Genomic DNA, 57,671 nt, shown 5'->3' with positions numbered 1-57,671 from the left:
ATTCCTCCAGAAAGCCTTTGGTTACAGTATCAGCGGAGACACTCGGTATGAATGCCTGTTTGTTCTCTATGGTGCTACAACTCGAAACGGTAAAGGTACGCTATGTGAGAGCATTCTTAAGGTATTAGGCAGTTATGGCTGTACCGCAAGGCCGGAGACTATCAGTCTGAAAAAGAACAATAACAGTTCAAGTCCAAGTGAAGATATTGCCCGGCTTGCAGGAGTACGCTTTGTGAATATCTCCGAACCTAGCAGAGGACTTGTCCTAAATGCTGCACAGGTAAAAAGCATGACGGGTGGTGACACCATCAACGCAAGGTTTCTACATGAGAATTCTTTTGACTTTTCGCCAAAGTTTAAGCTGTATATCAACACCAATTATCTGCCCGTTATTACGGATATGACACTGTTTTCCAGTGGCAGAGTGGTAATCATCCCTTTTGAACGACACTTTGATGAAAGCGAGCAGGATAAAAACTTAAAACGTGAATTCGCCAAACCAAAGAATCAAAGTGCTATCCTCAACTGGCTAATTGAAGGCTATCAGCTGTTAAAGAAAGAAGGCTTGACTTTACCTGATTCCGTTAAGACAGCAACAGAGGCTTATAAGCGTGACAGCGATAAAATAGCATTATTTTTCGAGGATGCCTTGGAGGAAAGTCCTAATAGTGAGGTGCGGACATCCGAAGTGTATGCCCGGTATCAGCGTTGGTGTAGTGCCAATGGATGTTATTCGGAGAATGCAAGAAACTTCAAACAAGCATTAACAGCTATCGCCCGTGTAGAACGGAAACGACCACGTTCTGGTGGTGGAATGACCACAATGCTTATCGGATATAAGCTGACAGAAGAAGAATTTTTTCTTATTTAAACACAGTGTAGCAGCTTGTAGCAAGAAAAACAGGTTATATAAAAAATCGCTCTCGTATAGAGAGTTTAGTTTTTACCTGCTACATCTTGCTACAAAGCTTAATACCACTAAAACCACTGGATACAACTTAATGTGTTGATACCTACCCCCTAGGGGAGGTCAAATCTCCACACCTTTTCATCTGGACAACGGGCGTAGGGCAACGCGTAAAAAAACGCGGTTTCAAACGGGGTATATACCCCACAATCAATTTTAATTTAGGAGGTAAACGATTATGGCAACATCAACAACTTATAATAGAGCGTTTTGGAATGTTATGAAAGGAAAAGAAGAAAATAATCAAAATCTAAGAGAGGGTTTTGATAATGCAGGAGCCTATGTCGCACCAGACGAGTTCCGAGAAGGCTTTAACACTGCTTTGGCAAAGGAGAATATACTCCGCAGATTTGCTACTGTTATCAATCTATCTTCTGCAGAAGGTAAAATTCAAGCGGTATCCTCAACAGGGACAGCAGATTGGGTTGAAGACGGAGATCCAATCCCCGAAAGTGCCGATACATTTACACAGTTTCTGGTGAAATCATACAAGCTGGCATCTCTTGTCAAGCTAAACCGCTCATTCGTCACCGATATGAACTTTAATCTTGAAAAATATCTGATTGGTGATTTTGCGAAGCGTTTTGGCAAGGCTGAGGAAAATGCATTGCTTAATGGAAATGGCACAACTCAGCCAACAGGTATACTTACGGCAGACGCAGATGTAACTACAGCAGACAATAGTACCATCTCTTTTGATGAGATTATCTCTCTGTATTTTTCATTAAAAGATGAATATCGCAATAACGCTGTGTTTATTATGCACGATAATACAGCCATGCTTCTTAGAACCCTTAAGGATACAAGCGGCAGTTATCTGTGGAATTCTTCAGACAACACCATCTTCGGAAAGCCTGTAGTTACCTCTCCATATATGCCTACAGTATCAGCAGGAGCTAAAAGCATTGTATTTGGAGATTTATCATACTACTGGCTGATTGAACGTCAACCAATAACGATAAAAAAATTAAGTGAGTTATATGCATTGCAGGGGCAAATTGGATTTTCTGCTTACGAGAGATTGGATGGCAAGCTAATTCAACCGGATGCTCTGAAAATATTACAAATAAAAGCTTAAATAATGGATTAGGCACTGGGTAATCAATTCGGCTCAGTGCCAGTCCCTTCAAAACATCGGACAGGAGGTCACGATATGGAGAATCAAAGTAACAGCCGCACAACCAAATCCGATATCGGAGGTACGGTCTATGTGGTGGAATCACGAGTAAGTGATTCAGCAAAGGAAAGTGCATATTCCAAGCTGAAACGACTGATTACGGTCAACGCAAAAAGCCTTTCAAAGTTATCAGATAGTTCATATAAACCTACGGAAATCAACTCGACTTCTTCAAGGTAGTACGGTAATATACATAGTGCTAAACCGCTTGAAGACTGTCGGAAATGGAGGAGAAAAATGAATAGGCAGTCAACATTTAGCACTATACTTAAATCAACAATAGCATTTGAAGAAGCGAAAATTACTGCTCTTTACTGCAGGCTTTCCCGTGATGATGAGCTTGCAGGGGACAGCAACAGTATAGTAAACCAGAAGGCAATTCTAAAGAAATATGCTGAGGACAACGGTTTTCGTAACATCGAATTTTATGTGGATGATGGGGTCAGCGGTACAACTTTTGATAGACCAGACTTTAACCGCATGATTGCAGATGTAGAGTCCGGTAGAATCGGAACGATTATCATTAAGGATATGTCCCGATTCGGCAGGGATTACCTTAAAGTAGGATATTATACCGAGATTATGTTTCCTGAAGCAGATGTACGATTCATTGCTATTAACAACGGTATTGATAGTGCAAACCAAGCAGACAGTGACTTTACACCGTTTCTTAACATTATTAATGAATGGTACGCTAAGGATACTAGCAAGAAAATCCGTGCTGTGTTCAAATCCAAGGGACAGTCCGGTAAGCCACTCTGCACCAATCCGCCTTACGGTTATATTAAAGACCCTGAAGATAAGTTGCACTGGATTATAGATGAGAAAGCCGCCGAGGTGGTCAGAGATATTTTCCGACTGTGCATGGCTGGTTTTGGACCCACGCAGATAGCAAAACAACTTGAAAAGCGATGCATTGATACACCTACGGTTCATCTTCGCAAAATGGGTATTAACACTCCAGCAAGACCACCTGAAAACCCATATGCTTGGTCAGCTCGTACTGTAGCAGATATTTTGGCTAAAATGGAATATCTAGGTCACACGGTGAATTTCAAGACTTCTAAAAAGTCATATAAGAGCAAAGTCAAGATAATGAACAATCCAGAAGATTGGCTGGTTTTCAAAAATACCCATGAAGCAATTATTGATGAGGGGACTTGGGAAACAGTGCAGAAAATCAGAGATGGCAAGCGAAGACCATCACGATTAGGTGAAATGGGAATGCTTTCTGGCATGATGTTTTGTGCCGACTGTGGTGCAAAGCTGTATCAGGTTAGAGGCAAGGGATGGACACACGATAAGGAATATTTCGTTTGTGCGACTTACCGCAAGAAAAAGGGTATGTGCAGTTCACATCAGATACGTAATGTTGTAGTGGAACAGCTTTTGCTAGAAGACTTAAGACGTGTAACCTCCTTTGCCAAAGACCATGAACAGGAATTCATCCGTATAGTTATGAATAATTCAGAAAAGGAACTTGCCAAAGAACTCCGCCAAAGTCAAAAGGAGTATGAACAAGCACAGACTCGCATTGCTGACATAGACAAAATCATTCGAAAGCTATATGAGGATAATGTGATGGGCAAAATTCCCGAAGAGCGTTTTTACAAGATGTCGGCTGAATATGAAGCCGAGCAGAAGGCGCTGGAAGAAAGGATAACCAAATTAAAACATACCATTGATACAGCAAATGAACAGTCCCTCAATACCGACCGCTTTTTGGCACTGGTTAAAAAGTACACAGAAATTACAGAATTGGATGCAGAGATTATCCGAGAGTTCATTGACAAAATTATAGTATTCAAGGCTGAAAAGGTAGATGGCCGCAGAACCCAGCGGATTCAAATTTTCTATAACTGCATTGGCGCTATCGACTTACCAAACTAAACGAAAAAACGGCATAGCCGCAAATCTACGACTATGTCGAATTTTTCAGGAATTATAAATCCCTATCTGACCGCTCCTAAGGGACGTTCTTTTTTGGCCTCTTTTTTATTCGCGCTATTACAATATTCAAATTGAAGCGATTCTACTCACCAGCGACTTGTGATAATGTTGCCAGTACTGTTGCCCACACTGATTTTTGCTCTTTGGAGATTTTACCAATAGATTTCTAGCGTGATTATGGATTTCTAAGGGCTGCTAGTCCTGCCTTTACCCACTCCACAAATGCTGGAGAAGGTGGTTGCTGGTTTATTGCTTTGGCCCTGGATGACCGGGACAGCAAGGGCGATCTAGTAATGGGAGCAGTTCCACCCATGCTAGTTTTCACTTTTCAAAGTCCAGCCAAAGTCACCGTGGTAAACCATCTGCCTGGTCATTCCCCCGTCAATACAAATATTTTCCCCGGTTATAAATCCCGCTTTTTCACTGCAAAGATAAAGCACCATGTGGGCAATATCCAGCGGATGGCCCACCCGGCCTGCGGGATGCTGTAAGGCATCTGAACCGCTGTACAATTTGAAATCAGTATCGATCCAACCAGGTGAGATGGAATTGACTCTTACCTTACCGGCCAGGCTTACCGCCATGGCATGGGTCAGGGCAGCGATTCCTCCTTTGGCGGCCGAATAGCTTTCTGTGTTGGGTTGGCTCATTCTATCCCGCGAAGAAGATATGTTGACAATGCTTGCCCCTGGGCCGAAATGCTCCATAAACAGCTTGGTCAGCAGGTAAGGCGCACTGATGCCCACCCGCAATACATAATTGAAGTCCTGGTAGCCGCAGTCCTTCAAGCCTCCTTTGCTGAGCATGGCATTATTGATCAAGCAGTCTATCCGTCCGTGCTCTGCGATCACTTTATCGGCAAAGGCCCGGAGCACGTCTTCGTCGGCTAGATCACCGGTAAAATACGGATTCTCTTTTTTATCGATGATGCACACCCTGGCTCCGGCTTTAAGGAATTCACTTACAATACTTTTCCCGATGCCGGAAGCACCGCCTGTCACCACCACAATTTTGTCTTTAAACTCCATAAGCTCCACTCCTCATGTATTTGTTTTTATATGGATTGATTATCTTTTTGGTATTCATGATGTTGGGCAGCTCAGTTCATGTAATTGCACCTATAAATATTCTGTTTTATATTATAACGTCATGAGCGGTGCGATGCTTCTTCTGCCTGGTTTTGTTTTTCGAAACCGAGTACAGGCCAGGGGAGTTTTATAGACGGTATTGCATGCCGGGAAACTTGTGATGAGATTTGAATCCAAACGACCGATGATTTTCACTGAGCAGGAAAATGCTATAAGATTCATGAATAGAGCATAATGGAGGGCCATCCAAGAAAGCCGGCGCCAAGTAAAAAGAAATGCCCCAGGGCACAATCGAGAAGAACCGACCCGTGCCTTCCCTGAAGGCCACATCTATAAAGAGTGTTCTGAAAAAACTGCCCTGTTGAGGTACACTATATGAGACAGGAGATGTTGTTGATAATGAAAAAGTTTACATATAGAAAAGTTGACGCTTTTACTTCAGGAAAATCCATGGGTAATCCTGCTGCCTATTTGCTGACCGGTCCTTTACAACTGACAGAGAACGAAATGCTTGCCATAGCACAGGAACATAAAGGCTTCGTATCCGAGGTAGTATTCTGTTCTAACTCCGACCTGGCGGATCTGAAGCTCACCTATTTTTCTTCTGAATGCGAGGTGGACTTCTGCGGTCATGGCACAGTAGCCACCGTGTATGATATCATGCGAAGCAATGATAAGCTGCGCAGTAAAAGCGAAATTACTATAGAGACGAACAAAAAGGGCTTGCTTACCGTCTATAACCGTATCGACACTGATGATGCCGTTTATATCACAGCCCCCCAGGCACAGTGGCTGCAGACAACGGTTTCACGGGAGGCGATTGCAGATATGCTGGGACTTGCCCCCGAGGCGATCTGCAGCGATCTTCCGCTTGCCTTTATAGACGCAGGTCTCAGAACACTGATTGTCCCTATAGCTGAATTTGACACTGAAGTGTCAGTTTATCCAGAGCTGGAGCGGGTGAAGGAATTCTGTCTAGGTCATGGCATAGACATCATACTGATTTTCTGTATGCAGACCAGTTCTCCAGACTGCTGTGCTCATACCAGGGTGTTGGCAGCAAAATTTGGTTATCTGGAGGATCCTGCCACTGGATCCGGCAACAGCGCTTTTGCTAATTATATGCTGCGATATAAGCTGTGGGATGGCACCCCGACCAAGGTTGAGCAGGGCGGGGACAACATAGTTTTCAATGCGGTTAGTCTTATGAAAAACGGGGATAAGGTGCTGTTCGGCGGAAGTGCCGCCCTCCGCATCGCAGGCCAATATTTTATGTCATAAAGCTTATTTGAAGCCAAAAAGAAGCCAACAAAAAGAACGTCCTTTGTTTGCTACTTTGTTTGCTAAGCTAGCACGCTTCGCCACAGGCAATATATACCTGGGGATTAAGAACGGGCTGTGAGACTTGCAAGGTATATACTTGAATTACAGGATGGTGAGAAATAAGTGACTGAAAGCAATATCACCCGTTTACAGTACCAGGATAAAGAAATCATTCTCGTGGCGACGGCCCATGTGTCCAAAGAGAGCAGACTGCTTGTAAAACAGGTCATCGAAGCTGAGCGGCCGGACAGTGTTTGCATCGAGCTTGATGAAGAGCGCTATCAAAGCATGCAAAATCCGCAAGCGTGGCAGAATACCGATCTGGTCAAGGTCATTAAATCGAAAAGGGTCGGCTTTCTGGCTGTGAACCTTTTCCTCAGTTCCTATCAAAAAATGCTGGCCAAAAAGCTTGATACCCCAGTCGGGGGAGAAATGAGACAGGGAATTAAAAGCGCTAAAGAAACCGGCGCCGAATTGGTCCTGGCGGATCGCAGCATTCAAACCACCTTCCTGCGCATCTGGCGCAAAATGAGCCTGGGGGAAAAGGCCAAACTGTTTGCCAGCCTGTTCTTCGCAATGGATGAAGATGAGGACATCTCTGAACAGGATCTGCAGGATTTAATGCAAAAAGATATGCTGGAGTCGCTGATAAGCGGCATGCGTGAAAAGCTTCCCCAGGTCGGGGAAATCCTCCTCAGCGAGCGGGATCAATATCTGGCTCACAATATCAAAAACGCCCCGGGGCCAAAAATCGTTGCCATATTGGGAGGCGCTCATGTACCCGGTGTGGCCCAGGAAATCTTCAAAACTCAGGATATCGCCAAGATCTCCTCGGTCCCTCCCACCAGCCGGTTTTCCCAGCTGGCCGGGTGGATTATTCCAGGTGCCCTGGTGATGCTCCTGGGCTACGCTTTTATCGCCAACATAGAGACCGGTCTGCAGCAATTGTCCACCTGGGTATTATGGACAGGCGTCTTGGCGGCTCTATTCACCGCCTTGTCCCTGGGGCATCCGCTCAGTATACTCACCTCCCTTGTAGCGGCTCCGTTTACCACCATAAATCCGGTTTTGGCCGTCGGCTGGTTTACCGGCTTGGTGGAAGCTACCATTAAAAAGCCCACCGTCAACGATTTACAGAATGTTTCCCAGGACATATTCAGTTTGCGGGGTTTCTACCGCAACCGGCTGCTGCGCACCATTTTGGTAATATTCATGGCCAATCTGGGAGCGTCCACGGGCACAATCATCGCCGGGGCGGACATTATTAAAAAGCTTTTTTAAAGGTGAAATGAGCCATGAACATTCAGATATTCGGAGTCAAGAAATGCTTTGACACCCAAAAGGCGGAAAGATATTTCAAAGAACGGAAGATAAAATACCAGTTTATTGATCTGAATCAGAAGAGCCTGAGTAAAGGTGAACTGAACAGCGTCAAACAGTCGGTGAAGCTGATTGATCTCATCAATAGCAAGGCCAAAGAGTATAATCAGCTAAATCTTAACCATATCACTGGCAGCAGCATGCGAGAGGAGATTCTCCTAAAAAACCCCCAGCTTTTCAATACCCCTATAGTCAGAAACGGCCGCCAGGCTACCGTCGGTTACAAGCCTGAGGTGTGGGAGAAATGGGAGTAGGGAAGGGCAAACAAAAATTATGCGTCAGAGATCTTACGCTCTATCTTTTGAATGGGGTGCACATCCGCTACACCACTAGATTAACGGCGAGTGACCATTCGATGAACGACACGATAAGTGTATTCTTTGCTTTAACCCCAGAATACCTTGCCGAAATTAGGACTTTTTCGTATGTTGACCTGTCCCATGCCACAATATATTCTTGAAATAGGACTTCCCTAAATGCACTGATTGATGGGGTGATATGATGGATCCGATTATGGTCATAAAAGAGCGTCTGCCAGAACTATGCAGGGACTACCCTATAAGCAAAATAGGAGTTTTCGGGTCTTTTGCACGCGGCGAAGCAAATGCTGACAGCGATCTTGATCTCTTAGTAGAGTTTGCGGAACCAATCACTCTTTTTAGATTTGTCGATCTTAAGTTGGATTTGGAGGAACTCCTTAAAATCAAGGTTGATTTAGTCACTCCCGCGGCCTTAAAGCCAAGAATCAAGGAAAAAATACTCACGGAAGTGCAATATCTATGAGAGATTATTGGCTGTATCTGGATGATCTTATTGAATCCTCAGGTCGTATCATGGAATATACGGCCGGGCTAGACTATGACCAGTTTAAGCAAAATCAAATGATTATTGATGCGGTGATACGCAACCTCGAAATAATCGGAGAAGCCGCCACACATATTCCTGATGACGTGCAGTCCCAGTATCCAATGGTTCCCTGGAGATCAATCAAAGGTATGAGAAACCTGTTAATTCATGAATACTGGAGTTCGGATTTACTAATAATTTGGAAAACTATTCAAGAGTCCATACCTCAATTATTAGAAGCCTTAAAGGGTTAGTTGATACTTGCTATTATCCTTAAGCCCCCCCGTCCAAAATACAGGCTTTCTTATCTTATCGAAATGCACACCCCTGAATAAAATGCACCCCACCACCCCGACGTTCTTTTTGTTGGCCTCTTTTTTATTCGCGCGGTTATAATGGTAGATAATAAACAGGACAATTACTGAAATGTGGCGATCTAGAGAACAAAACAATAATGGAGTATTCGATTATTGGGGATTATCGGCAGGATATAACTTCCTATAACTAATAGTATGCTCCTGTAAATTATAGCATAGTGTGGTATTGTAAAAAGTGACAGTTGAAGAGTGAAGGAAGTAATTCATTTGCACATGAAAGGTATAACCTCACGACAGATTGCCATGGCCTTTACAGGAAGCATATTGGGAGCCGGTTTTGTTTCAGGACAGGAACTGATGCAGTTTTTTGCCGTATTCGGAGGTTTCGGCCTGATAGGCATGTCTCTTGCCATCCTGCTGTTCATTATGCTCAGCTGCTTTGTTATGAGAATTTCAAAACAGACCGGAATCACCGAGTTTGACAGAATCATTGTAAGAAACGAGAACCCCTGGCTTCGAGCAGTTTTCGGCGGGGTATTCATTTTTTTCCTGTTTGGGGTGGTAGTAATTATGATCGCCGGTGCCGGGGCACTGCTGAATCAGGTATTCGGCATCCAGACCATTGTGGGTAGTGCACTGATGGCGGTCTTGCTGGGGGTAGTGGCACTGTGGGAAGCGAAAGGGGTCTTGACCGCATTTAGTATTACCGTTCCTCTCTTGATTGTGGTAGCCATGATTTCCGGGGTTTTATCATTCTTCTATTTTGGAGGAAATAGTATTGTCGCCCGGCCGTTTTCCGGAGCTAACCCGCTGCTTGCAAACTGGTTGTTTGCCACGATTGTGTTTGTTTCTTACAATATGATGGTTATCATCTCCATACTGGTGCCAATTGCACCACAGGTAAAAGAAGACAAGACCATCAGTAAAGGTGTTTTTCAGGGAGCCATACAACTGCTGATTGTATTTGTGTGTATTTTGCTCCCTTTGATTTTCAATCAGCCAATGCTGGCGGATGCCGAACTACCCATGCTTACCCTGGCTGAAAAAATACATCCGGTTTGGGGGGGAGTTTATGCCGTGCTGCTGTTTTGCGGGATGTTTGGGAGTTCATTGTCTTGTCTTTTTGGGGTAACTTTTCGCATCAAGAAGATCAAGAGTATTGAAGGAAAGATACTGGTCCCAATACTGGTGGGGCTGGCGTTCCTGGGGAGTATTGCCGGCTTTAAAGAGCTGATAGCAATTGTCTTGCCGGTCTGCGGATACTTCGGCTTTTTTGCCATGATAGGCGTTGTCATGCACTATTTATCGCTGCAGCAGAAGAGAATAGACTTGTGAATCGACCGGGTGGAGTTGCCACACTGAACGGAATAAGGGGAGAATACCGACAGCATTCGGCTGCAGCAGCCCGCGCCGGTCACGATAATCACGTTTCGGCAGGCAGATTGCGCTTTTCCACCAGGCGGGTGCCTATCAGCAAGACTACCAGGGCTATAAAGGAAACTACTATAGCGGTATAGTAGCCTAGCTTCAGGCCTTGATCAAGCATGAATCCCCCCAGAGCCGGGCCAATTGACCGCCCCAGGCTGTCGTAGCCCTGTAATATGCCCATGGCTGACCCCTGCGTGCCCTGGGTGCGCTTGGATACGGCCGCAGAGATGGAAGGGCGTATCAAACCTACGCCAGCAGAAAAAACCACCATGAAGGCGATAGAACTGGGAATATTGAAGGTGAAGGTGAACAGCACGAAACTCAACCCCATCAGTATGATCCCGGTTGAGGCGGTTTTTTCCTCTCCCCAATGATTGATCATTCTGCCCACCAACAGTCCCTGCACCAGCACCGAACCCACTCCGGCAGCGGTAAAAGCCCAGCCGATATCCCGCGCTGTAAAGGACAGCTTGGCCTCAGTGAACAGGGCGAAGGTGCCATGGTGTATGGATTCTCCTATACTGGCAAATAGAATTACCACAAACAGCACCACAAACGGGCTGTGTATACCTTCCAAAAGTGAAGCCCGCTCTATTTTACGCACCACCCGCTGCTCAGCAGCAAGGGATTCGGGCATCCACAACCACACCGAAACAGCATTGGCCAGGGCTAAAAGCCCCGCGAACACAAAAGGAAAGGACAGCGATATAGTCGACAATAGCCCGCCGATAGCAGGACCAAAGATCATTCCCATTCCCATCGCCGCTCCTATCATACCCATTGCCTGGCCTCGTTTTTCCAGGCTGGTGGAATCGCCCACATATGCCATGGCGGTAGGCATGGTGGCACAGGACAGAATGCCTCCGGCAATCCTGATCAGATACAGCATCCATAACTGTGTAGCATAGCCAAACAGAATAAAGGTAACCGCAAATCCCAGAATTCCGATTAGAAGCACTGGTTTTCTGCCCATCCGATCGGAATAAGCGCCCCAGATAGGAGCAAAGATAAACTGGCAGATGGCATAAACGGTAATCAGCATACCCAGCTGAAAAGCGTTGGCTCCCATCGATTCAGCGTAATAGGGCAAGACCGGCATTATTATGCTAAAGCCCATCCCCACCAGAAAGATTGAAATAAACAACAACACCAGATGCTTGCTAAGGCCAGCTTTCTCCAAAGTCTATCATTCCTTAAATACTTAATCCCTCATCAGTATACCATCAGTACCTCAACAGCTAAAGATGACAATGGGGCACGTTGCAAAGGTGTCTGGGTACGGTTTTTTTGCTTGGTCTTTCAGTTACTAAAACCGAGACGTGAAGGAAAAGACGAAAGATGCGTTTACAAGCCAAAGAACCCCATGCCTTGCCTACGCCCTTTGTCCATTTCGGAACCGCCCTGTCTTAATTAAATTATTTGTCTTGTTCACCCTCCTTAATGATAGCGATGTTGCCTTCCACATGGCGTTTTCCCATCAGGTGTCTGGCTTTGCGGTTGGCTACAGTGTCAAATACGATGGAAAAATCATAGTTTTCCGGATATAGTTCACTGGCCGGCACAAAGAGCTTAATGCGTTTGTGGTTTACCAGCTTTTTGTGGCCTTTTATCTGAACGCCGATTTCCCCTTTATCATTGGCCAGAGCATACACAATGCCGATCTCCTTGCGCGGATAAACAAACACGCTGTCGCCGATGTTGAATGAATCACGATGCGACGGTGTTTGCGGCTTCTTCTCTTCTTGCTTGACGATACTGGACGGGGTGGAGGCCTGGCGGGGAGCAGGATCGCCTTGAGTTACTGTGAAACCAAACTGCTGAGGTTTGCTGCCGTAGGCGGCCTGGTGGGCGCGCTGCAGCATTTGCCGGGGCAGGCCCAGTCTTTCCGCAATATGCAGAGCGCAGCTTTCACCGGCCTCGCCGATTTCCAGCTGATACAGAGGCCTAAGGCTTTCCTTGTCAAAGGTCATGCGGGCGTTTACCATCCCCGGCTTTGCGGCTGCATATTCCTTTATTTCGGGGTAGTGGGTGGTGACCACAAACAGGCATCCTTTAGCCATCAGTTCATCCAAGATGGCAATTGCCAGCCCCATGCCTTCAGTGGGATCAGTTCCCGAGCCGAGTTCATCGAGCAGCACCAGGGATTCCTCATTGGCCTGCTTTAGAATCTCGATAATGTTTTTCATATGCGAGGAAAAGGTGGACAGATTCTCGGCTATGCTCTGTCCGTCGCCAATGTCGCACAACACCAGGTTATTGAGGCATAAATCGCTGCCAGTATCGGCAGGGACATGCAGCCCGCTCTGTGCCATCAAAGAGAGCAGCCCCACGGTTTTAAGGGCTACAGTTTTGCCGCCGGTATTGGGCCCGGTAATAACTACTCCCTTATGTTGATCACCGCTTTCGAAGTTCAGCGGCACCGCGGAATTCTGGTCGAGCAAGGGGTGTCTGGCATTCTCTATACGAATCCTTCTGGCAGTGTTTATGCTGACCGGCCCTGCTTTCATGGCAATGCTGAGCTTGCCTTTGGCGAAGAGGTAGTCCAGAGTTTCCATGGCCTCCATATTCAGTTTGATAGCGGCCAGATTATCGCTAATAAGCGCGGTCAGGGAGTATAGGATGCGCCTGACTTCGCTGTCCTCTTCAATTTGCAGGTTGTTTAGCTCGGCCTGCAACCGGGCAACCGATGCCGGCTCGATAAAACAGGTTCCACCAGTATTGGACATCTCGATGACCGTGCCGGTCACATTCTTCTTATGTTCACGTTTTACCGGCAAGGTGTAACGGCCGCTTCTGATGGAGATAAAGCTCTCTGAGAACCATGCCTTATTTCGGCGCAACAGTCCCTCCAGTTTAGCCTTGATCTGCTCGTTGGTGATAACAATTTGTCGCCTTATATCAGCCAGCCGGACTGAGGCCTTGTCATCTACCTGGCCATTCCTTATACAGCGCTCGATTTCGTATTCCAGCTCCGGCAGTTCGTCTATAGATGTCCCGTACCATGCCATCTCGGCGCCGGTTAGCTCGGCCTTCTTCAGATATGTTTTCATTCTCCGGCAGGAGGCCAGAAATATGGAAACCTGCACCAGTTGATCCGGCATAAGCATTGCTTCGACCGCAATCTGGTTAATGACCTTGTGCAGTTCAGCCATGGACGCCAGGGGCGGCGTGCCGACCTGTTCGATAATACGCCGGGCCTGTGTGGTTTCCTCCATCCTGCGCCGTACTTCGCTTTCATTCAATGAGGGAGCCAAGGCCAGGCAGCGTTTTTTTCCGGCCTCGGACAAGGCCTTTTCAGCAAGCATAGTGAGTATTTTATCAAACTCGAGGGTTGTATAATTATCCATTTGATCCTCCTCAAAAATATCAAATGCCCGCCAGAGATACCACACCTGTAATAGTGCAGATTGCTCCCTGCGGGCAAAAATGTCTATAGATTAAAACTGCGCGGCCAAAACACATTGCCACGCATCAGTATTCACATAGATTGAAGCAGTCTGTCAGGTATGTCTTTCAAAAGGCGACACAAAACAGGGGGTTACCCCGCAACAATGCACCTTTTGCAACTTATCTAGTTGAGGTCCACCTTAACAGACAGAACGGACATCCACACGCCACCTTTTTATTATTCCGTACTTAGCATAAAACCATCTGCTGCTGTTGTCAATAGATGTGCACCATGATTTATCCTGTGCGCGTATAACCTGCTTTTATTGCCCGGTAATCATGGCAACAATCGATGGCTGAAATCCGGGTCTTTGACAGTTGAATAGTAGAAAAAGGTTAGAGAAGCCCGAAAAGGGCTAATTTTTTTGTCAATTGTTACACTTTTGTATTGAGTACTTTTGAGTAATGTGTCATAATATAAGGGATGGGAGGTGTTTTCTATGCGGCTAAAAATTTCTAGGTCAAAAAATGCTGCTTCGCTTTATGTCATAAAGTCCACCTATGTCAATGGCGTTCATTCTTCCAAGATTGTTGAAAAGCTTGGTACATATGATGAACTTAAGAAAAAATTGGGCGGGCAAGACCCGATCGAGTGGGCCAAGGAGTATATTGCCAAACTTAACGAGGAGGAAAAGCTTAACAAACGCGATGTCCTAGTTAAGTATTCCCCGATCAAGACTATTGATAAAGGCCAGCAGCGCTTATTCAACGGCGGATACCTCTTTTTGCAGAAGATATATCACGAACTGAAGCTTGATAAAATGTGCAGAGCTATCTCTAAGAAGTACAAGTTTTCTTACGACCTGGACTCCATCCTATCCAGACTTATCTACGCCAGGATTATCTACCCTTCCTCTAAGCTTTCTACATTCCAACTTTCCTCAAGGTTCATAGAACAGCCATCGTTTGATCTCCACCAAATCTACCGTGCGTTGGAGATAATTGCCAAAGAGGCTGACTCTATCCAGGCGTCTCTTTATTCCAACAGCCTGGCTGTGTCAGAGCGGAACACGCGGGTGCTGTACTATGACTGCACCAATTACTTCTTCGAAATTGAGCAGGAGTCAGGCATCAAGCAATACGGCTACTCCAAAGAGCACCGCCCTAACCCCATTGTCCAGATGGGGCTTTTCATGGATGGGGATGGGGTGCCTTTAGCCGTATATATTGGCAAAGGCAATACTAACGAGCAACTGACGCTAAAACCGCTGGAGAAGAAAATACTGTCTGACTTTAACTGCTCCAAGTTCATCGTCTGCACCGATGCAGGGCTCGCTTCCAATAGTAACCGTCAATTCAACAACCAGGGCGAGCGAGCTTTCATCACTACGCAGTCGGTCAAGAAGCTGAAGAAACACCTAAGAGAATGGGCATTAAGCCCTGAGGGCTGGCGCCTCCCGGGCGATACCTCCGTATACAGTCTGGACAAGCTTGATGAAAACAAAGACATGGAAAAGACTTTTTACAAGGAGCGTTGGATTGTGGAGGATGGGCTGGAGCAGAAGCTTATTGTGTCTTTTTCGCTCAAGTACCAAGATTATCAACGCAAGGTCAGGAACGCCCAAATTGAGCGTGCTCGCAAAGTCCTTAACACGAATTTGGGGAAACTTACGAAGGTGAACCAAAACGACTACAAACGTTTTATCAAGAAAACCAGCATTACCCCTGAGGGTGAGGTTGCCAGCAAGGCGGTATATGAAATCGATAACTCTGTCATCCAGAAAGAGGAGGCTTTTGATGGTTTCTACGCGGTTTGCACTAACCTTGACGGCGACGCCGCTGCTATCCTTGCGGTAAATAGGAGGCGCTGGCAGATTGAGGAGTGCTTCAGGATCATGAAAAGCGAGTTTAAGGCTAGACCGGTATACCTTAGCCGCGATGACAGGATAATGGCGCATTTTATTATATGTTTTATCGCGCTGGTGATCTACCGACTCTTGAAGAAGACGTTAGGTGAGCAATACACCTGCAGTGAGATCGTTCAGGGGCTGCGTGACATGAATTTCTATGAGGTCAAAGGGGAGGGTTTCGTCCCCACCTATATGAGAACGGACTTCACGGATAATCTTCATGATGTGTTTGGCTTCCGTACTGACTACCAGATTCTCCCCATGCGACAGATGAAAAAAATTTTTAAAGCTACTAAGTCTTAGACAAATAGTACTCACTTTTTACTAACACGTGAAAAGCTCGCAACCCCCTTGTTTTAGGAGTTTACGAGCTTTTTTCTCTTCACTAAGTGTCAAAGACGGGAATAGATGTGCACCATGATTTATCCTGTGCGCGTATAACCTGCTTTTATTGCCCGGTAATCATGGCAACAATCGATGGCTGAAATCAAATCGCTACTTTTTAGGCAACAGCCTCACCTGGGCTGAGTTGGCCCTTGTGCTGATGAATACCTCAAGTTATTCGGCTAGCGGTATGTTGGGGCATACTGACGAGTTTGCCATCGTGCTGATAAGCGTGGTGCAGGGGACTTTAAAATCGTGCATAAGGTAAGGAGCTAATTAGTTCCCCGTGAAGTTGTCACTGTTTCGGTTTGATTGTCTAGCACTCTTCTGTCAACCATGCGAAACGGTTCTTCATACCAGCCATTGTCAATCATGATGTTGATCCCGTCCTCAATGAATGTGGCAACTTTAGCCGCGGCCGAAGCATATAGGGCACTAAGGTCGTGGCGCGGGCTGGTGGCCAAAGTAGTGGCATAGTTTGAAATGCCAGCAGAAGAGATCAGTAAAGTATGGTACATCATCAGCTTATCCGAAAACGGCGGGATGGTTGATTCATTTACCATGAAATCCCAATGTACTGAAACAGGAATGTCTTCCTGAAGCATAATAGAACTAAATGTGTCTATCAGATTGTCAGCCAGGCTGATCCCACGCTTCATATATCTTCTAACCTGGTCAGACGCAGTAGTCTGTTCGAATCCCATCAACAGCCTTTTTCCAATATTATTAGTGGAAATGCCATAAAAAAGGTTTGATACCTCCTGGGCTAAAAGGCTGCGTTTCTTCTCGAGGAAGCCACTTAAAAAGTCTGGTCTATTGACGTAATCCACCTCTTTAGAGACCGTGACGATGGGAGGCCTTATATAAAGACCTTTGGACAGCAGCAGATTTACCGTATTGTTATACAGGTGAATGGACGAATTTATGCAATGATCATAGAAATCACGAACATCGGCTCGACCCGATGTAACGAAAGACAATCCGTTGACAACAAGTGCGATCTTATTTGAATTGATGATGTAGTAGAGGTAATACGGATCCGAAAACAATTTAGGGGCTTTAAGGTCGACATCGTTGTCTTTAAAGCCCTGGGGAATGGGCAGTCCCTCTCTACGCAAAATGTCGCCAGCCTGGTTTACTCTGAGGCGGCATATTTGAAGAGCGTCCTCTACCAACGGCCGAATCTCAAAATCTTCGGTTGTTTTCTGGAAATGTTTTAGGACACAAACAAATAGAGAGTATTGCATATAAGTATTCCACAATGCACCTATTTCCGAGACATTAAGCGGTACATTATCGATTGCTGCAATGGCCCTGTCCTCCATAAGGTTGGGATCATATCGGGTTCTCATATTCATCCTCCGTTTAAAAACCTGGTTTTGGCATAGTTTATCCGGATATGCTGTCGTTATTCCCTCCAGAACCTCAGGGCACCGGACATGGAGGCCATGAATACGGCATGATTAAGATGGTAGTAAATTATTGAACATGAGGTGTTATGGTAATATCAACTACGATTGAAGGGGATTAGCTTTCAAGTTTCCCTGTCATTTATTTTGAATCGAGGCAGGCTAATATAAAACAATTGTCGAATTGGTCGAATTGATTATTGGCGAATTGAGTAATGAATCATTCTAACTGCAACTGGTGTTCGAAAGGGAGAAAAATGCGGTTTTTGCCTCGATTACCCGCCTTTATTGATAGGAAACATTTATTTATTGTCAGTTTTGCTCTGTTTGGGGCCTGGCACTTATCTTTTGCTTTTGAAGGACAGGTGTTGTACGCGCTGGCCGATAATGCCGCTGACACTGGGCGGAAACCGCTATCCTCAGTTTGGTAGGCAGGCAAGCCATCGACGGTTACCCGGATGGCAGCTTTAAGCCGCAGCAGACCATCACCCGAGCCGAGTTTGCTACCGTTCTGGTTAAAGCACTGGGGCTACAAGCACAATCCGGAAAGATGTTTGAAGACACCGCCGGGCACTGGGCTAAAGACTATATAAGGACCGCCTATGCAGCCGGCATCATCGAGGGTTATGATGCTGAACACTTCGGCCCCGACGACCTGATAACCCGCGAGCAGATGGCGATAATGATCGTCAAAGCCGCCGGGCTTATGGCTGCTGACCAAGAACTCACCTTCAGTGACAGAGCTGCGGTATCACCCTGGGCTGTAAACTGGGTAAGCAGTGCCGCTCACCATGGTCTTATGAAGGGTTATGCGGATAACAGCTTCAAACCACTGGCTAATGCCAGCAGAGCCGAAGCAGTGACAGTGATATTTAATGCCCTGGCTAAATAGCCAGGGTGGGTAAAAATGAGCCATGAGCGCGGCACCCCCTTTGCTTCGTGTAGATGAAGCGAGCCAGAATATGGTAAAATGCCCCCGGCTTTCGACATTATTGACGCAAATATCGCAATTATGGTAGTATTGACTAGAAATAAAGGGGAGTAGCTTACAAGTTATAAGGCCAACAAAGCGGTGTAAAATTACCTGGTCTTATGCTCCTGCAGGGAAAGCAAGACCTTTGATATAACCCGGCAAGCCAGGCTATATTAAAGGTCTTTTTATATCAGCGGACATAGGAGGATTTTATTGTGGAATTGATCGATTTCCTGCTGCACATTGATATATATCTGGCTGATATCGTGCAGAATTATGGAACATGGACATATTTAATTCTCTTCATGATCATATTCTGTGAAACTGGACTGGTAGTGACGCCATTTCTGCCCGGAGACTCGCTGTTGTTCGTGATTGGTTCTCTGGCTGCCAACGGGGTTTTTAGCATGGAATGGATATGCTTGACTTTGCTGGTGGCAGCGATCGGCGGCAACACGCTAAATTACTATATCGGCAGAATTATCGGGCACAAAGCCTTTTCTTTCAAGAATAGCCGTTTTTTTAAACAGGAGTATTTGCTCAGGACGCAGGCCTTCTATGAACGCTATGGGGGGATAACTATTGTCATCTCTCGTTTTATGCCGATAATCCGCACCTTCGCACCCTTCGTGGCCGGCATCGGGCGTATGAGTTTTACCAGGTTCATGGTTTTCAATCTGCTGGGAGGGATATCCTGGGTGTTACTGCTGGTCTATGGCGGTTATTACTTCGGCAACATACCCCTGGTCAAAGACAATTTCTCCCTGGTAATCGTACTAATTGTGGGGGTTTCGTTTATTCCGGCTTTGATGGGAATGTTGCGCTATCGTACCCGGGACCGGGAGCAAACAACAGCAGCAAGGGAGAAGGTTGCCGCGGACATCCGGCGATAATACCATTTGTGGTTTTATAAAATCTCGATTGGGAACATCAACCTGACCAGCGGCTCAACACCGACACTTCTTCCTGTTCACCATTTGTTCACAAAACCCTCAAAACTTGTTCAAACTTTCCGGGTATCATAGTTTTCAGGAATAATAGCAGGTGGCGTTTTTCATCGCAGCTGAACAGGAGGGAAAACTATGGTGAAACGGTTTATAGAGAGTCCAGCCGCCAAATATCTGATCGTGGCTTTGCTGGCTTTTTTCTTAGGTAGCGCGTATTTCGGACTAGACAGGGCAGGTCAGGCAGTCCTGAATAGCGATCGCACTGGCAGCGATACCGCTTATGCTTCAGTGCAGACCGGATCTGGCGTGGCAGATATTGTAGAAATGACTGGTTCGTCGGTGGTGTACATAGAGGCCACGGTCAACCGAGACGTAGATAGAGGCACCATGCAGTTTTACGGCTTCAACATTCCCCGCAGCAACCGGACCGCTACCGGCACAGGGTTTATCATCGACTCTCAAGGCTACATCATGACCAATCAGCATGTCATCGATGAGGCCAGCAGCATCAAGGTCACTGTGCAGGGGACTGATTCCCCATATACCGCCACCGTGGTGGGATCAGACTATGATCTCGATCTGGCGGTTTTGAAGATAGAGGCTCCCAATCTGCGGGCCATTCCCATGGGAAACTCGGACCTTATGCGCCCCGGGGATACGGTAATCGCCATCGGCAATCCATTTGGCTTGGACCACTCGGTGACGACCGGGGTGGTGTCGGCCAAGGGCCGTCCCATCACCGTTCAGGATCGCCATTATAAAAATCTCATTCAGACCGATGCTGCCATCAACAGCGGCAACAGCGGCGGACCGCTGATAAATCTGCAAGGGCAGGTCATAGCCATAAATACCGCGGTGAGTGCCAACGGGCAGGGCATAGGCTTCGCTATACCTATTAACACTGCTAAGGGCATACTACAGGAACTCATGACTGTCGGCAAAGTAGTGCGGCCTTATTTGGGGATAAACATGGCTGATATGAACCCGGAACTGGCAGCCCAACTGCAAATCAGCCAGGATACCAAAGGCGTGGTGGTGGCCGATGTAGTGTCTGGCAGCCCGGCAGCGGCTGCAGGGGTCAAAGCCTATGATATCTTGGTGAGTATAGACGGCAACCCGGTGGAAAAGGGGACACAGGTGCAGGAATATGTTCAAAGCCAGCAAGTGGGGCAGACGGTTTCATTGGGCCTCTTGCGCCAGGGACGCAGTATCACCATTTCCGTGACTCTGAAAGAAAAGCCCTAAAAGTGGCACTGGGCACGGTTCTCCTGGCACTGGGGACGGTTTCCGATAAACGGGCACAGGGGACGGTTCTCCGACACAGGCAGCAAGTGAAACAAAAAGTACTTTACCCGCTTTTGGCCGAACCCCATTTAAGCAGGGTTTTTCTGCAAAACCGATTTTATGGCAGCGGTTATTTCCTGATAGCTGGTGCAGCGGCAGATATTTGACTGCAGCCACTCGTTGATGGTGGCCTCATCAGCCTCAGGATGGTTGTTGATCAACCCCTGGCAGTTCATGATGAATCCCGGGGTACAGTAGCCGCACTGGAAGGCGAATTTTTCTACAAAAGCCTGCTGTATGGGCGGGTTCTCCAGTCCCTCAATAGTAGTGATTTGATGACCGACCGCCTCGACCGCCAGCATCAGGCAGGATTTGACCGGCCAGCCATCCAGGAGTATGGTGCAAGCCCCGCAGTCGCCGTTCTCGCAGCCCGGTTTGGCACCGGTTAGTCCCAGCCTTTCACGGAGTGCGAATAAGAGGGTGTCAGCCGGGCGGACCAGCACTTTTCGAGTCTCACCGTTGATATTAAGTTCAATCAGTCCTTCATCTATCATCTGCAGCATGTTTAGCCCCCCAATTCGTTCAGAATGCTGACCAATGAGCCTTTTAACACGAACTGACGATAGGCCGCCGAGCTTTCCAAGTTGTCGGCCATCGGCTCCGGCAACTGGGAAATAGCATGGTCAGCCCGTTCATCGGCTGGCCGCGAGGTATCGTTTAAAGCCTGCTCCATCTCTTTCGAGCGGAAGGGATATCCACACAGGCCGCTGAAAGCGAACCTGACTTGTTGGCCGCTGTTTAAGGCGCATATGGTGAGTAAGGGATAGCTGATCTTTTCAGACTTGGTTCTTTTAACATGAACATGGGGTGAGTTTACCAGGGATTTGGGGATGCGATACTGCAGAATGACTTCGCCCCGGTTGAGCTGCACCTGTTTATCGAAAATATCGTTGACAGGTGCATTCCGATTGCCTCCAGGTCCGGCGATAATAACTTCGCAATCGGTCAGCAGCAGCGGCAGTAAGCTCTCCCGGTATACAATGGAGCCGCACATGTTGCCACCCAGCGTGATTTTATTCTGTGTGGTGTGGTCGGCTACCCGCGCCCCGGCCTGTGCAAGCAAAGGGAACAGATTGGCCTCGTGAATCTGCGTCAGGGTCACCCCGGCGCCGATTACCAAACTGTCGTCCTGAAACTCCTGCACCCCGCACTCTGGTATGCTCTTAATGTCGATTACCGCTCCGGTGTCGACATTATTGTGGCGACCCATGCTGATGATTTCGGTTCCGCCCCCATAATAGAGCGGTTTTTTCCCCTGGGCATCCAGGTCCTGAAACAGAGCTACCGCCTCACCGGCAGAATCGGGACGGTAATAGGAAAAATCGAAAGGTATCATGAGCGTCCCTCCTCAACCTTTTTCCAGATGGTTTCTGCATACACCGGCAACTGATCCAGTTCTACTCCGGCAGCCTTGCTCAAGGCATTTAATAGTGCGGCGTGAATTCCCAGTATACCGTGCTCAGCAAGGCCTCGTGCTCCATAAGGGCCGGCCTTGTTGGGAGTTTCAACCCAGTCCACTATATATTCCGGCTGTTGACCGATATGCATGACTTTGTAGGTGCGCAGGCTGGTGTTTGACAACTCCTGCTTCTGATTGAAAACCAATTCCTCCCGGGTGGCCAGCCCCAATCCCATTGACATGGCCCCCATTACCAGACCCTGGGCGGCCTTGGGATTGATCACTCTGCCCGCATCCAGGACTGTAACCGCTTTGAGAATCCGATAGGTATAGTCAGCTGTATTCAACTCCACCTCAACAGCCTGAGCGCCGGGGGTTTGGTAAGGCCCGGGCTTGCCTTTGCCGGTTTCCTGGTCCATGGGGCTTAAATGGGGCATCACAAAGGAACCTCTCCCTATTACCTGACTGCCCACGGTGCTGCCGTTGGCGTGCTTGTAGCCATGGGCGATGTCTGCAAATTCGATGTATTCCTGAGGATTGTCCTTATAAGCAATGCGGCCATTTTCAACCATCAGATCTTCCGGTGCGCACACCATAGCTATGGCGGCCAGGCTCAGGAGCTGTTTTAAGGCATCATCGGCGGCTTCCTCAACCGCCCGGCCTACCATAAAGGTGGACATGCTGGCCACGGTTTTCCAATGGTGGGGGCTATGGCCGGTGTCCACCTCCATCTCCACATGGATACGGCTGATATCAAGGCTTAGCTTTTCAGCCAGAATCTGCGCCAGAGTGGTCTTAGTGGAGGGGCCTATTTCCACTGCGCCCACCTGCAGGTTGGCGCTGCCATCGGAGTTGAAAGTCACTACCGCCGAGGCTAGAGCATCAGTAGGAGAACTGGAAGTCTTCCAAAAACAGGCCACCCCCCTGGCCAAGATCTTATTTTCCCCGACATATTGAACCTGGCCTTGTTCCCAGTTGATTAAGGTTTCGGCTTTGTCAATACAAGCCTGCAGGTTGCCCAGGTTGCTTTCCGTGAGTTCGACCTGCGTAGGGGTGGTATCACCTGGTTTGACCGCATTTTTGCGCCGTATCTGCACAGGATCCATTTTCAGTGCGGCAGCCAGTTTATCCATCATGCGCTCCACCGCGAATGTCATGGAGCCATGGCCGAAGCCTCGAAATGCGGTGGCATAAGTATGGTTGGTATACACGCACAGGGCGTCACACCAGACATTGTCCAATTTGTAGGGACCGGTACAACTCATGGCCATGGCGTTGGCCATGCGCGGACCGGATTCGGCATAGGCTCCGGTTCCGACCAGATATGTGTATTCCCCTGCGGTAAGGGTGCCATCCCTTCTGGCACCTAATTTAATCCTGGCTTCCAGGGCAATTTTGACAGGGAAACTAGCGATATCCTGTTCGCGGCTGATGCTGATGATGACTTTTCTGCCTCCCACCGCTTGAGATGCCAGCACAGCCAGGTATTCCAATTCCACAGAGGCTTTGCCCCCAAAGGCTCCGCCCACCAGAGGGACATGCACTATCACATCGCCCAAATCCCGGCCGAACTGCTCACTGATCATCTTGCGCACCGGGAAAGGAGCCTGGGACGAGGTGCGGATGATAATCTTGCCGTCGGATAAGATATGAGCCATGGCATTGCGGGTTTCCATGGCAATATGATCAGACATGGGCAGAGTGAAACTGCCCTCAACAACGACTTCCGCATCTTCCCAACCCTTGTTAAGATCGCCTTTGCGTATTTTGACATGGTGCACCACATTGGAATTGGCCTGCGGGTATACCTCAGGGATGCTCTTCTGGTATTGGTCCACAAATTCATGCAAAAGCGGAGCGTTGGCTTTTATGGCCTCGGCAGGCGAATTCACAGTGGGTAATTCTTCATAACTGACCTTAACCTGAAGGGCGGCGGCTGCCGCTTCAGCCTCCGTGTCCGCCACCACCACTGCCACCGGCTCGCCATAATAGCGCACCTTTCCTGAAGCCAGAGGCGGCCGGTCCTTAATCACCGAACCGGTTAAGATGGGATAGTAATCACCGGTTATTACCGCTCTAACCCCCGGCATAGAGCGGGCGGTTTCAATGTCAATCTGTTTGATATTACCGTGGGCGCAGGTGCTGGTGACGATGACTCCGTAAAGCAGTTCCGGGGAGGAGATATCAGCGGTGTATTTGGCCTGGCCGGTCACTTTTTCCCAGGCTTCCTTACGGATTACGCTTTTGCCAACGGCTAAAAACTGCAAAAAACCCACTCCTCGCTTATTCTATTAGTCTTATGTCCTGGAATTGGTTTGTTTATTCATGGCAGTCCGCCTCACCCCCCGCCTCGCAAAAAAACGTCCCTTTTGGCCATAAGCAGGAGTAATGGCAAGGGAAGTAGAAGAATGTCTAAATCGCATAGACTTAGAAGAGAGCGGGACAAAAGGATAAGGGCTTATGATTTCGAAAGGATTTGGAGGTATGGAAAATGGGTTATGAACAGATTATACAAGAGATAAAGTCCAACTTGAGCGGGGATTTACAGAGTGATTTAGTCTACCTGCAGGAGCAGTTAAATAAATACAAGGAACACGAACTGTCTGAAGAACTGGCCTGGGGAATCGGACGGTTGATGTTCGAGGTGCTGCCCGATGATCAGAAGGAATTGCTGGGGGAGAGCCTGGTTCAGGACACCCGGGTCCTGGGGGCGGTTCTGGAAGAGGCCCAGAATGAGATCGCGGAACAGCATTATGATCGCGGCGTGACCCTTTTAGAAAGCCTGGTGGAAAAAATCGACGCCATCACGCCAAAGTTTGAAGCCGACAACGAGCACCTCTACCTATGCTTCGACAACCTCCTGGAAGAAATCCTTTACCGGCAGCTATATAACCCCAGTAAGGAAATCCTTCCGGTTCCACAGGAATACGCCGATACCTTCCTGGTCTACGGCAATCTCTTGCTGGAGATGGAGCGGTTTAAAGAAGCCCGCAAGGCTCTGCTGAAATCCAACCGCTGGAACCCCATGAAGGTGGAGACGCTGTTTGAATTGGGAGAGGTCTATAAACAGAACCAGCAACTGAAGAGATACCTGGAGATCACCGTGAGGGCCTTAAGCCAGGCCTACACACCCAAGAACCTGGCCCGCTGTTATCGCAATCTGGGCTACTATTACGTAGAAAAAGAGAATTATGAGCTGGCCGTAGCCTTGTACTGCTTCAGCGTCAAGTTCGATAAAAAGAATCAGATTCCAGAGGCGGCTCTGCAATATATACAACACAAGTGGGGCAAGAGGGTGGTCCCGCCCAATTTCGAGCAGTGCCGTAACCTGTTTGCCCAGCATGGCATTCAATTGGGTCCGAACGAAAAGGTATTGAGCATTGCTGTCACCCTGGGTGACAGAGCCCGGGATGCTCAGTCCTATGATGAAGCCAACTATTATTATACACTGGTATACGAACTTACCGGTGATCCTGAGGTGAAAGGCTGGATAGACGCCCTGCCTGGCGGAGACGGACACTAACGTCCCGTCTTCCGCTACTGCTTAAAAATCATCATCCATATTGTTGGGATAAGTGAGGGTAATGCCGGTAACCTTGCTGTCCGGCTTGATGTCATCGCGGGTGGAGCCCGGTCCAATATCAAAGTGAAACGCCAGGGCAGCCGCACCTTCTACCTTGAAGACACCGTACAGCTTGCCGTCGTGGATGCTTTCCGGTTCAATATACTTATCCCGATATACCTCAAATACTCGGGCTGCGCTGTCGCCTACCTTGACTCCCAGGTTGGTCTCTGCTCCAGGGCGCTGGGCCAGGATCTCCACAATGCCGCCGCTATTTTGACCGATAAACACCTCATAACCTTCCGGGTAACTGTAACGGTACACCGGCTTCGAAAAAGTCATGGTTTCATCCGAAGGAGGAGTCTCTTTATAAGCGCTGCCCAGTGCTGTTATCATCTGCGCCTTGCTGTCGCCCAGATGCAAACCGGAGATAGAGGGTTTGATATTTTGGGTCACTTTGTGGCTGGATTGACCTTTGGAATCAGTTTCAGTGTAGCCGATATTGCCCTTGTCATCCCAGTATTCGGCTTTATAAAGATGGTTTTTGGTATTCCAGATAAATTCTGATTTAGCCTGCCCCAGGCGGTAGGTTTTTAATGATCCCCAGCTGTCCCCGAAATCATGTTGCTCAAAGCCAAACACCAGCGACTGACTGTCCGGGCTCCATACTGGCACGTCCAGGCTGTTGAATTTGTAGGTCTCAGTCAGCAGACCAACATCGAAGATACGATTGATTACTCCCTCGCCAGGGGTTTCACTGATAACAAAATGTTTGCTGTCCGGTGCCCAGGTGAAGGCCATAAAGCCGGGAGACACTTCAGCGATGCTTTTAGCCTGGGTATCATTGAGCTTCCAGGCCATTACCGCACTGAAATCGTCTTTTTCAGCTTTGCCCTTTTGAGTATACAACACCATATGGCTATCCGGCGCCCAGCTCACGGCGCCGATATCGGCATTGGATTTTAGAGCCTCTTCAATGGCCGCGCGGGCTTTGGCCTGGCTGTCGTCAGGAGGGGTGCTGGGAGCGGGTTTTGAACAACCTGCCATCAAGATCAGGCTGAACAACAGCAGGATGGTAAGAAGAATATTGCGATGATTGGTTAAGAGCATATTGATACCTCATCTCATAAACAGTAGTTACATTACCATACGAATAATTACAGTCATTCTTACTTGGTGGGAGCATAAGGTTATGGGCCTGTCTTTGGCACCGTGATCTTTCCCACTGAGCGGTGTTCAGTTTAATTTCGGGTCAGCCTGTATGCGCCTTAAAAGTTGAGCATTTAACGCCACGATAATGGTGCTCAGCGACATCACTATAGCGCCAGCTGCCATGGGCAGGATAAACCCCCAGGGAGCTAAAACACCCGCCGCCAGAGGTATCACCAGGGCATTATAGCCGGTTGCCCACACCAAATTCTGCAACATCTTGCGGTAAGCGGCTCGCGAAATCATGATCAACCGGGCTACATCTCCGGGATCACTTCGCACCAGGACGATGCCGGCGGACTCGATGGCTACATCAGTGCCTGCCCCAATGGCAATTCCAACGTCAGCCTGAGCCAATGCCGGAGCATCATTGATGCCATCCCCCACCATGGCCACCCGATAACCCTGCCGCTGGAGTGCTTGTATTTGGGAGGCCTTGTTTTCAGGCAGCACCCCGGCGAAATACTGGTCTATCCCCAGTTGCCGGGAAACCATGAGGGCAACGCTCTCATTATCGCCGGTCAGCATGGCTACCTTTATCCCCATCCGCTTTAAACCTTGCACGGTTTGCTGTGATTCGGGTTTGACCACATCGGCAAAGGTCATGACAGCTTTGATTTCCCGGTCCACAATGACATAGATCAGAGTATGGCCGGTTTCTGCGGCTGATTCTACAGCTTGGGCGAGTTCATGCGGAATCGTACCAGGGACCAGGGTCAACAGGTTGGGACCTCCCACCATAACGTGCTGCCCTTCAACCTGGGCGGAAACGCCCCTGCCGGGCATTGACTCAAACCCGGAGGCAACAGGTATGGGCAGACCCTTTTGGCGAGCCGCATTCACCAGGGCTTTGCCCAGCATATGTTCAGTCTCTGATTCAGCCGCTGCCGCCAGTTTCAGAATCTCCTCTGTGGTGGTGTCCCGGCTGGGAATTATGCGATCCAACTGGTGGGACCCCTGGGTAAGAGTACCAGTCTTATCAAAGACTACATAATCAATTCGGCGGGCTTCCTCAAACATGAGCCGGTTGCGCACCAACAGCCCGGATTGGGCGCATAGGGCGGTGGATATGGCTATGACCAGGGGAATGGCCAATCCCAGGGCATGAGGACAGGCTGCCACCATGACCGTAACCACCCGTTCGATTATGACCGCAGCTGGGGCTTCTGCCATAAGCCAGCCCAAGGCCGTAATCAAAGCCGAACCGAGAGCGATTATAACCAGCCAGAAAGCGGCCCGGTCAGCCAGGCGCTGGGATCGGGAGCGAGACTGCTGGGCTTCATCCACCAGTCGCATTATCCCTGCCAGGTAGGTAGCATTACCGGTCTTGGTGACCTCCACCCGAAATGCCCCCTCTTCATTGATGGTTCCGGCGAGAACCCGGTCTCCACTCTGTTTGGCAACCAGCATCGATTCACCGGTGACCATGGACTGATTGACTCTGCCCTCACCCTGCAGAACCAGGCCGTCAGCGGGAATTTTGGCCCCCGGCCGGATGAGAAGCACATCTCCGGAGTGCAGGCTTTCCAGGGGAACCTCTACGGCCGCTTCGCCTTCCAGCTTGACGGCGGTATCAGGCAACAGTTTGGCCATTTCCTTCAAGGCCTGGCCGGCATTCTGCACTGCTCGCATTTCCAGCCAGTGCCCCAGCAGCATAATGACAATCAAAGTAGCCAGTTCCCAGTATATCTCTTCGCCCGGAAAACCCAGGGTGACCATAAGGCTGTACCCGTAAGAAATAGTGATTGCCAGGGCGATAAGAGTCATCATGCCGGCCTGGGCTCGTTTCAGTTCTTCTAGGGCGCCCTTTAGGAAGACCATCCCTCCATAGAAAAAAACCAGGGTGGCAAGAAGCGGAGCAATGTAATGGCTCCCCGTAAAGTGCAGTGGCTGTAGCCCCAAGAGATCCAGAAAGTGATGGCTGAAGGCCAGCAATGGCAGGGTCAAAAGGGTCGACCACAACAGTTTCTGGAGGAAAATACCGGGATCATGATCACTGTGCCGCGAGGACCCGTGGTCATCATGGTGGCTGGCATGAATGGTCGGGGTCAAGCCTGCCTGCTCATCCGGGATGAACGGTTCACGGCGGTGGTGTTGATGTGCATCATGAGGGGCTGCCCCCTGAGGTTGATGCGGACCAGAGTCGGTTAGGCTTGACGAGGTTTGCGGTGGATGGTGGGTATCATCATGATGTCGGGGCGTTGGTGTATTAGCATGGGCTGGAGACCGCGGCTGATGTGTGGTCTTATCATGCTTAGATCCGACGGGGTGCATACTGAGATCGGAGTCCTTACTATGGTGGCTGTGATGGTTATCAGGAGTATGTTCCACATATATCCCTCCCCGATAGATGTTTCTTGATAAGCCTCAATAGAGCTGCCGGTAATTTACGGCTCGGAGGGTGGGGAATGTCCATTCCGTGAGGCCGATCCTTCATAGTTGGCAACGTATTATAATAATACCTTAAGTAACGGCCTTTTGGGGAGATAAGGTTGCTTATTGCCTACCGCATTCCAAGTGTACTACCGTGCCTCGGATATGCAGCAGACAAGGGCTTTGCGGACTGCATGGATGAATTTCTTTTATTGGCAAATCATATCAGAGCCGGACCCCAACTATTGCCTTGTCCATGGATTGAATGACAGTGTCTAAAATGACACTGGTGTACAAAAACTACACACTTCGTCATTGAAACTGGACAGTCGGATAAAAATGGCTTTTTGAACCAAGTGCCGGTATATTGGGATATAATTATTTACGCTTATGTAAATTATGCCATCTTAATAATTGGAACGTTTTTTGCATTTATAATAGGCATTCAATATAATCCTTTCTTTCAGGCGTCGGTTCGGGTACAAACCTTCATTAATTGCCACCCCGAACCAAGCCTGACTTTTTTTACGAAAATCCCTTAAAGCCAAAGGATTTTCATTCATGCTTGTGAACCGAACGTTCATGGTTTGTTTTGTTGGAGAGCTTTTTTTAGACAAGCTGGTTTCCTCAATAAAACCTGGCCGATTGGGCATAGTAAAGTGAGGAGGCGATGCACTTGCAAGAGACCGATTCATCAATGTCACGCACCCGCTTCAAGACTCCTGAGCAGCTGCTGGATTTTCTCCAAAAAGCGGACGATGGCCGGCTCACTTTTCGGGCTTACCCGATTTCGGGAGATGCCGAAACTTTTCGCTGCCAGGGTGGGGGCATAGTTGTCAGGAAACCTGACGGCAAATCGTTCCACAGTTTGGATGATTTCGTGTGCTACGCTTTTCAATGCGATAGAGAAGGTTATGCAGGTACCGAACATGTGGATGTGGAGGAACTGAACTGATTGCCCGGAGCATGACCAGACCAGATGGCCCTTCCTATCGGGAGGGCTTTTGTTTTTCATAGCAGTTGAAAAGTAGGAACAAACAGTTGAGTCAGCAGGCCAAGCAGTGTTGATTCCTGGGCCAGGACCCTGACTGTGCTCTTAGCCATCAGGATTTAAAGAGGATTTGAGCCGCTTTCGGCAAATTATTGCTAAAGGATTGAAGTCAACCGGTGTTGATTAATGGTTTCGTGGTGGGGATAGTCCTCACCATGCTTGTGGGGAACTTTATTTTTAGAAACCCAGCTCTGGGCGGCAGGAGTCAACCAATTCACAACGGCCTTTTGATATTCCCTCAGCATCCTGTCACTTTGATAGCAAAGCCCGACAAAACTGCGCAGATCAGACCCGATATTGACGGTAACGGTTATTCAGGAGTATATTCCTATTAGTTAACTAGTTATTTAGTAGATTACTAAAATGGATTGATGAATTGATCGAAAACGTTCTAACCGGAGGGGATGAACCATGGATAAGAATAAGCGCAAACAGATGCTGGCCGCATACAAAGAGCAAAAAACCTTTATGGGGGTGATCAAGATAACCAATCTGGTCAATGGCAAGGTTTTCATTGCCTCATATCCCAATCTGAAAAATAAATGGATGAACATTCAGGGCGCACTGACCGCAGGTATATACACCAATACCCAGCTTATCAAGGACTGGCAGCAGATGGGTCAGCAAGCCTTCACCTATGAGGTCCTGGAAGAAAAGGAGACTGAAGGTGTAAGCGATGTTCGCTGGGAATTGAAGCAGATGGAGAAAGCCTGGCTGGAGAAAATCCAACCTTATGGCGATCGGGGCTATAACAAACCGCCCGTGAAACCACAGTAAAGGAAATAGTGTTTCTGATTATGGTCTGTGCAGCCGACCGTTTTCCTCCCCACCTTATTCTCACCTGAACTGTATAGTAATGCAATGCTTCCGGCAAAGCAGGGATTATCCTGGTACCCGATCTTCAAACAATATGCGGCAAAAACTGCATAACAGGAACCGTAATGCTCCCGACAAGCGGCGATTATCCTGTTACCCGATCTTTAAACCATGTGCAGTAATAATCGGGTAGTGGGTCGGTCTAGATATATTGACCTTTACTATATAGTACCTTAAAATTAAGGTACTATATAGTAAAGGTAGAGTGTTCTCTATGGCCTTTAAACATATCTTATTGGGAACTCTAATGGATTTACCTACTCACGCCTATGACATGATAAAAAAGTGCTTCGCAGATTTTACCCCCGCCAATATAAAACTCAATGAGGGACGCATCTACAACACATTAAAAGAATTGGACAAAGTCGGAATGGTGGAACGCAGCGTCCGCTACAAAGAGGATGTTCCACCTCAGAAGATTGTGAGCATTACTTCCACCGGAGTTGAAGAGTTTCGTCGCTGGCTGGAATCCACCGAAGAAGAAGAAGGCCATACTAAGTTTGATTTCTTTACCCAGTATCCTTTTTTAACCAAGGTTAATTTCTTCAAATTCCTCGATGATGAAAAGATTGTGGAAAAGCTGATGGAGCAGCTGCTCATCTCAAACAAACGCCTGGAGCGCTTCGACCAGGCACGGGAGGAAATGATACATAAAAAGGTGGATGAATACCGCATTCGGATTATTGAGTACGGCATCGAAGTGGAAAAACTCAGATCTGCCTGGCTTAAAGACTTACTGGCTGAACATGGAATCACTGAACCATCGATGGAGGAGGCGTGATTTAATGGGCAACATTCAAGATATAAGAGAAAAAATGTTTCAGGCAGGATATATCTGTGACGATAAAGTAGCCACAGTGCTTTTTCTGGCTGAAGCCCTGCAAAAACCGGTATTGGTGGAAGGACCCGCTGGTGTGGGCAAGACCGCGATTTCTCAGGCCTTCAGCCGCGTCAAAGGACTGCCTTTGATCCGCCTGCAGTGCTATGAAGGGCTCGATGAAGCCAAAGCCCTCTATGAGTGGAACTACAAGCGGCAGCTGCTGCATATTCAGGCTGTATCCAACCAAAATCTCAGCGTGCAAGAAATTGAAGAAGATATATTTTCCGATACATTTTTACTGACCAGGCCATTGCTTAAAAGCATTGCCTCAGACTCGCCCACGGTGATGCTAATCGACGAAATCGATAAAGTGGATTTCGAATTTGAAGCCATGCTTTTGGAACTGCTGTCCGAGTTCCAGATCACTATTCCCGAAATCGGAACTATCACCGCCAAACATCACCCCTATGTTTTTTTGACTTCTAATGCCACCCGGGAGCTTTCAGAGGCTTTAAAAAGACGCTGCCTTTATCTCTATCTGGATTTTCCTAGCAAAGAAATGGAACAGCAGATCTTGATGCTGAAAATCCCCCAACTTCCCGAACAACTAGCCGAAAAGGTGGCCCAGGTGGTTGGACGCTTAAGGAAACTGGAACTGAAGAAACCACCCAGCATCGCGGAGAGTATCGACTGGGCTTCGTCATTGCTGTGGCTGGGGAAGGAAGACCTAGACGTGGAAACCACCTTGAACACTCTGAGCACGATAGTAAAATACCGCGAGGATCAGGAGAAGCTGGAACGGATAATCTACCGGGAGCGAGACCTCAACTTCAGAGGATAAAAGGCGCAACGTTAGGAGGGCTTATTATGCCGGTTTTGCAGTATCTACAGGCTTTTTTTGAAGAACTGCGCCAGCAGGGCATTCCAGTAACGACCAGTCAGGTCAGGGATTGCTGTCAGGCAGTGCTCTTGATTGATTGGATGCAGCGGGATTATTTTTATTCAACCCTTTTTGCCACCTTGGTGAAAGATTACAGTTATAAACAGGCTTTTGACCAGGTCTTTAACCGTTTTTTTGAAGAATATCTTTCACCCCAAAACCTTGAGCATTTGGAAAGATTCAAACAACAAAAACCGGCTCGTCCTGAGAATGAGACCGCGGTAAGTGATTATGAAATAGGCATGGGCACACCTATGGGCAAGGGCGGTTCATCCCAAGCACCCGGTGGCCAAAAGAACCCGCTGGAGCAGGATTTCGGCCAAGTCAGCGAAGCTGAATTAGCCCGCATCGAATCGTTCGTACCGCTCTTGGCTCGTCGGCTGGCGGCCAAGTTTGTTAAAAAGAGAAAACGTAATGACCAGAGCAAAATAGATTTCCGGCGTACAATTCGCGCCAGCTTGTCGACCGGAGGGGTTCCGGTGAATCTATTTACAGTGCGAAAATATCGAGAAAAACCTGTTATTTTAGTTATTTGTGATGTATCTGGTTCGGTAATGAACTTCAGCTGCATTTCATTGGCTTTAATTGCCTCACTGGAGAGATTTTTTCAGCATATCGAATCATATGCATTTATTGATGAAGTGGCGGATATTACCGGTTTGCTGCTTTCCGGTAATCCTCTTAATTTTAGGGGACATGTGCTGCGCAATGCCAGAGTGATTGGAGCGACCGGATATACCAACTACGGGCACTCCCTGGAGGAATTCCACCAACGCTTTAGACACCGTATGCACCGCAAGACCACCGTTTTAATATTCGGTGATGCGCGCAATAATTGGCAGGAAAACGGGACATGGGTGCTGCAAGACATCAAAAACCGGGTAAAAAAAGTGTACTGGTTCAACCCGGAACCGGCTTCGGTGTGGAATTCGGGCGATAGCATCATCAAAGAATACGCACCCTTATGTGATAGAGTATTTGCCTGTCCGAACCTGCTGGAGCTCGAAAAATCTCTGGCTAAGATTTAGGGGGGATTTATTTTGAGTAAATATTTTGGGGATCGCCTGCCGCCAATACTGTACCAATTCTTTGCTGCCGATACCATGGTCGGGGTAGTGTCTACTGTAGATGAAGACGGTTTCCCCAGGGGGGCACCCATGTCGCAGTTTTATGCACCAGGGGAACGGGTAATGTTAATGGCAGCGCAGAACAAATCACAGACCTATGCAAATGCAGCCCGTTCAGGAAAGATTGCCTTGACCTTTATGGGGGCCAACAATCTTGTTTTTACGATTCAGGGGACGGTTCGCGTGTTCAGGGAATGCATGAGGTCGAACCATAATCTAGGAATTCTGGTCATCGACATAAAAGAGGTGCATAGCAACGAAGCCTGTGACGTTGTAGTTACCGGAGGGATCAGCACCGAATTTATAAGTGAACGGTGGCAGCAGCTGATGGAAACCTGGTTGAGCGAACTGCGCAGCTATACGTTGGAAAATGTTAACATATAAGCAGCCAACCTGTTGGCAAGAAATCTAATAATTGTATAGCTATAATAGGTATTGGTTTTGAGTTTAAGTACGGTAGAGCTCAGTGCAAGTGGCATCATAACACAGGTTTTCCTTGTGCATGATAAATACCATGAGGGAATTAAATGTGACCACCTCTACTCCGGTTAAGAGTGTGGTTGGAAAAAATATTTAAGGTGGCATCCATGGAAAACAAAACCGCTGGAGATTTTATTCTCCGCAATGGATTTATTCCCTTGAGGGAATTGGGAAAGAGTCCCTTAAAACCCGACGACTTTGATCTGGCTCGGCTGCAGACGCAAATTGAGGCGGAAGGATTTAACTCGGATAATTTTTACTTTGATCCCCATGATGGGAAGTCCCCATATCATTATTACCGGGGTATGGTGCTCTTGGCCTGGGACGAGATTGACCAGCGGCTGGCAGCCATTAAAACCCAGATAGAGGCTATGGAGCAGACCCTCAACGCCATGGCAATCAAGCGGGATTTTGGCGCTTTGCTGGCTGCAGTTGATCAGCGCCTGGCTCCGGATTTGTATGTAGAGGTCTTTCATCTTATCCCGGATCATGATAAATATCGCCTTTTTGAAGCCATTTGGCATAATAACCCATACAGTGGGGATGTGTTTGACAAGGCGTTTATAGCTCAGGTCTCAAAATACCGGGGAGTGAGCAGTGATGTTCCGGTAGCAGCTGAAAACGGCTATGTAGAAGTGTTCCAGTGCGAAAAACAGCCACCACCAGGGTTGGAAGAGGTCTCAGCCTGGACCACCGATGTGAATATAGCTATCTTACAAGCCCTCCACTGTGAAAAACTGCCCGCCATCTACCAGGGCTGGGTACAGCCTGATCAAATCGTTAGCTACGACGGTGCCAAGCGTGAGGCCCTGGTGATGGACAATAAGGTTGAGCGCAGGAAAGCTCTGCCCTTGATCGATCTCCTGAAACTGCTGCCTACATTGACAGAAGCCGGAATTATGAGGCAATACCACGATTTTGCGCAACAGATCAACGCCTTTTGGTTCCACAATGCACAGGGAGTCCACGGGGTCAGACACACTCAAAGGGTCCTCTTGTTGAGTCTGATCATAGCCTATTTGGAACGATATAGTGACGCCGACCGGAACCTATTGGGTTTAGCCTCCATCTACCATGATATTGGCCGGGTTGACGATGGATATGACCCGGATCATGGCCTGGCCAGTTATGCCAAATTAATTCAGGCTGAGCTTCCAGGATCAGATGATAAGGAGCGCGAGACGCTTCGCTTTATAATCGAAAACCATGCTATACCAGATTACAGAGCCCGCCAGAAAATGGATCAATATAAGCTCTCCGACGAGGGCAGGACTTGGCGACTGTTTACTGCTTTTAAAGATGCCGATGGTCTTGACCGGGTCCGACTAAAAAATCTAAAACCCCAGTATCTCCGTACTGCATCGGCCCACCGGCTGTTATTGGCCGCACATCAGCTGTATAGGCAAAATAACTAGTTCCAATTGATATGTTGCTATGCATGGAATAGAATTCTGACCAAGGCTAAACAGCCATTGAGCTCATACAATAAACCCTTATGTAAGTGAAGCGATAAAAATTTAAAGCGGTTTAGATATTTCTAGCGCGATCAGAGCTTAGGTATGTTTTGCTGGTCTACAAGATGGTGTTATTCTGATGATATACTCATAAATAAGATACAATTAATTTTCAATTAAGAGGTCAGATGAAATGAAAATAACCGTAAAGCTTTTTGCCTACCTGCGTCAGGGCAGGTTTAAGAGTATGGACATGGAATTTGCTGACGGTACCTCAATCGGTCAGGTCTTGGATAATCTTTCAATACCCCGCCAGGAGATGCAACTGGGCATCCTTTTCATCAACGGAAAACATGCCAAATTTGATTCTGTTCTGCAAGATGGCGACACCCTGGCCATCTTCCCTCCGGTGGCCGGGGGTTGAGCATTGAGGCAGTTAAGGCTGCTGTATGGGACTGCCTCCGGTCATGCACTCGCAGACGCTTGATCTGCCTGGAAGGTCATGATCAGCGTCATGTGTCAATCAATGGAACAATAATGTTACAACTGTAACAAAAATGTTACACCTGATAAGAAAACCATTCGATAAACCTGTCTCACAAACCCCTTCAATAGTGGCCTTCTATTTTCATTACTACCTTGGAATAAATTTTGCATTGATTTTCTACATAACTATATCAGTACGCTCTACAGCGGTTTATAAACACCGCTCTATGGCGAGGAGGGATTAACACCAAAGCGGCTGATGAAAGCAATACTGGGGCTATGTTTCCGTGACGAAAACACTTCAAAGGAGGTGGATTCTGGTTTTCTGCTGTGAAAACCAGTACCGTATGGACAAGATTATTGTAGTTCAGCCCGAAAAATGTACCGGATGTCACACCTGTGAATTAGTGTGTTCCTTCACACATAGCGATGAATTCAATCCCACCCGTTCACGTATCTCCGTTATAAACTTTGAAAAAATCGGTTTTGCCTTCCCGGTGCTCTGTCAGCAGTGCGGTGAAGCGGCTTGCATGAAGGTTTGCCCGGTAGGGGCTATCAGCAGGAGCGCGGTTACCGGTGCCATGGAGATCAATGACGGCAAATGCCTGCGCTGTCAGATGTGCACCATTGCCTGTCCTTTTGGCGCCACCTTGTACGATCCGGTCGCTAATATTGTGGCCAAATGTGACCTTTGCCAGGGTGATCCTCAGTGCGTTAAACTATGCCCTTCAGGAGCTATTTCTTATCAAGCGGCCAGCGTCAACAGCTTATCCAAACGAAAAGCATTTGCGGCACGTTTTACCGACGTCTTTGAGGAGGTGCGATAGATATGTACGGATGGACTGGCAAGATTTTAAGGGTAAATCTGACCGATGGCACCATCAGCAAGGAGCCGTTGCCGATTAACGACGCCCAGGATTTTATAGGCGCACGCGGGCTGGGAACCAAGATTTTCTTCGATGAGGTTGATGCTGCAGTTGACCCCTTAAGCGAGGAAAACAAGATAATATTTATGACCGGCCCCTTAACCGGAACTCTGGCTACCTCTGGAGGCCGGTACAATGTGGTCACCAAAGGGGTCTTAAACGGCACCATCGCTGCATCCAATTCCGGGGGTATGTTCGGCCCGGAACTTAAATTTGCCGGCTGGGACGGCATAATTTTTGAGGGCAAAGCACCACAGCCGGTTTACCTGTGGATTCATAATGATGAGGTGGAACTGCGGCCGGCACAGGAATTATGGGGAAAAACCGTGTTCGAGACTACCGATATGCTCAAAGCAGCAACCGATGAAGAGAGCAAAATTGCCTGTATTGGTCCCGCCGGCGAAAACCTGGTCAAGTTCGCCAATATTATGAATGAATATAACCGCGCTGCCGGCAGGTCCGGGGTAGGAGCGGTCATGGGTTCCAAGAACCTCAAAGCGGTAGTGGTGCGCGGTACCAAAGGAATCAAAGTAGCAGATCCCCAGGGATTTTGGAATGCCATCACCAAAGCCCGCACCATGCTGAAAGAGCATCCGGTCACAGGTGCTGGCCTGGCCGCTTACGGAACCAATATCCTGGTTAACATTCTCAATGTGCATGGCGGGCTGCCGGTCAAGAATTTCAGCGAAGCTGCTATCTTTCCTCATGCCGAAAGCATTTCCGGGGAGCATCAGGCTGAGCATAACCTGGTGCGCAACAAAGGCTGTTTCGGCTGCCTCATCGGCTGTGGCCGGGTCTCCAATAATAAAGGCAAATATAAAGGCATCGGTGAAGGCCCGGAATACGAAGCCACCTGGGCTTTCGGCGCAGACTGCTATGTCGACGATTTTGAAGCCATCAGCAAGGCCAACTTCCTCTGCAATGAGCTGGGTCAGGATTCTATCAGCATGGCCACAACTTTAGCCTGCGCCATAGAGATGACTGAGAAAGGCATCATTCCCCGCAGCAAATCCCCTTTAAGCTGGGGTGATGCGGACACCATAATAGAAATGGTACAAAAAACTGCCTACCGCGAAGGCTTCGGCGATGAGTTGGCTGAAGGTTCTTACCGCCTGGCGGAAAAATATGGCCATCCCGAATATTCCATGAGTTCAAAAAAACAAGAGCTCCCTGCCTATGACCCGCGCGGCCAGCAGGGCATCGGCTTGAATTACGCCACCTCCAACCGGGGCGGTTGTCATGTGCGCGGCTACATGACCTCGCCGGAGATTCTTGGCATTCCGGTACAATTAGATCCTGATGCCACTGAGGGCAAGCCGGAAATGTTGAAAATCTTCCAGGACTTGACCGCCCTGGTTGACTCTTGCGGATTATGCCTTTTTACCACTTTCGGCATCGGCCTTCCCGAAATAGCTGAGCAATATCGCACTGCTACCGGGGTTCAAATCACTGACGAGGACCTGCTCAAAGCAGGCGAACGGATCTGGAACATAGAGCGGCTCTTCAATCTCAGAGCTGGTTTTACCAAGGCTGATGACACCCTGCCGGAAAGACTATTAAAAGAACCCATGAAGGATGGCCCGCATAAAGGCAGAGTGGTGGAACTGGACACCATGCTTCCGATTTATTACCAGATTCGTGGTTGGGATGAAAACGGTGTTCCCACTGCCGAAAAAATGCATGACTTAAACCTGGTTGTATAAATACAGACAGACCTGACGGTCAATATCCACCGCCGCCATCTGTTCCGGTTAAAGGAGCGGGTGGCGGCAGGTTTACGAGGGGGCTGGAGCATAATGCCTGCCGAAATCAAAACTGAACCAAATGAAAAGCTGCTTCTATCTATCATCAATAACTACCCCGGAGAAAAGCGCTATATCCTCAGCATCATGCAGGATATGCAGAAGCAATTCAACTATCTGCCCAGGCAAGGCCTGGAGATGATCGCCCTTCATGTGGCCTCGCCTTTTAGTCAGGTTTACAGCATGGCGACCTTTTATAAAGCATTCAGTCTGGTTCCCAAAGGGCGTATAAACTTTAAGGTTTGCGACGGTACTGCCTGCCACATCAAGGGTTCCAACGTTATTATTGACCAGATTTATCAACATCTGGGCATCAAGCCGGGAGAGACTACCCCTGACGGCGAGTTCTCCCTGGAGACGGTCAACTGCATCGGCGCCTGTGCCCTGGCACCGGCAGTATTGGCCAATGACCGGGTCTACCCCAAAGTGACCTCAGCGGGGATAGTGGAGATCATTAAGAGCTATGGAGGGCATGCCGATGCAAGCAGCAAATGATTTAGGTTCCAAACTGATACTGGTATGCTGCGGAACCGGATGCCTGGCCAATGGGAGCATGGAAGTATACCAGTCCCTTAAGAAACAGCTCACAGATTCGGAAGTAACAGTAAAAACATTTACCAAGCCCACCGGCTGCAATGGCTGGTGTGAAAAAGGGCCTCTGGTTAAGATAATGCCCGATGACATCACTTACTGCCAGGTAAAAGCCAGTGATGTCCCGGCTATAGTTGAAAAGACCATTAAAAACGGTGAGTTGCTGGATCGTTTGCTGTATCGGGATCCCCAGACCAAAAAACGGGTCAAATCACATCACCAAATAGATTTCTATAAAAAACAGCATAAACTGGCCTTGCGCAATATCGGGGAAATTGACCCTGCCTCCATAGATGATTATGTCGCCCGGGATGGATATAAAGCCCTGGCCAAGGCCTTGCAGGAAATGACGCCTACTGGGGTTGTGGAGGAAATCCTTGCGGCCGGACTGCGCGGTCGCGGGGGTGGAGGCTTTCCCACCGGGATCAAGTGGCGGGCGGCAGCAGAACAGGCAGCCCGGCCTAAATATGTGATATGCAATGGTGACGAGGGCGATCCCGGGGCTTTCATGGATCGCAGCATAATGGAAGGCGACCCTCATACAGTTGTCGAAGGCATGATAATATGTGCCTATGCCATTGGAGCCACACGGGGCTTTATATATGTTCGTGACGAGTACAGTCTGGCAGTGACCAACCTGGGCATAGCCATAGACAGTGCTCGTCGCCACGGTTATTTGGGCAATAATATCCTGGGCAGCCAGCTTTGTTTTGATATAGAAATAGTCCGCGGAGGCGGCGCCTTTGTTTGCGGTGAAGAGACGGCATTGATGGCCTCTATAGAGGGGAATGTCGGGGAACCCCGGGATAAGTATGTTTTTCCCACCGAAAAGGGCTTGTGGGGGCAGCCTACCATTATCAATAATGTTGAAACCTGGGCCAATGTTCCGGTAATAATCAATAACGGTGCCGAACAGTTTGCTGCTTTGGGAACTGCGGGCAGCAAAGGCACCAAGGTGTTCTCCCTGGTAGGCAAGGTGGTAAATACCGGCCTGGTAGAAGTGCCCATGGGAACAACCCTGCGGGATATTATTTTTACCATCGGGGGCGGAATTCCCGGGGGCAGAAGCTTTAAAGCGGTGCAGACCGGCGGACCCTCAGGGGGATGCATCCCTGAAAGCAGGCTGGATTTGCAGGTGGATTTTGACTCCCTGTTGGAAGCCGGCTCAATGATGGGATCGGGCGGCATTATAGTCATGGATGACCGTACCTGTATGGTCGAGATTGCTCGTTACTATGTAAATTTCCTAGCTGGGGAATCCTGCGGCAAATGCACCCCCTGCCGGGAAGGCATCAAAGCCTTATTGGATACCCTCACGGCTATATGCCACGGTCAGGGCAGGGAAGAAGACCTGCTTTATCTGGAAGAAATCAGTCAAACTATGCAGGATGCCTCGCTGTGCGCCCTGGGGCGGACCGCGGCCAATCCGGTGCTTTCCACCCTGAGGTATTTCAAAGCCGAATATCTGACCCATATCCGTGATCATCGCTGCCCGGCTGGAATCTGCCGTGAATTGACTGAGTTTGAAATCGATCCCGCAGCCTGCACCGGATGCGGCTTGTGCACCAAGAACTGTCCGGTCGATGCCATCAGCGGCGAAAAGAAATTGGCCCATATTATTGACCAGAATAAATGTATACGCTGTGGCGAATGCATAAACCACTGCCGCTTTAACGCGGTTTTGGTTAGATAGGAGGGTGGATTGTGAGGATTATTATAGATGAAAAACCGGTTGAGGTGGAACCAGGGATCACGATTCTGGAGGCTGCCCGGCAAAACGACATTGATATCCCCACCCTTTGCTACCATGAGGCCTTTGGCGGGCAGGGCATGTGCCGCATGTGCATGGTAGAGGTCAAGAACGGGGCCACCAGCCGTCTGGTAGCCTCCTGCACCTACCCGATCAGCGAAGAGATTGAGGTCAGCACTTCAACCCCGGCTATTGCAAGAATCCGCCGTAATATTATCGGGCTCTTATATCGCAGAGCGCCTAATAGCGAATTTATGCAACTACTGCGTGAACAGTATAAATGTCCCGAGGTTAGGCTTGATGTGAATCAGGAAGAAAACTGCATTCTGTGCCGGCTGTGCGTCAAGGCCTGTGAAGAAATGGGCTCCAGTGCCATAGCGGCAGTGTTTCGCGGCACTGACAAGCGCATCGGCACTCCTTACGATGATGCCGCCACAGCCTGTATCGGCTGCGGAGCTTGTGCCCAGATATGCCCCACTGGAGCAATAGCTATGACTGAAAGTGAGGATCGCCGGACCATCTGGAATAAAGACTTTGCCTTGGTGCGCTGCCAGAGATGCGGACAGCCGGTGGGCACCCCGGAGCAGTTGGAGTACATTGCCTCTAAAAGCGGATTGGCGCTTGAATTCGGGCTTTGCCAGGAATGTCGCAGAAAGCAGGCTGCGGTAAAGGTTAGTGGATATCACCGCTAGATTGACCGCAGGTGGGACTGCAATATCTGACAGGGTAGGTGCCAGAACATTATGCTGCCGCATAACCCAAGCATGGAAAGATATCACCGGCAGATCATACTGCCGGAAATCGGCATCGAAGGACAGAAAAAGCTAGAGGACTCAGCCGTTTTTGTCAAAGCGCAGTCGGTTGAGTCCTGCGCTCTTTTGCTCTATTATCTGGCGGCCGCTGGAATAGGCATCCTCAATTGCGACTTTGCTGAAGAGCACGGTCTGTCCTCCTTGATCAAGCAGATTGGAGCTTTAAACTCCGGGGTTAAGATTCAAGCAGTACCAGCGGGGTTGAAAAACCTGCCCGGAGATGCCGCAGTCAGGGTTGTTCAGGGAAGCCCTCAGTATCTGGCTCAAAGCCATGATCAGCCCAACGGTCAATGGATGCCCCTTATCATAGCAGCTAACCGAGGCTGGCAGGGCTGGTTTCAGGTTATAAAACGCCCTGATGATCAGGGAGCGGTCCTTCCCAGACCGGACCACCAGACGTCAATAGGCCATAATATGCCTGATGGCGGTGCAGAATCGACCTTTTCCTCGAATTTGCTGGGGGCTCTGGCAGCAGTGGAAGTTGTGAAAATTCTGCTCGGTTTGGAGAACTGCACTGCGTATGGGTTGGAGTTTGACCTGTTTACTATGAGGTTTGCCCGCTATGAGGGCAGAAAAGCCTGCCCCATCAGCATCGCGTCCCCCTTCCTTAGCACTGAAATCCCCGGAGCATCCCCTGGCTATATCACAACAGCTGATACCCACCAGCTGGCGCAGAGCCAGGTTGTGGTGGTGGGCAGCGGAGGTTTGGGATCACCAGTGCTCTACACTCTGGCCCAAGCAGGTGTGGGAACCATTGCCCTGGTGGATTATGACCGGGTGGATATCTCCAACCTTAACCGTCAGATATTACACAGCGAAACCCGTCTGGGATTACCCAAGATAGACTCCGCAGAGATATTTCTGCGCGAGCTGAACCCTGACCTTAATCTGATAAAGCACAATACCAGTTTGACTAAAGACAATGCCCTGGATATCATATCTGCTTGCGATGTGCTAGTCGACTGTGTCGACAACCTGTCTACCCGATACCTGATCAATGAGGCCTGTGCACTGCTTAATAAGCCCCTGGTTGAAGCCGGGGTAAACGGTTTCGAGGGCATCGCCACAACCATTATGGCTGCCCGCAGCACCTGCTACCAGTGCCTGTTCCCGGCCCGGTCAGCACTCGACTGCAATGCCAAATACGGGCCTGAGGGCATTCTGGGCCCGGTTGCAGGTGTGCTGGGAACCATCCAGGGTTGTGAGGCCTGCAAATGCCTTACCAAAACAGGCACCATACTGTTTGACTCGATATTGGCTTATGATGCCCTGGAAGCCCAATTCGAGATATTCCACACCGAAAAAGATCCTGATTGCCCCATATGCGCAAAACGATAGTTCGCCAAAGCCCAGAGTTTTTACGACCAGGAAGACTGGACGTAGAAGTCATTCAATCCCCCTGATCGTTCCTGATAAGGGCAGAATTGAGCTGGGCGGGAAGGATTGGACCGGGCGCACCGGACGGATCAGCTATATGCAGCAAAAGGATCTGCTTGTGTCGCATAAGAACATTCTCGACAATGTCGCATCCAGAGTCGGACGGTCGTATACTTGAACCAAAGGAGTAAGGAAGCATGATCAGAGTGTTTGTATACGGCACCTTGATGAGAGGGGGCTGCTATCATAAAGAATTCCTTGGAATACATAAGTTCCTGGGCAGGGGTCTAATTACCGGTTACGCCCTTTACAATCTGGGCGGTTATCCTGGAATTATTCCTGAGCCAGGGGAACAGGTAAAAGGGGAGATATTTGGCATAGACCGGAAGGCTTTGCGTAGGATCGATGTCCTGGAGGATAAGGGTTCACTTTATGATCGCAAACGGATATCGATCCTCACCGAGGATGGCAAGACTACCCGGGCTTATGTATATGTTTGGAAAGGTCCGGTAAATAGACAGAACAAGGTGCCTTTTGAAGCGCAGCCCTGGCGCGGGCAGTGAATACAATTATAAAAACAGCGCTAAATAGTCGAGCCAGCAGAATCCTCCATGGATTCTGCTGGCTTTATATATAGTATTGAGATCTGGAATTGAGTGCCAATTTATTAAAACATCTGCCGAAAGCCAGAAATTTCGGTTAATATTAAATTAACGTCCAGACATATTCTAAAGCCGAGGAATAATATTTATAACATACCTGTTTGTAATGATACTATTAGGAGGACTTGGCATGGAAGAGGCATACAGCGGGTTCACTGATAGGTCAGTGAATGGCGACCCTTTGATCATAGTGGGATCTGGCAATGTGGCTTATAACCTTTATAAATTTGCTGCAGCACTGAGCTATAGCATTACTATGATAGATAATGATCCTGAGTCATTGAACCGGGAGAGGTTCCCTGACGCCGATGACCTGCTTATTGGCGACATCGTTGAACTTCTTAAGAAATGCCACATTACCTCTTCCACCAGCATAGTCCTGCTCAGCCACCACCATGAATTCGATAAAGACGCCCTGCTGGCGGTTATCGATTCTACAGCCCGTTATATAGGGATTATGGGCAACAAGAGAAAGGTCACCGCATACTTCAGTGCTCTGGAAGCACAGGGTACAGACAGGCACTCATTCGATAAGGTGCACATCCCCATCGGCCTTGATCTGGGGGGAGACATGCCGGCAGAAATCGCCCTGGCAGCCATAGCCGAGATTCAGGCTGTCAAATACGGACGTTCCGGCGGATTTGTTACTATAAAGCAACCTAGCGGAGAGTTCACAAAATATGATCAGTTGTTTTAAACTGCCTTGACTTACCAGCGTTTTCTCCTGATGCCGTGCGATACAGGTTGGGGGCCTGTGCGAACACCGGGTTTATGAGTTAGTCCCGGGAATGATATTGGTTATCGGGAAGGAACATCACACCTCCGCTTTCACACCTCTTCAACCGACACTCTATGTTTGACATCATTTTTCAGCAGCTTATATAAGACAGTAGCCAATGGCACACCGAGCAGTATTCCCAAGGGGCCGCCCAGACCGCCTCCTACAATTGCTGCCAGCAGCACCCAAATACCGGGGAGTCCCAGACTATCTCCAACCACCCGGGGATAGATTAGGTTGTTTTCCAGCTGCTGCAGGATTACCAAGAATACCAGAAACCATAAGGCCTTAAGCGGTGAGACCATGAGCAGAACTAGAAAAGCTATCAGGCCACCTACATAGGTGCCGATAATCGGCACCAGCGCGGTGACACCGATCAGAGTGCCGATCATCAGTGGATAATCGAAACTGAAAATGAGCATACCGATGAAAGTGAGCACGCCTAGAATAACCGCCTCAGTCAGTTGACCGTACACATATTTGTCAAAGGTGTCCACAGTGATCTGGTACACATAACGAGCTTTTTCATATATCTGGTGAGGCAGATAGGCCTGGCTTACAGCACGGCAATTGCCCAGAATACTCTCCCGGCTGGCTAACAGGTAAATGGAGAAAATCATAGCCAAAACCAGGTTGGCCAGAAAACCGAATATACCGGCTGTCACACCGATTATACCGGCAAAAAGGCCGCCCAGATTGGCAGTATACTGATTTAAGAACTGGTAGAGGCGATCAGTCAGGTCAGACAGATCGACATGGGTAATCTGCAGCAGATTGGCGGCCTGGTTCAGCATGCCCTGGGTGTTTTCCAGATACGATCCGATATTTGAAGCAAATAGACGTACACTCTCGATCAATTGGGGGATAATGAAGAGCATCAGAATAACAATTACCAGCATAGCCAGAAAATAGGTTTTGAGCACCGCCAAGCCTCGAATTATAGCGGGTTTGCAATTTTTAAGGACCGTATTTCTCATAATCCGTTCGATATATTGACACGGCTTGTGCAGGATAAAGGCAATAGCTATGCCGATGAACAGAGATTTGAATAAACCCACGAACCGCCCCAGGGCCTGCATTATAGGACCGAAATTGATCACCACCAGTATTAACACGGCTGCATAAGCGATTAAGAGCATCAAGTCTCTTTTAGTTTTTATGTTGATGAGAAACCTCTCCTTTTTCTATGCAATTCTCTAACACCTTACACATTCCTTATTTTCCCACAAATCTGTTATTTCACACAACAAATAGGACGGCTCCGGCCATATTGTTGTTCCGGTAACCATCCTCAGGCATTGTGCTTAATTATGATTGATTTAATACTTCAATGGTCTGAATCTACCCGTCCAGGTTTATATTTACCTTTAAGATCTCATGTTTACCCCCGATTACCGTTCATATGCTGCTGGACTAATACATCTCCCCCTGGTAACTACGGTCGAACCAGTTCCATAATCTGACCTCTCCTAAGCCGGGTGAATGCACGAAATCCAATTCCTGAAGCTTGAACAGTTCCCGACTGGGGCCGGTGACCACCACCCCGTAAACGTTTACGCCATTGGATTGTATATATTCGTATCTTGCGGGGAGCTGCAAGAAATCTGCTTCACCGCGAAAAATACGCTTGGCTATGGCTTCATTCTGAATGAGAAACTGCATTGATTTCAGCAAGTGGTTCTCTAGGACTGCGGCATCATCCTTTATGGTGGCATTACCCGCCAGAATATTGCGCGAGTTTTCAGGCAGACCCCAAACCCCATGGAAAGCGGACAAAGGAGCCCTGCGGTCATGATTGTACTGCGGATTAACTTCCAGGCCTGTAGATACGGCATACCAGGTGATATCCATATCGTAATCAGCCCAAATATGCCTGATCTCATCGATGGTAAAGGTGCGATTGAATGACAGTGACATTTCAGCCACAGTTCCCTCCGGCAAGGCCTGCAAGGCTTCCCAGACGGGTTGGGCATTATTTCTGAGGTGTATTCTGGTCTCAGTAAATTCAATATTATCCAATTGTTCAGGATGGATAAAAAAGAGGTAGTCTTGGAAGCTGCCATCCTGCCACTGCCAATTCACGTTCATAGCCGACAATAGCTGGTTAATGTTGAGATGCCCTATGCCATAATCCTTTTTGCCTATCCGCTTGTGCATGGCATAATTGCTCTGGGCTACAAAATACGGTTTGATTTCAAGACTGCTATGCCCCCAACCGGCACCGGTGAGACCCACCGGGAAAGGGGAACTGGGTGCCGGTACGGTTACATTGGGAAAGGTGAATTCGGTCAACAGAGCAGCCGTTTTCTGTGTTTTGAAAAGCCGTGAATCCTCTTCTCCCCAGGTATAATACAAACTCGACAATATTACTCCGGCAGTATTTAAAAATATGAAAAGGATCAATAGAAAAATGGCTATGCTGAACCGGTTTTTGTATTTGGCCCGGCGCAAAATATTTTGCTGCCGCTTGTCATCCAGCCCAGTGGCTTGGTTGCCACCATTTCGACTGGTCAAACGGACTGCTCTCTCAATGCGGTCCATTTCTTCATCTATTAAACCCCGACAATCTGCACATTGTGCCAGATGAGACTCGACAGCTTCCTCCTCGGCTGCGGTGATACTCCCCGCCAAATAGCGGTTTCTGATACTTCGAAATTGCTCACAATTCATCTTTCATCACCTCGTTGATGACCTTTCTGGCCCGGTAAAGGGTCACCTTCACGTTGGCCAAACTTAAGCCCAATATATCGGCTATCTCCTGATAGGAGAAACCGTAGTAATCCCTGAGTATCAAAGACTGACGACATTTTTCACCCAGATTACTGGTGGCGGCCAGCCATGATCGAATTTGCTCCCTTTGCAGGTACTCAGCCTCAGGTCCATTATCAGTAGTCTGGCTCACCTGCGCTAGCAAGTGGGGATCAGTTTGGATCTGCCGACTCTCACGGCGGTACCAATCGATGTAAGCGTTATGCGCTGTTTTGAAAAGCCAGGGGCGCGCCCTCTCCCCGCTATAACTTTCCAGACCGTCGTAGGCTCGCACAAAGGTTTCCTGAACGAGATCCTCTGCGGTTTGGGGGTGATGACAGAGTTTGAGCAAATAATGATAGATGTCATTCATATAAGCCATATATAAGGCTTCCAAAGAATCACCTTTCATCATCACCCTCCCTCACTAGAACAACGCTTAAGGATATCAAAAAGTTACAATTTTGTTAGACAAATATATTGATTTTGCAGATTGAAGGTCTTTTTAAGCCATTCCTCGATCGGTGCCGATATTCCTCCCCCTTATTAAACCAGAAGGCTTGTCGCTGTTCCGGCATGCTTCGGTAAAGACTGGCAGGGCAAGGAAGCAAACCTGTCAAAAAACCCAGCATGGCTTGCTTACCTTTCTACAGGTCCATTTCTAACTTAACTGCTCTTTGAATACCATAGATGATAAGGAGGGGGAGCAATGCTTTATACCGTTCAAACTGGCGACATCTTGAGCTTGATTGCCAGACGATCCAACAATACTGTTGAAGCCATAATGGTTTTATCGCTCGCCGTGGCAAATGAGGAAATAAACTTCATATAGTTTTCAAAACGCCGGAGTAGAAAGGCAGTTCTGTCGTCCCAAAACGAGTTTTTGGGACAACAGAACTGCCCTCTCTAACCCAGAAACATCCATTCTAGCCCAGTGTATTGTCCAAAAACATCATTACCACAAAACCTATGAGCAAGGCATGTGTGGCGAGTTTGGAATGGCCATCATGATTCTGGCTCTCAGGTATGATTTCGTGGCTGATTACGAAAAGCATGGCTCCAGCAGCAAAAGCCAGGGCAAAGGGAAGCAGTGGCGTGGCGATGTGAACCAGCCCTATTCCTATAAGCCCTCCAATAGGCTCTACCAAACCAGTAGCCAGAGCAACCAGAAAGGCTGTAAGAGCCGAGTATTTTTCCCTCACCAGGGGAAGAGCCACTGCCAGCCCTTCCGGCAGGTTTTGCAGACCGATGCCTATGGCAAGACTCAAGCCATTTATGACATCTCCGTCCCCAAAGCCAACCCCAACCGCCATTCCTTCCGGAAAGTTGTGTATGGTAATGGCAATAACGAAAAGCCATACCTTGCGAAGGCCTGGACTTAAGCTAGGATTAAAGGGTAGTCTGCACCTTACCTGGTTTTCATCATAGTATTTTCCGTTAACCGCATTGGATATAAGATTAGTATCGGGGAAGAATTTATCCACAAAATCGACGAATGCTCCTCCACATAAAATGCCGATCAAGGCCATGGTGGCTCCTTGTAAACCGCCGCCGCCTTTTTCGATAGCCGGTACTATCAAGCTAAAAGATGTGGCCGCCAGCATTACTCCGGCTGCGAAACCCAATAGATAATCCAAGTGCCTTCTGGCAATATTACGAGTGAAGAAAATGGGGATAGACCCCACTCCTGTGGCCATTCCCGCAGCCAGGCTGGCAGCCATCCCGAGCCAGATCAAATTGAGCTGCATCAAGTATTCGACCATCTAGAACCCTCATTTATTACTCATAATTTCTATAATATGAATAGGCGCTAATATAGTTACCAGGCAGCAAAGGGGCTAGAGACGGGTTGGTGAAGAATGCCAGAAACATGTGCAGAGTAAGAAAAAAGCACAAAAACCGTTTTCAGGTCATATCCTAAAAACGGTTTATGGCAGATATTGGGGTGGGTTCCCGTGACTTAATTAGGCAAGTCATAGGAGGTGTGGGGCTGTGCTCAAAAGGAGTTATTTGGCAAATACATGTCTGCCTATGGTTTTGGTAATGGGCCTGCTCCATATCCACTTATTGGTAGCGGTAACCGGATTCCAGTAATAAATAGCACCTCCACTGGGATCCCATCCGCGCAAGGCGGCTTCAGCGGCTTGATAAGAGCTGTTATCTGGCTTCAGATAAAACTGTCCATCGCTGACCGCGGTGAAGGCCCCAGGCTGGAAAATGACCTCATTGAGGGTCTTCCCGAATCCATTGGATTCCAGGCGGTTAATAGCAACAGCAGCCACTGCGACCTTGCCCTCATACGGTTCTCCCCGGGCTTCACCATGTATGAGGCGGGCCAGGTTTTCTAAATCTCGGCTGGAAAACGATGCAGAGCGTGACGGTGCGGGGGGTTGTATTTGCTGAGGAACAGGGTTGGCTTGAACGGGTTTACTTACTTCGGCAATAATCACGTCAGCAGTCTGTTTCCCAACCAATCCATCGTCTGGCAAGCCATGATGGGATTGAAACTGTTTTACTGCAGCCATAGTCTGAGGACCGAATATACCGTCTATATTTCCTGGGCTAAAGCCCAAGTAGGAAAGGTCCTTTTGTAATAGCTGTACATCATAACCCTCATCAGATGGTGCCAGAGTCCTCTCGCCCAGGTATGTAGCCTGAAATCCCCACGCAGGAATGACCGTGGAAAAGAGGAAAAGGGTAAGGATCATGATGATGCTCTTGGTGCGTTTTCGAATAAGATCTACCTCCTTGGTAATTTTAAGATTTATCTTTTTCATTCTAAAAACCACGCCTTATCAAGTATGGTTGTAATTATAAAAATCTATACGTGGGGCGGCAAAGCTTGTACCATGCTGAAAATCGGGAACTCTTGGGATAAACGGGCATAAACTTGGGAACTTATAAGGATGTCCAAAAATGCTACAAATCCCACAATGATGGTAAGTTGTAGCATATCCGAGTTTCCTGGCGCTACGAGCCAATATGCAACGAATGTATAATTATACCAAAGAGGCCCATGGTTTATCATCGATACGGGTTTGTTCATATGAACTTAACTAAAGGGATATCGGTACATTGCTGCAGTTGTTATATAATGGAATGAATAACTCACATGCCAGTAATTTTACAAGTTTAGGATGACACCGATAAGACACCGTCAGGTGTCAGTGGAAGTTGCATCCAAATCGGATAATAGCGTTGTCGGTAAAGATGTCGGGTCACCCTGCATACGGCCGTTATTTTATAGCAAACTAGTCGGAGAATGGAAATTATTCTGCCCCTAAGCGGGGCAGTAATTATATTATGTGGAGGAATCAATGAAAGCTCATAGCACCAGTATTGAAGAGGTATTAAAACACCTGAAGGTGAGCGCCGAGCGGGGTCTGGCAACTGAGGAGGCCTCGCGGCGCCTGGAAGAATTCGGACCTAACCAGCTCAAGGCCAAACCAAAACGCAGCCTTATAAAGCGTTTTTTGGATCAATTCCGAGACTTCATGATCATTATACTTATCATTGCCGCCGCAGTTTCGTTCGTAGTAGCGATATATGAAGGTACTGGCTTATTTGAACCGGTACTTATTATCTTCATCGTAGTGCTCAATGCCATCATGGGAGTGGTTCAGGAAAGCAAAGCCGAACAGGCCTTAGAGGCCTTACAAGAACTCTCTGCCCCTCAGGCTCGGGTTATCCGCGATGGCCGAGATGTCATCATTGAGGCTTCACAGCTGGTGCCCGGGGATATTATCAAATTGGAAGCGGGCGATTTTATTCCTGCCGATGCCCGCATCATCGAAAGTGCCAGCTTGAAATCGGAAGAGGCGGCCCTAACCGGCGAATCGGTGCCCAGCGAGAAGGATGCCCGGGCTGGAGTTGAGCCCGATGCCCCATTGGGGGACCGTGTCAACATGCTTTATTCGGGCTGCAGCGTTACCTACGGCACCGGCCGGGCGGTCGTGACCGCCACCGGGATGCAGACCGAAATGGGCAAAATCGCTGACTTGCTTGAATCGGAAGGTGATGGGGAGACTCCTCTGCAGCATAAATTGCATGTACTCGGTAAATACCTGGGCTTTTTAGCTCTAGGAATATGTGCCATCATTTTTGCTATCGGGCTATGGGATGGCATGCCCATCATGGAGATATTTATGATAGCCGTAGCCCTGGCAGTTTCAGCTATTCCCGAAGGCCTGCCGGCTATCGTCACAATTGTGCTGGCCATCGGGGTGCAGCGTATGGCCCGTCGCAATGCCATTATCAGGAAGTTATCAGCGGTGGAAACCCTGGGCAGCGCTTCGGTAATTTGTTCTGACAAAACCGGCACCCTGACCCAGAACCAAATGACCCTGGTCAAGGCCTACGATGGTGAAAGCTCTGTTTTGGAGGATATCCACACCAATAACTCAGCCCCGATAAAGAAGTTGCTAATGTACGCTGCGCTGTGCAGCGATGGGGTGGTGGAATTCGAAAACGGCCAAGAAAAGCATATCGGCGACCCTACAGAAACCTCCATCGTCCTGGCAGCCCACAAAAATGGTATGCCTAAAGAGGATTTGAACCGGACTTACCCCCGACTGGCCGAATTGCCCTTCGACTCCGATCGCAAGTTGATGAGCACTGTCAATCTTATCGGCGGGAGTCGTGTGGTCATTGTTAAAGGCGCTTTCGATGTTCTGGCAGGCAAATGTATCTCCGGGCAGATCGAAGCAGGCCGTCATCATACCGAAGAGATGAGTCGACAGGCTTTAAGGGTTTTGGCGGTAGCATCCAAAGAAATAAATAACGTACCGCAAAATCCCAGTAGTGAAGAACTGGAGCGTGATCTCCACTTCATGGGGGTGGTGGGGATGATCGACCCGCCTCGCCTTGAGGCCCGGGATGCGGTAGCAGTATGCCGCGGAGCGGGCATCAAGCCGATCATGATCACCGGCGACCATGTGGTGACAGCGGCGGCCATCGCCCGGGAGCTGGGCATCATGGAGCCCGGCGATGACGCCATCACCGGAAGCGAACTGACCGCCATGGATGAGGATGAGCTGCAGAAACGGGTCAGCCGCATCTCGGTTTATGCCCGGGTAGCACCTGAAGACAAAATTCGTATAGTCAAAGCATGGCAGAAGCAGGGGGCAGTAGTCTCCATGACCGGCGACGGGGTCAATGATGCTCCGGCCCTAAAAGCTGCCGATATCGGATGCGCTATGGGTATCACTGGCACCGATGTGGCCAAAGGCGCCTCAGACATGGTCTTAACCGATGATAACTTCGCCACCATAGTGGATGCGGTCCGTGAGGGTCGGGCCATATTCGACAACATCAAAAAAACCGTGGGTTTTCTTTTGGGAACCAATATCGGTGAGGTATTGACCGTCTTTATCGCTATGCTCCTGTGGAAGACTTCACCACTGTTAGCTGTGCACCTGTTGTGGATTAATCTGGTGACTGACAGCCTGCCTGCGGTGGCTTTAGGAATGGAAGCGGTGGAAAACGATGTGATGCAGCGCAAGCCCAAACCCAGGGGTGAAAGCATCTTCGCCCAGGGTCTGGGTTTGAGGGTGGGACTGCAGGGGGCTATGTTTGCCATCCTTACCCTGATCGGGTTCAATATGGGGTGGAATAGCACCGGGGAGATCGAAGCTGGCCGCACTATGGCGTTCCTGGTCCTGGCCTTATCGCAGGTCTGCCATGCTTTCAATATGCGTTCCAATCATTCCCTGTTGACCATTGGCTTCTTCACCAACAAATACCTCAATGGTGCCGCCTTCCTCTCAATCGTTTTGGTCGCTCTGGTGGCCTTAATACCAGCAGTGGCCAACGCTTTTGGATTGGTTCCGCTTAATTCTGATCTATATCTTCTGGCTGCAGGGCTGGCTGTGGTTCCCATACTAGTCCTGGAAATCTCCAAGGCATTAGGACTGGTGAAGCATCAGAGCGCGGAATAAAGCTGTCTGTAATTCGTTTTTATAGAAGATTTTGACAGGTCGCTTAACGCATATAAATGGAGCTATCGAGACTTAAACGGATTAGGTAAAAGAAATGAATATACAAAGATAACTTGGTCTACTTTGTTAAGAATTGTTGGAATTGTGCAGGAAAACTCTTAGTCTAACTAGAATACTTGATATGGAAAATATTATCTAGAATTTAACACTAAAACTCCGAGCTTATTTAACGCATATAAATGGAGCTATCGAGACTTAAACGGATTAGGTAAAAGAAATGAATATACAAAGATAACTTGGTCTACTTTGTTAAAAATTGTTGGAATTGTGCAGGAAAACTCTTAGTCTAACTAGAATACTTGATATGGAAAATATTATCTAGAATTTAACACTAAAACTCCGAGCTTATTCGCCTAAATCAAAAAGACATGGGAAATAGGCCGATAGGGTAGAACGGGAAACGGTTCTGCCTCCCTTCTGGAAAGGAGTATTATTACGCTATCTTAGTAGGTGCTAAAACCGTTATCGGTGTTCCTGCTATTTATAGCTTTTATGGAAAACCTCCTGTCCGTGCAGGGGGTTTTTGTTGATTAAGTTAGTTCTTTTACTTATTTTTCCTTCAGTTTTTGCTATTAAGTGAATGGGGGTTGGGTTAGTTACGCCATAACCGGACACTGATATTTTGATGAAGGCATTTTGTAAAAAAAGGGGTGGAGGATGAATGAGTACTGCAAATAAAATATGGAAAAACCCTGTTTCGTTAATTTTTATAGGGCTGTTAGTCGTTGGTTTGGTGAGTTTACTGGCACCCGACCCCGCTTATGCCGCCGGTGGCAATATTACCATATCGGGGCCGGGGCTGAATAACCCTGATGGCGTAACCATTACCCAGGAGCAGCTTCAGGGTGAAGTACCAATATATGATGATTATTGTTTAGAGCAGCAGGATATTATTTTCAGCACCATTAACACCTGGCCTACCAAGAGCTGGTACAGGGGGCAAGGTGTAACACTGCAAGAGCTGCTTGATGTGGCTGGAGGAATTAATGACCAGGCTACTCTGATAAAGATTAGTTCAGGAGACGGCTTTGAAGCTACCTTTACCATACAGGATCTCTTGGGCGAACCCCGGTATTGCTTCCCTAATTTCATGGATAGTGGCTTGGCTGGTCATCTCATAGGTGATGCCTCAGATGCTGAACAGGTGCCAGCTATTATTGCCCACCGGAGTATTTCCTCCAATGATTACCAAGTGATTACAGATGCGGACAATTTCAGCCGGGCTGACGCCAATCTTTTCTTATACGGGCAGCGAACAGTAAACCAGCAGACCAATGCCAGGTTTGCCAAATACGTAACAAAGATTGAAGTACTTACTGATAGCGTACTTCAATGGGCTCCCCCCACTGCGTCAGTAGCGCCCGGTGAGGTTCCGGCAGGTACCCTGGTGAAACTGTACAGTACTGATAATGATGAAGACAAGGTTCACTATACCTTGGATGACAGTGACCCAACCATAGAAAGCCCAATGTTCAACTTGGTCGCTTATCGCTGGTGGTCTTCAAGAGCGGATGATTTGGATGAAATAAACCGCCCTATTGAGATAACAGATAATACCACCATTAAGGCCATTGTAATCGGTCCTGGCCGGGCCGATAGTGAAATTGCCACTTTCGAGTATTTTATACCTCTTACTATCAGTAAGGACAACCTGGTTAATGCTATCCTCAACCAGGCTTATGCCGGTCATAGCTTCACGGCAGCAGGCGGTATAGAGCCGTATAGCTTTGCTATTACGGAGGGTTCACTGCCCGAAGGTATGATTCTGAAGGGAGCAACTCTGGAAGGCACACCTACCCAAAGCGGTACTTTTACCTTTACGATGACAGTAACCGATAGTGATGGGAATACCGACAGTTTTACTTTTACTCTGCTGGTTACTGAAGCCCATACTCCTCCAACCTTGACCGCTGATAATTCAGACAACACCGTGGGTAATGACATAGAACTGACTTTTGCTGATAATGAATCATGGCGTCAGGCCATTACCGGAGTGACGGTAAATGGAAGCCCTATTACCGGCAAATACAGCATCGGTCCTGGTGTAATAACTATTAATTTTGGGGTATTCACCAGCAAGGGCGACTACACCATAATCGTTATTGCCACTGGTTATCTGGATGCCGTGGTTACGCAGAAGATTACCAGTAGTGGTGATACCAAACCACCTGACGGGAAAATTGTATTAACCATATCCGGGGATGGGGTAACCAATCCGCAGGGGTTTACCCAGTCCCAGTTGGAAGCTATGCCCCAGTACCAGGAGGTTTACAGTAGTATTAACACCTGGCCCTCCAAGCGATGGTATGTGGGGAAAGGGGTTAAACTGAGTGATTTGTTCGATACAGTAGGGATAAAAGGAAGCGCACAGCAGATCAGGTTTATGTCCAGTGATGGCTATTACACGACATTTACGGTTCAGGAACTGCTGAGGGATGAGCGTTATCGCTTTCCCAACTTCAAAAGCGGTGATGACGATGCCGACGGGCATATTCCAGGTTCTGCCGCAGGCGCGACACCAGTCGAGCCCATGCTGGCTTTGCTCAGCGCAGATGGTACTAATGACCCGAGCTATATGAACGACAGCAACGCATTGCTCTTGATGCTGGGCCAGCGAGCGGTTACCGAGCAAACCGGGCCGCTGTTTGTAAAATACGTATCTGAAATAAAAGTACTCACCGATTTCCCAGAATCTTGGGCCAAGCCCACCGCCAATCCGAGCCCCGGAAACGTACCGGCAGGAACGGAGGTAGAACTGCATAGTCCATATGATGATGAAGATAAGGTCCACTATACCATTGATGGCAGCATCCCCGATCTGAATAGTCCGATTTATAACGTGGTAGCCAAACGGTGGTGGAGTTCTAGGGGCAAGGATGCTGTTAAAGAAATCAATAAGCCCATAGTGGTGACTGAAGATACTACCATAAAAGCTATCACCATAGGTCCCGGTAAGTTGAACAGCGCTGTGGCCGAATTTACCTATAAGGTTACAGGAACGGTAAATACCAGCGATAAGATAAAACCCGATGAAGGGGGAACGGTAAGCCTGGGAGAGGAAGCCGTCATTGAGATTCCCGGCGGAGCCTTAACTGGTAGTAGTCCAGTAGAAGTGAAAATAGAACGGGTGAGTGAGCCTCCGGCTGCACCTTTTGGATTTAAAATTCTTGGCAGAGTATATGAGTTTAGTATAGACGGAGAGGGTAATTACAGCTTTAATAAACCGGTTACCATCAAGCTGACATTCGATTCAGAAAAGTTGGCCTCTGATGAAACCCCGACTATCCACTATTATGACCAGAAAGGAAAGAAGTGGATCGATATTGGTGGCAAGGTAGCCGGTAATACCATAAGTGTTGAGGTGGATCACTTTACTATGTTTGCCATAATGGTGGCCGGTGACCCAGTAGTGACTAAATTAATTAAACCGAGTGACGGAGGTATTGTGAAACTCGCAGAAGAAGCCGTCATTGAAATTCCTGCCGGAGCATTGAACGGAACCTGCTCAGTGGAAGTGAAAATAGAGCGGGTGAGTAAACCGCCTGTTGCACCGGACGGTTTTAAGGTGATTTCCGCGGTATATGAATTCAGTGTGGACGGCCGAAGCAAATATGACTTTGGT

48 protein-coding genes, 1 pseudogene and 1 riboswitch (2 of these 50 cut by a window edge) are annotated in these 57,671 nt (G+C 48.3%); of the genes and pseudogenes, 35 read left to right on the top strand and 14 right to left on the bottom strand.

Features of this window, described 5'->3' with window-relative positions; all coding sequences use genetic code 11:
* From AC15IQ_RS11925 to AC15IQ_RS11910, 4 genes are all read left to right on the top strand, one after another.
* Positions 1-871, top strand: the final stretch of a protein-coding gene (locus AC15IQ_RS11925; protein ID WP_483179374.1) for a phage/plasmid primase, P4 family. 1,439 nt of this gene lie to the left of the window's left edge; 871 of the gene's 2,310 nt are visible here — the last part of the coding sequence; its start codon lies beyond the left edge, outside the window; it ends in the stop codon at positions 869-871.
* A gap of 274 nt (positions 872-1,145) precedes the next feature.
* Complete coding sequence (locus AC15IQ_RS11920) at positions 1,146-2,045, top strand: phage major capsid protein (protein ID WP_483179373.1); 900 nt, start codon at positions 1,146-1,148, stop codon at positions 2,043-2,045.
* Positions 2,046-2,120: 75 nt separating this feature from the next.
* A complete protein-coding gene (locus tag AC15IQ_RS11915) occupies positions 2,121-2,324 on the top strand; it encodes a transposon-encoded TnpW family protein (protein WP_024833073.1) in 204 nt (67 codons plus the stop codon).
* Between the two features lie 57 nt (positions 2,325-2,381).
* On the top strand, positions 2,382-4,034 hold the full coding sequence (locus AC15IQ_RS11910; RefSeq protein ID WP_483179372.1) for a DUF4368 domain-containing protein: 1,653 nt from the start codon (positions 2,382-2,384) through the stop codon (positions 4,032-4,034).
* A gap of 374 nt (positions 4,035-4,408) precedes the next feature.
* On the opposite strand, the gene AC15IQ_RS11905 is transcribed toward AC15IQ_RS11910, so the two are convergent.
* Entirely contained in the window at positions 4,409-5,122 is a 714-nt protein-coding gene (locus tag AC15IQ_RS11905) for an SDR family NAD(P)-dependent oxidoreductase (protein ID WP_483179371.1), read from the bottom strand.
* Positions 5,123-5,581: 459 nt separating this feature from the next.
* On the opposite strand from AC15IQ_RS11905, the gene AC15IQ_RS11900 reads away from it, so the two are divergent.
* The 6 genes from AC15IQ_RS11900 (at position 5,582) to AC15IQ_RS11875 (ending at position 10,383) form a co-directional block, all read left to right on the top strand.
* The gene (locus AC15IQ_RS11900) at positions 5,582-6,463 is read left to right on the top strand and encodes a PhzF family phenazine biosynthesis protein (protein ID WP_483179370.1); all 882 of its coding nucleotides are present in this window, start codon (positions 5,582-5,584) and stop codon (positions 6,461-6,463) included.
* 165 nt (positions 6,464-6,628) lie between these two features.
* Complete coding sequence (locus AC15IQ_RS11895; protein ID WP_483179369.1) at positions 6,629-7,786, top strand: TraB/GumN family protein; 1,158 nt, start codon at positions 6,629-6,631, stop codon at positions 7,784-7,786.
* 14 nt (positions 7,787-7,800) lie between these two features.
* The gene (locus AC15IQ_RS11890) at positions 7,801-8,139 is read left to right on the top strand and encodes an arsenate reductase family protein (RefSeq protein ID WP_483179368.1); all 339 of its coding nucleotides are present in this window, start codon (positions 7,801-7,803) and stop codon (positions 8,137-8,139) included.
* Between the two features lie 247 nt (positions 8,140-8,386).
* Positions 8,387-8,668, top strand: coding sequence for a nucleotidyltransferase family protein (locus AC15IQ_RS11885; RefSeq protein ID WP_483179367.1), 282 nt, complete (start codon positions 8,387-8,389; stop codon positions 8,666-8,668).
* A complete protein-coding gene (locus AC15IQ_RS11880) occupies positions 8,665-8,985 on the top strand; it encodes a HepT-like ribonuclease domain-containing protein (RefSeq protein ID WP_483179366.1) in 321 nt (106 codons plus the stop codon). Before AC15IQ_RS11885 ends, AC15IQ_RS11880 begins: the two co-directional genes overlap by 4 nt.
* 336 nt (positions 8,986-9,321) lie before the next feature.
* Positions 9,322-10,383 (top strand): YkvI family membrane protein, encoded by a 1,062-nt coding sequence (locus tag AC15IQ_RS11875; RefSeq protein ID WP_483179365.1) that lies wholly within the window; start codon positions 9,322-9,324, stop codon positions 10,381-10,383.
* An 88-nt stretch (positions 10,384-10,471) separates the two neighbouring features.
* Here AC15IQ_RS11875 and AC15IQ_RS11870 read toward each other — a convergent pair whose 3' ends face one another.
* Positions 10,472-11,656 (bottom strand): MFS transporter, encoded by a 1,185-nt coding sequence (locus tag AC15IQ_RS11870; protein WP_483179364.1) that lies wholly within the window; start codon positions 11,654-11,656, stop codon positions 10,472-10,474.
* Between the two features lie 235 nt (positions 11,657-11,891).
* On the bottom strand, positions 11,892-13,823 hold the full coding sequence (locus AC15IQ_RS11865; RefSeq protein WP_483179363.1) for an endonuclease MutS2: 1,932 nt from the start codon (positions 13,821-13,823) through the stop codon (positions 11,892-11,894).
* 540 nt (positions 13,824-14,363) lie between these two features.
* Here AC15IQ_RS11865 and AC15IQ_RS11860 point away from each other — a divergent pair.
* On the top strand, positions 14,364-16,076 hold the full coding sequence (locus AC15IQ_RS11860; RefSeq protein ID WP_483177447.1) for an IS1634 family transposase: 1,713 nt from the start codon (positions 14,364-14,366) through the stop codon (positions 16,074-16,076).
* Positions 16,077-16,429: 353 nt separating this feature from the next.
* Here AC15IQ_RS11860 and AC15IQ_RS11855 read toward each other — a convergent pair whose 3' ends face one another.
* The gene (locus AC15IQ_RS11855; RefSeq protein WP_483179362.1) at positions 16,430-17,509 is read right to left on the bottom strand and encodes a DUF3231 family protein; all 1,080 of its coding nucleotides are present in this window, start codon (positions 17,507-17,509) and stop codon (positions 16,430-16,432) included.
* A 466-nt stretch (positions 17,510-17,975) separates the two neighbouring features.
* On the opposite strand from AC15IQ_RS11855, the pseudogene AC15IQ_RS11850 reads away from it, so the two are divergent.
* The 4 genes and pseudogenes from AC15IQ_RS11850 to AC15IQ_RS11835 form a co-directional block, all read left to right on the top strand.
* A pseudogene (locus AC15IQ_RS11850) lies at positions 17,976-18,059 on the top strand (S-layer homology domain-containing protein); the annotation flags it as partial.
* Between the two features lie 57 nt (positions 18,060-18,116).
* The gene (locus tag AC15IQ_RS11845) at positions 18,117-18,458 is read left to right on the top strand and encodes an S-layer homology domain-containing protein (RefSeq protein ID WP_483179386.1); all 342 of its coding nucleotides are present in this window, start codon (positions 18,117-18,119) and stop codon (positions 18,456-18,458) included.
* Positions 18,459-18,751: 293 nt separating this feature from the next.
* Entirely contained in the window at positions 18,752-19,432 is a 681-nt protein-coding gene (locus AC15IQ_RS11840) for a DedA family protein (RefSeq protein ID WP_483179385.1), read from the top strand.
* 189 nt (positions 19,433-19,621) lie between these two features.
* The gene (locus tag AC15IQ_RS11835; protein WP_483179361.1) at positions 19,622-20,731 is read left to right on the top strand and encodes a S1C family serine protease; all 1,110 of its coding nucleotides are present in this window, start codon (positions 19,622-19,624) and stop codon (positions 20,729-20,731) included.
* 128 nt (positions 20,732-20,859) lie between these two features.
* On the opposite strand, the gene AC15IQ_RS11830 is transcribed toward AC15IQ_RS11835, so the two are convergent.
* The 3 genes from AC15IQ_RS11830 to AC15IQ_RS11820 are packed head-to-tail and all read right to left on the bottom strand — an operon-like array spanning position 20,860 to position 24,496.
* Complete coding sequence (locus tag AC15IQ_RS11830) at positions 20,860-21,333, bottom strand: (2Fe-2S)-binding protein (RefSeq protein ID WP_483179360.1); 474 nt, start codon at positions 21,331-21,333, stop codon at positions 20,860-20,862.
* Positions 21,334-21,335: 2 nt separating this feature from the next.
* Positions 21,336-22,166 carry an FAD binding domain-containing protein gene (locus tag AC15IQ_RS11825; RefSeq protein ID WP_483179359.1) on the bottom strand — a complete coding sequence of 277 codons (831 nt, stop codon included), beginning with the start codon at positions 22,164-22,166 and terminating at the stop codon, positions 21,336-21,338.
* Positions 22,163-24,496, bottom strand: coding sequence for a xanthine dehydrogenase family protein molybdopterin-binding subunit (locus AC15IQ_RS11820; RefSeq protein WP_483179358.1), 2,334 nt, complete (start codon positions 24,494-24,496; stop codon positions 22,163-22,165). The genes AC15IQ_RS11825 and AC15IQ_RS11820 overlap by 4 nt, the downstream gene beginning before the upstream one ends.
* Positions 24,497-24,720: 224 nt before the next feature.
* Between AC15IQ_RS11820 and AC15IQ_RS11815 the strand changes: the two genes are divergently transcribed.
* On the top strand, positions 24,721-25,752 hold the full coding sequence (locus AC15IQ_RS11815) for a tetratricopeptide repeat protein (protein WP_483179357.1): 1,032 nt from the start codon (positions 24,721-24,723) through the stop codon (positions 25,750-25,752).
* Between the two features lie 21 nt (positions 25,753-25,773).
* Here the strand turns inward: AC15IQ_RS11815 and AC15IQ_RS11810 are convergent, their stop codons facing one another.
* Together AC15IQ_RS11810 and AC15IQ_RS11805 are read right to left on the bottom strand one after the other, a co-directional pair.
* A complete protein-coding gene (locus AC15IQ_RS11810; protein ID WP_483179356.1) occupies positions 25,774-26,901 on the bottom strand; it encodes a TolB-like translocation protein in 1,128 nt (375 codons plus the stop codon).
* Between the two features lie 126 nt (positions 26,902-27,027).
* Positions 27,028-29,331 (bottom strand): heavy metal translocating P-type ATPase, encoded by a 2,304-nt coding sequence (locus AC15IQ_RS11805; RefSeq protein WP_483179355.1) that lies wholly within the window; start codon positions 29,329-29,331, stop codon positions 27,028-27,030.
* A 718-nt stretch (positions 29,332-30,049) separates the two neighbouring features.
* Between AC15IQ_RS11805 and AC15IQ_RS11800 the strand changes: the two genes are divergently transcribed.
* The 16 genes from AC15IQ_RS11800 to AC15IQ_RS11725 all read left to right on the top strand — a co-directional run bounded on the left by AC15IQ_RS11800 (position 30,050) and on the right by AC15IQ_RS11725 (position 45,224).
* The gene (locus AC15IQ_RS11800) at positions 30,050-30,328 is read left to right on the top strand and encodes a hypothetical protein (RefSeq protein WP_483179354.1); all 279 of its coding nucleotides are present in this window, start codon (positions 30,050-30,052) and stop codon (positions 30,326-30,328) included.
* A gap of 507 nt (positions 30,329-30,835) precedes the next feature.
* Positions 30,836-31,201 (top strand): GIY-YIG nuclease family protein, encoded by a 366-nt coding sequence (locus AC15IQ_RS11795; RefSeq protein ID WP_483179353.1) that lies wholly within the window; start codon positions 30,836-30,838, stop codon positions 31,199-31,201.
* A gap of 313 nt (positions 31,202-31,514) precedes the next feature.
* Positions 31,515-32,081 (top strand): PadR family transcriptional regulator, encoded by a 567-nt coding sequence (locus AC15IQ_RS11790; protein WP_483179352.1) that lies wholly within the window; start codon positions 31,515-31,517, stop codon positions 32,079-32,081.
* Positions 32,082-32,085: 4 nt separating this feature from the next.
* Positions 32,086-32,961, top strand: a complete 876-nt coding sequence (locus AC15IQ_RS11785; protein WP_483179351.1) for an AAA family ATPase — start codon at positions 32,086-32,088, stop codon at positions 32,959-32,961.
* A gap of 26 nt (positions 32,962-32,987) precedes the next feature.
* Complete coding sequence (locus AC15IQ_RS11780; protein ID WP_483179350.1) at positions 32,988-34,088, top strand: VWA domain-containing protein; 1,101 nt, start codon at positions 32,988-32,990, stop codon at positions 34,086-34,088.
* Positions 34,089-34,100: 12 nt separating this feature from the next.
* Entirely contained in the window at positions 34,101-34,571 is a 471-nt protein-coding gene (locus AC15IQ_RS11775) for a pyridoxamine 5'-phosphate oxidase family protein (protein WP_483179349.1), read from the top strand.
* A 203-nt stretch (positions 34,572-34,774) separates the two neighbouring features.
* Entirely contained in the window at positions 34,775-36,082 is a 1,308-nt protein-coding gene (locus tag AC15IQ_RS11770; protein ID WP_483179348.1) for an HD domain-containing protein, read from the top strand.
* Between the two features lie 232 nt (positions 36,083-36,314).
* Complete coding sequence (locus AC15IQ_RS11765; RefSeq protein ID WP_483179347.1) at positions 36,315-36,545, top strand: MoaD/ThiS family protein; 231 nt, start codon at positions 36,315-36,317, stop codon at positions 36,543-36,545.
* A gap of 409 nt (positions 36,546-36,954) precedes the next feature.
* Positions 36,955-37,434, top strand: coding sequence for a 4Fe-4S dicluster domain-containing protein (locus tag AC15IQ_RS11760; RefSeq protein WP_483179346.1), 480 nt, complete (start codon positions 36,955-36,957; stop codon positions 37,432-37,434).
* Positions 37,435-37,436: 2 nt separating this feature from the next.
* Positions 37,437-39,236: an aldehyde ferredoxin oxidoreductase family protein gene (locus AC15IQ_RS11755; RefSeq protein ID WP_483179345.1), complete on the top strand. Its 1,800-nt coding sequence runs from the start codon at positions 37,437-37,439 to the stop codon at positions 39,234-39,236.
* A 93-nt stretch (positions 39,237-39,329) separates the two neighbouring features.
* Positions 39,330-39,830 (top strand): NADH-quinone oxidoreductase subunit NuoE family protein, encoded by a 501-nt coding sequence (locus AC15IQ_RS11750; RefSeq protein ID WP_483179344.1) that lies wholly within the window; start codon positions 39,330-39,332, stop codon positions 39,828-39,830.
* Positions 39,814-41,619, top strand: coding sequence for an NADH-ubiquinone oxidoreductase-F iron-sulfur binding region domain-containing protein (locus tag AC15IQ_RS11745; protein ID WP_483179343.1), 1,806 nt, complete (start codon positions 39,814-39,816; stop codon positions 41,617-41,619). Before AC15IQ_RS11750 ends, AC15IQ_RS11745 begins: the two co-directional genes overlap by 17 nt.
* Before the next feature lie 11 nt (positions 41,620-41,630).
* Positions 41,631-42,368: a 2Fe-2S iron-sulfur cluster-binding protein gene (locus AC15IQ_RS11740; protein WP_483179342.1), complete on the top strand. Its 738-nt coding sequence runs from the start codon at positions 41,631-41,633 to the stop codon at positions 42,366-42,368.
* 72 nt (positions 42,369-42,440) lie between these two features.
* Positions 42,441-43,826 (top strand): ThiF family adenylyltransferase, encoded by a 1,386-nt coding sequence (locus AC15IQ_RS11735; protein ID WP_483179341.1) that lies wholly within the window; start codon positions 42,441-42,443, stop codon positions 43,824-43,826.
* Between the two features lie 236 nt (positions 43,827-44,062).
* Entirely contained in the window at positions 44,063-44,428 is a 366-nt protein-coding gene (locus tag AC15IQ_RS11730) for a gamma-glutamylcyclotransferase family protein (protein WP_483179340.1), read from the top strand.
* Between the two features lie 229 nt (positions 44,429-44,657).
* On the top strand, positions 44,658-45,224 hold the full coding sequence (locus AC15IQ_RS11725) for an XdhC family protein (RefSeq protein WP_483179339.1): 567 nt from the start codon (positions 44,658-44,660) through the stop codon (positions 45,222-45,224).
* Positions 45,225-45,355: 131 nt separating this feature from the next.
* Here AC15IQ_RS11725 and AC15IQ_RS11720 read toward each other — a convergent pair whose 3' ends face one another.
* The 3 genes from AC15IQ_RS11720 to AC15IQ_RS11710 all read right to left on the bottom strand — a co-directional run bounded on the left by AC15IQ_RS11720 (position 45,356) and on the right by AC15IQ_RS11710 (position 48,468).
* Positions 45,356-46,444, bottom strand: a complete 1,089-nt coding sequence (locus AC15IQ_RS11720; RefSeq protein WP_483179338.1) for an AI-2E family transporter — start codon at positions 46,442-46,444, stop codon at positions 45,356-45,358.
* A gap of 274 nt (positions 46,445-46,718) precedes the next feature.
* Complete coding sequence (locus AC15IQ_RS11715) at positions 46,719-47,975, bottom strand: anti sigma factor C-terminal domain-containing protein (RefSeq protein WP_483179337.1); 1,257 nt, start codon at positions 47,973-47,975, stop codon at positions 46,719-46,721.
* Entirely contained in the window at positions 47,965-48,468 is a 504-nt protein-coding gene (locus AC15IQ_RS11710; protein ID WP_483179336.1) for a sigma-70 family RNA polymerase sigma factor, read from the bottom strand. Before AC15IQ_RS11710 ends, AC15IQ_RS11715 begins: the two co-directional genes overlap by 11 nt.
* 294 nt (positions 48,469-48,762) lie before the next feature.
* Between AC15IQ_RS11710 and AC15IQ_RS11705 the strand changes: the two genes are divergently transcribed.
* Positions 48,763-48,885 carry a LysM peptidoglycan-binding domain-containing protein gene (locus AC15IQ_RS11705; RefSeq protein ID WP_483179335.1) on the top strand — a complete coding sequence of 41 codons (123 nt, stop codon included), beginning with the start codon at positions 48,763-48,765 and terminating at the stop codon, positions 48,883-48,885.
* 94 nt (positions 48,886-48,979) lie between these two features.
* Here AC15IQ_RS11705 and AC15IQ_RS11700 read toward each other — a convergent pair whose 3' ends face one another.
* Both AC15IQ_RS11700 and sleB read right to left on the bottom strand, forming a co-directional pair.
* Positions 48,980-49,816 carry a ZIP family metal transporter gene (locus AC15IQ_RS11700; RefSeq protein ID WP_483179334.1) on the bottom strand — a complete coding sequence of 279 codons (837 nt, stop codon included), beginning with the start codon at positions 49,814-49,816 and terminating at the stop codon, positions 48,980-48,982.
* Between the two features lie 243 nt (positions 49,817-50,059).
* The gene (sleB, locus tag AC15IQ_RS11695) at positions 50,060-50,830 is read right to left on the bottom strand and encodes a spore cortex-lytic enzyme (RefSeq protein ID WP_483179333.1); all 771 of its coding nucleotides are present in this window, start codon (positions 50,828-50,830) and stop codon (positions 50,060-50,062) included.
* Positions 50,831-51,370: 540 nt separating this feature from the next.
* Between sleB and AC15IQ_RS11690 the strand changes: the two genes are divergently transcribed.
* Entirely contained in the window at positions 51,371-53,989 is a 2,619-nt protein-coding gene (locus tag AC15IQ_RS11690) for a calcium-translocating P-type ATPase, PMCA-type (RefSeq protein WP_483179332.1), read from the top strand.
* A 385-nt stretch (positions 53,990-54,374) separates the two neighbouring features.
* Positions 54,375-54,493, top strand: a riboswitch (molybdenum cofactor riboswitch).
* 289 nt (positions 54,494-54,782) lie between these two features.
* Positions 54,783-57,671, top strand: the 5' portion of a protein-coding gene (locus tag AC15IQ_RS11685; protein WP_483179331.1) for an S-layer homology domain-containing protein. Its footprint extends 702 nt past the window's final position; the window shows 2,889 of its 3,591 coding nt (coding positions 1-2,889); its start codon is at positions 54,783-54,785; its stop codon lies beyond the right edge, outside the window.

This window comes from Syntrophomonas sp. DTU019 (assembly GCA_913757435.1).
Classification (GTDB): Bacteria; Bacillota; Syntrophomonadia; order Syntrophomonadales; family Syntrophomonadaceae; genus DTU019.
The sequence above is the reverse complement of the archived record's forward strand: the minus strand, read 5'-3'. Positions and strand labels throughout refer to the sequence as shown.

Coding starts and splice junctions, on each gene's coding strand:
- AC15IQ_RS11920 (WP_483179373.1), top strand. CDS start 1,146: ATGGCAACATCAACAACTTATAATAGAGCGTTTTGGAATGTTATGAAA.
- AC15IQ_RS11915 (WP_024833073.1), top strand. CDS start 2,121: ATGGAGAATCAAAGTAACAGCCGCACAACCAAATCCGATATCGGAGGT.
- AC15IQ_RS11910 (WP_483179372.1), top strand. CDS start 2,382: ATGAATAGGCAGTCAACATTTAGCACTATACTTAAATCAACAATAGCA.
- AC15IQ_RS11905 (WP_483179371.1), bottom strand. CDS start 5,122: ATGGAGTTTAAAGACAAAATTGTGGTGGTGACAGGCGGTGCTTCCGGC.
- AC15IQ_RS11900 (WP_483179370.1), top strand. CDS start 5,582: ATGAAAAAGTTTACATATAGAAAAGTTGACGCTTTTACTTCAGGAAAA.
- AC15IQ_RS11890 (WP_483179368.1), top strand. CDS start 7,801: ATGAACATTCAGATATTCGGAGTCAAGAAATGCTTTGACACCCAAAAG.
- AC15IQ_RS11885 (WP_483179367.1), top strand. CDS start 8,387: ATGGATCCGATTATGGTCATAAAAGAGCGTCTGCCAGAACTATGCAGG.
- AC15IQ_RS11880 (WP_483179366.1), top strand. CDS start 8,665: ATGAGAGATTATTGGCTGTATCTGGATGATCTTATTGAATCCTCAGGT.
- AC15IQ_RS11875 (WP_483179365.1), top strand. CDS start 9,322: ATGAAAGGTATAACCTCACGACAGATTGCCATGGCCTTTACAGGAAGC.
- AC15IQ_RS11865 (WP_483179363.1), bottom strand. CDS start 13,823: ATGGATAATTATACAACCCTCGAGTTTGATAAAATACTCACTATGCTT.
- AC15IQ_RS11860 (WP_483177447.1), top strand. CDS start 14,364: ATGCGGCTAAAAATTTCTAGGTCAAAAAATGCTGCTTCGCTTTATGTC.
- AC15IQ_RS11855 (WP_483179362.1), bottom strand. CDS start 17,509: ATGAGAACCCGATATGATCCCAACCTTATGGAGGACAGGGCCATTGCA.
- AC15IQ_RS11845 (WP_483179386.1), top strand. CDS start 18,117: ATGTTTGAAGACACCGCCGGGCACTGGGCTAAAGACTATATAAGGACC.
- AC15IQ_RS11835 (WP_483179361.1), top strand. CDS start 19,622: ATGGTGAAACGGTTTATAGAGAGTCCAGCCGCCAAATATCTGATCGTG.
- AC15IQ_RS11830 (WP_483179360.1), bottom strand. CDS start 21,333: ATGCTGCAGATGATAGATGAAGGACTGATTGAACTTAATATCAACGGT.
- AC15IQ_RS11825 (WP_483179359.1), bottom strand. CDS start 22,166: ATGATACCTTTCGATTTTTCCTATTACCGTCCCGATTCTGCCGGTGAG.
- AC15IQ_RS11815 (WP_483179357.1), top strand. CDS start 24,721: ATGGGTTATGAACAGATTATACAAGAGATAAAGTCCAACTTGAGCGGG.
- AC15IQ_RS11810 (WP_483179356.1), bottom strand. CDS start 26,901: ATGCTCTTAACCAATCATCGCAATATTCTTCTTACCATCCTGCTGTTG.
- AC15IQ_RS11795 (WP_483179353.1), top strand. CDS start 30,836: ATGGATAAGAATAAGCGCAAACAGATGCTGGCCGCATACAAAGAGCAA.
- AC15IQ_RS11790 (WP_483179352.1), top strand. CDS start 31,515: ATGGCCTTTAAACATATCTTATTGGGAACTCTAATGGATTTACCTACT.
- AC15IQ_RS11785 (WP_483179351.1), top strand. CDS start 32,086: ATGGGCAACATTCAAGATATAAGAGAAAAAATGTTTCAGGCAGGATAT.
- AC15IQ_RS11780 (WP_483179350.1), top strand. CDS start 32,988: ATGCCGGTTTTGCAGTATCTACAGGCTTTTTTTGAAGAACTGCGCCAG.
- AC15IQ_RS11770 (WP_483179348.1), top strand. CDS start 34,775: ATGGAAAACAAAACCGCTGGAGATTTTATTCTCCGCAATGGATTTATT.
- AC15IQ_RS11765 (WP_483179347.1), top strand. CDS start 36,315: ATGAAAATAACCGTAAAGCTTTTTGCCTACCTGCGTCAGGGCAGGTTT.
- AC15IQ_RS11760 (WP_483179346.1), top strand. CDS start 36,955: ATGGACAAGATTATTGTAGTTCAGCCCGAAAAATGTACCGGATGTCAC.
- AC15IQ_RS11755 (WP_483179345.1), top strand. CDS start 37,437: ATGTACGGATGGACTGGCAAGATTTTAAGGGTAAATCTGACCGATGGC.
- AC15IQ_RS11750 (WP_483179344.1), top strand. CDS start 39,330: ATGCCTGCCGAAATCAAAACTGAACCAAATGAAAAGCTGCTTCTATCT.
- AC15IQ_RS11745 (WP_483179343.1), top strand. CDS start 39,814: ATGCAAGCAGCAAATGATTTAGGTTCCAAACTGATACTGGTATGCTGC.
- AC15IQ_RS11735 (WP_483179341.1), top strand. CDS start 42,441: ATGGAAAGATATCACCGGCAGATCATACTGCCGGAAATCGGCATCGAA.
- AC15IQ_RS11730 (WP_483179340.1), top strand. CDS start 44,063: ATGATCAGAGTGTTTGTATACGGCACCTTGATGAGAGGGGGCTGCTAT.
- AC15IQ_RS11725 (WP_483179339.1), top strand. CDS start 44,658: ATGGAAGAGGCATACAGCGGGTTCACTGATAGGTCAGTGAATGGCGAC.
- AC15IQ_RS11720 (WP_483179338.1), bottom strand. CDS start 46,444: ATGCTCTTAATCGCTTATGCAGCCGTGTTAATACTGGTGGTGATCAAT.
- AC15IQ_RS11715 (WP_483179337.1), bottom strand. CDS start 47,975: ATGAATTGTGAGCAATTTCGAAGTATCAGAAACCGCTATTTGGCGGGG.
- AC15IQ_RS11710 (WP_483179336.1), bottom strand. CDS start 48,468: ATGATGAAAGGTGATTCTTTGGAAGCCTTATATATGGCTTATATGAAT.
- AC15IQ_RS11705 (WP_483179335.1), top strand. CDS start 48,763: ATGCTTTATACCGTTCAAACTGGCGACATCTTGAGCTTGATTGCCAGA.
- AC15IQ_RS11700 (WP_483179334.1), bottom strand. CDS start 49,816: ATGGTCGAATACTTGATGCAGCTCAATTTGATCTGGCTCGGGATGGCT.
- sleB (WP_483179333.1), bottom strand. CDS start 50,830: ATGAAAAAGATAAATCTTAAAATTACCAAGGAGGTAGATCTTATTCGA.
- AC15IQ_RS11690 (WP_483179332.1), top strand. CDS start 51,371: ATGAAAGCTCATAGCACCAGTATTGAAGAGGTATTAAAACACCTGAAG.